The organism is Shewanella sp. NKUCC06_TVS (genome assembly GCF_019345515.1).
GTDB classification, from domain to species: domain Bacteria; phylum Pseudomonadota; class Gammaproteobacteria; order Enterobacterales; family Shewanellaceae; genus Shewanella; species Shewanella oncorhynchi.
In genome coordinates, this window is record NZ_JAHKQX010000017.1 from 57,672 (window position 1) to 115,342 (window position 57,671).

The 57,671-nt window shown below is 44.8% G+C and carries 52 protein-coding genes (2 of these 52 cut by a window edge); 28 read left to right on the plus strand and 24 right to left on the minus strand.

From position 1 onward, the window contains the following. Positions 1 to 165 carry the 5' end (the start) of a hypothetical protein gene (locus KO531_RS17780; protein WP_105250588.1) on the minus strand. 543 nt of this gene lie to the left of the window's left edge, so 165 of the gene's 708 nt are visible here — the first part of the coding sequence; its start codon is at positions 163 to 165; its stop codon lies beyond the left edge, outside the window. Between the two features lie 190 nt (positions 166 to 355). On the opposite strand from KO531_RS17780, the gene KO531_RS17785 reads away from it, so the two are divergent. Together KO531_RS17785 and KO531_RS17790 are read left to right on the plus strand one after the other, a co-directional pair. Beyond that, entirely contained in the window at positions 356 to 886 is a 531-nt protein-coding gene (locus tag KO531_RS17785; RefSeq protein WP_168827259.1) for a DUF2780 domain-containing protein, read from the plus strand. A 100-nt stretch (positions 887 to 986) separates the two neighbouring features. Next, a complete protein-coding gene (locus KO531_RS17790; RefSeq protein WP_105250590.1) occupies positions 987 to 1,448 on the plus strand; it encodes a TerB family tellurite resistance protein in 462 nt (153 codons plus the stop codon). 177 nt (positions 1,449 to 1,625) lie between these two features. Here the strand turns inward: KO531_RS17790 and KO531_RS17795 are convergent, their stop codons facing one another. Together KO531_RS17795 and yjeH are read right to left on the minus strand one after the other, a co-directional pair. Next, positions 1,626 to 2,450: an HDOD domain-containing protein gene (locus KO531_RS17795; protein WP_173248173.1), complete on the minus strand. Its 825-nt coding sequence runs from the start codon at positions 2,448 to 2,450 to the stop codon at positions 1,626 to 1,628. A gap of 287 nt (positions 2,451 to 2,737) precedes the next feature. Continuing rightward, positions 2,738 to 4,000 (minus strand): L-methionine/branched-chain amino acid transporter, encoded by a 1,263-nt coding sequence (gene yjeH / locus KO531_RS17800; protein WP_113940284.1) that lies wholly within the window; start codon positions 3,998 to 4,000, stop codon positions 2,738 to 2,740. A 251-nt stretch (positions 4,001 to 4,251) separates the two neighbouring features. Here yjeH and KO531_RS17805 point away from each other — a divergent pair, with 251 nt between their 5' ends. Continuing rightward, positions 4,252 to 4,683 (plus strand): Lrp/AsnC family transcriptional regulator, encoded by a 432-nt coding sequence (locus KO531_RS17805; RefSeq protein ID WP_006079646.1) that lies wholly within the window; start codon positions 4,252 to 4,254, stop codon positions 4,681 to 4,683. 275 nt (positions 4,684 to 4,958) lie between these two features. Here KO531_RS17805 and nrfD read toward each other — a convergent pair whose 3' ends face one another. The 4 genes from nrfD to KO531_RS17825 form a co-directional block, all read right to left on the minus strand. After that, positions 4,959 to 5,900 (minus strand): cytochrome c nitrite reductase subunit NrfD, encoded by a 942-nt coding sequence (nrfD, locus tag KO531_RS17810; RefSeq protein WP_105250593.1) that lies wholly within the window; start codon positions 5,898 to 5,900, stop codon positions 4,959 to 4,961. Then, entirely contained in the window at positions 5,897 to 6,583 is a 687-nt protein-coding gene (locus tag KO531_RS17815; protein ID WP_219251858.1) for a 4Fe-4S dicluster domain-containing protein, read from the minus strand. The genes nrfD and KO531_RS17815 overlap by 4 nt, the downstream gene beginning before the upstream one ends. Before the next feature lie 4 nt (positions 6,584 to 6,587). Continuing rightward, positions 6,588 to 7,052, minus strand: a complete 465-nt coding sequence (locus tag KO531_RS17820) for a cytochrome c3 family protein (protein WP_105250595.1) — start codon at positions 7,050 to 7,052, stop codon at positions 6,588 to 6,590. A 76-nt stretch (positions 7,053 to 7,128) separates the two neighbouring features. After that, positions 7,129 to 7,605, minus strand: coding sequence for a DUF2726 domain-containing protein (locus tag KO531_RS17825; RefSeq protein ID WP_105250596.1), 477 nt, complete (start codon positions 7,603 to 7,605; stop codon positions 7,129 to 7,131). Between the two features lie 409 nt (positions 7,606 to 8,014). Between KO531_RS17825 and KO531_RS17830 the strand changes: the two genes are divergently transcribed. The 5 genes from KO531_RS17830 to menE all read left to right on the plus strand — a co-directional run bounded on the left by KO531_RS17830 (position 8,015) and on the right by menE (position 14,213). After that, complete coding sequence (locus KO531_RS17830) at positions 8,015 to 8,983, plus strand: LysR family transcriptional regulator (RefSeq protein ID WP_105250597.1); 969 nt, start codon at positions 8,015 to 8,017, stop codon at positions 8,981 to 8,983. A 185-nt stretch (positions 8,984 to 9,168) separates the two neighbouring features. Next, a complete protein-coding gene (menD, locus tag KO531_RS17835) occupies positions 9,169 to 10,890 on the plus strand; it encodes a 2-succinyl-5-enolpyruvyl-6-hydroxy-3-cyclohexene-1-carboxylic-acid synthase (RefSeq protein ID WP_219251859.1) in 1,722 nt (573 codons plus the stop codon). Further along, the gene (gene menH / locus KO531_RS17840; RefSeq protein WP_219251860.1) at positions 10,890 to 11,678 is read left to right on the plus strand and encodes a 2-succinyl-6-hydroxy-2,4-cyclohexadiene-1-carboxylate synthase; all 789 of its coding nucleotides are present in this window, start codon (positions 10,890 to 10,892) and stop codon (positions 11,676 to 11,678) included. Before menD ends, menH begins: the two co-directional genes overlap by 1 nt. A 26-nt stretch (positions 11,679 to 11,704) precedes the next feature. Beyond that, on the plus strand, positions 11,705 to 12,805 hold the full coding sequence (menC, locus tag KO531_RS17845; RefSeq protein ID WP_219251861.1) for an o-succinylbenzoate synthase: 1,101 nt from the start codon (positions 11,705 to 11,707) through the stop codon (positions 12,803 to 12,805). Continuing rightward, entirely contained in the window at positions 12,798 to 14,213 is a 1,416-nt protein-coding gene (gene menE, locus KO531_RS17850; protein WP_219251862.1) for an o-succinylbenzoate--CoA ligase, read from the plus strand. The genes menC and menE overlap by 8 nt, the downstream gene beginning before the upstream one ends. Before the next feature lie 4 nt (positions 14,214 to 14,217). On the opposite strand, the gene KO531_RS17855 is transcribed toward menE, so the two are convergent. Beyond that, positions 14,218 to 15,456, minus strand: a complete 1,239-nt coding sequence (locus KO531_RS17855; RefSeq protein WP_113940278.1) for an EAL domain-containing response regulator — start codon at positions 15,454 to 15,456, stop codon at positions 14,218 to 14,220. Between the two features lie 329 nt (positions 15,457 to 15,785). Here KO531_RS17855 and KO531_RS17860 point away from each other — a divergent pair, with 329 nt between their 5' ends. After that, positions 15,786 to 16,412: a response regulator transcription factor gene (locus KO531_RS17860; protein ID WP_113940277.1), complete on the plus strand. Its 627-nt coding sequence runs from the start codon at positions 15,786 to 15,788 to the stop codon at positions 16,410 to 16,412. Beyond that, a complete protein-coding gene (locus KO531_RS17865; RefSeq protein ID WP_219251863.1) occupies positions 16,409 to 19,975 on the plus strand; it encodes a transporter substrate-binding domain-containing protein in 3,567 nt (1,188 codons plus the stop codon). The genes KO531_RS17860 and KO531_RS17865 overlap by 4 nt, the downstream gene beginning before the upstream one ends. Before the next feature lie 76 nt (positions 19,976 to 20,051). On the opposite strand, the gene KO531_RS17870 is transcribed toward KO531_RS17865, so the two are convergent. From KO531_RS17870 to ftsY, 10 genes are all read right to left on the minus strand, one after another. Continuing rightward, the gene (locus tag KO531_RS17870; protein WP_173497979.1) at positions 20,052 to 20,732 is read right to left on the minus strand and encodes a molecular chaperone; all 681 of its coding nucleotides are present in this window, start codon (positions 20,730 to 20,732) and stop codon (positions 20,052 to 20,054) included. A gap of 19 nt (positions 20,733 to 20,751) precedes the next feature. After that, on the minus strand, positions 20,752 to 22,083 hold the full coding sequence (locus KO531_RS17875; RefSeq protein ID WP_219251864.1) for a fimbrial protein: 1,332 nt from the start codon (positions 22,081 to 22,083) through the stop codon (positions 20,752 to 20,754). A gap of 10 nt (positions 22,084 to 22,093) precedes the next feature. Continuing rightward, positions 22,094 to 24,682: a fimbria/pilus outer membrane usher protein gene (locus tag KO531_RS17880; RefSeq protein ID WP_251069004.1), complete on the minus strand. Its 2,589-nt coding sequence runs from the start codon at positions 24,680 to 24,682 to the stop codon at positions 22,094 to 22,096. Between the two features lie 11 nt (positions 24,683 to 24,693). After that, on the minus strand, positions 24,694 to 25,440 hold the full coding sequence (locus tag KO531_RS17885; RefSeq protein ID WP_219251865.1) for a molecular chaperone: 747 nt from the start codon (positions 25,438 to 25,440) through the stop codon (positions 24,694 to 24,696). A 68-nt stretch (positions 25,441 to 25,508) separates the two neighbouring features. Beyond that, entirely contained in the window at positions 25,509 to 26,039 is a 531-nt protein-coding gene (locus KO531_RS17890) for a fimbrial protein (protein ID WP_025007982.1), read from the minus strand. A 717-nt stretch (positions 26,040 to 26,756) separates the two neighbouring features. Beyond that, a complete protein-coding gene (locus tag KO531_RS17895; RefSeq protein ID WP_219251866.1) occupies positions 26,757 to 27,119 on the minus strand; it encodes a hypothetical protein in 363 nt (120 codons plus the stop codon). Between the two features lie 458 nt (positions 27,120 to 27,577). Further along, entirely contained in the window at positions 27,578 to 28,435 is an 858-nt protein-coding gene (gene rpoH / locus KO531_RS17900; protein WP_006079635.1) for an RNA polymerase sigma factor RpoH, read from the minus strand. A gap of 225 nt (positions 28,436 to 28,660) precedes the next feature. Further along, positions 28,661 to 29,626, minus strand: a complete 966-nt coding sequence (gene ftsX, locus KO531_RS17905; protein ID WP_113940269.1) for a permease-like cell division protein FtsX — start codon at positions 29,624 to 29,626, stop codon at positions 28,661 to 28,663. Next, on the minus strand, positions 29,623 to 30,339 hold the full coding sequence (ftsE, locus tag KO531_RS17910) for a cell division ATP-binding protein FtsE (RefSeq protein WP_105250626.1): 717 nt from the start codon (positions 30,337 to 30,339) through the stop codon (positions 29,623 to 29,625). The genes ftsX and ftsE overlap by 4 nt, the downstream gene beginning before the upstream one ends. Positions 30,340 to 30,342: 3 nt before the next feature. Then, entirely contained in the window at positions 30,343 to 31,953 is a 1,611-nt protein-coding gene (gene ftsY / locus KO531_RS17915) for a signal recognition particle-docking protein FtsY (protein ID WP_219251867.1), read from the minus strand. A 213-nt stretch (positions 31,954 to 32,166) separates the two neighbouring features. Between ftsY and rsmD the strand changes: the two genes are divergently transcribed. Continuing rightward, positions 32,167 to 32,835 (plus strand): 16S rRNA (guanine(966)-N(2))-methyltransferase RsmD, encoded by a 669-nt coding sequence (rsmD, locus tag KO531_RS17920; RefSeq protein ID WP_219251868.1) that lies wholly within the window; start codon positions 32,167 to 32,169, stop codon positions 32,833 to 32,835. Continuing rightward, positions 32,810 to 33,094, plus strand: a complete 285-nt coding sequence (locus tag KO531_RS17925) for a DUF1145 domain-containing protein (RefSeq protein ID WP_219251869.1) — start codon at positions 32,810 to 32,812, stop codon at positions 33,092 to 33,094. Before rsmD ends, KO531_RS17925 begins: the two co-directional genes overlap by 26 nt. An 84-nt stretch (positions 33,095 to 33,178) precedes the next feature. Here KO531_RS17925 and KO531_RS17930 read toward each other — a convergent pair whose 3' ends face one another. Next, entirely contained in the window at positions 33,179 to 33,742 is a 564-nt protein-coding gene (locus tag KO531_RS17930; RefSeq protein WP_219251870.1) for a NapC/NirT family cytochrome c, read from the minus strand. A gap of 591 nt (positions 33,743 to 34,333) precedes the next feature. Between KO531_RS17930 and KO531_RS17935 the strand changes: the two genes are divergently transcribed. From KO531_RS17935 to KO531_RS17950, 4 genes are all read left to right on the plus strand, one after another. Then, positions 34,334 to 34,771 (plus strand): hypothetical protein, encoded by a 438-nt coding sequence (locus KO531_RS17935; RefSeq protein ID WP_168827238.1) that lies wholly within the window; start codon positions 34,334 to 34,336, stop codon positions 34,769 to 34,771. 277 nt (positions 34,772 to 35,048) lie between these two features. Beyond that, complete coding sequence (locus KO531_RS17940; RefSeq protein WP_113940264.1) at positions 35,049 to 35,309, plus strand: heavy metal-binding domain-containing protein; 261 nt, start codon at positions 35,049 to 35,051, stop codon at positions 35,307 to 35,309. A gap of 21 nt (positions 35,310 to 35,330) precedes the next feature. Then, the gene (locus KO531_RS17945; protein ID WP_219251871.1) at positions 35,331 to 36,875 is read left to right on the plus strand and encodes an efflux RND transporter periplasmic adaptor subunit; all 1,545 of its coding nucleotides are present in this window, start codon (positions 35,331 to 35,333) and stop codon (positions 36,873 to 36,875) included. Positions 36,876 to 36,884: 9 nt separating this feature from the next. Next, positions 36,885 to 40,028, plus strand: coding sequence for a CusA/CzcA family heavy metal efflux RND transporter (locus KO531_RS17950; protein ID WP_219251872.1), 3,144 nt, complete (start codon positions 36,885 to 36,887; stop codon positions 40,026 to 40,028). A 74-nt stretch (positions 40,029 to 40,102) separates the two neighbouring features. On the opposite strand, the gene KO531_RS17955 is transcribed toward KO531_RS17950, so the two are convergent. Then, entirely contained in the window at positions 40,103 to 41,677 is a 1,575-nt protein-coding gene (locus KO531_RS17955) for a hypothetical protein (RefSeq protein WP_219251873.1), read from the minus strand. A 181-nt stretch (positions 41,678 to 41,858) separates the two neighbouring features. On the opposite strand from KO531_RS17955, the gene KO531_RS17960 reads away from it, so the two are divergent. Beyond that, complete coding sequence (locus tag KO531_RS17960; RefSeq protein ID WP_219251874.1) at positions 41,859 to 43,025, plus strand: ribonuclease T2; 1,167 nt, start codon at positions 41,859 to 41,861, stop codon at positions 43,023 to 43,025. Between the two features lie 76 nt (positions 43,026 to 43,101). Here KO531_RS17960 and KO531_RS17965 read toward each other — a convergent pair whose 3' ends face one another. The 3 genes from KO531_RS17965 to plsB all read right to left on the minus strand — a co-directional run bounded on the left by KO531_RS17965 (position 43,102) and on the right by plsB (position 47,703). Continuing rightward, positions 43,102 to 43,875, minus strand: a complete 774-nt coding sequence (locus KO531_RS17965) for a VOC family protein (protein ID WP_219251875.1) — start codon at positions 43,873 to 43,875, stop codon at positions 43,102 to 43,104. A 148-nt stretch (positions 43,876 to 44,023) separates the two neighbouring features. Beyond that, positions 44,024 to 45,280: a tryptophan permease gene (gene mtr, locus KO531_RS17970; protein ID WP_173497974.1), complete on the minus strand. Its 1,257-nt coding sequence runs from the start codon at positions 45,278 to 45,280 to the stop codon at positions 44,024 to 44,026. Beyond that, positions 45,280 to 47,703, minus strand: a complete 2,424-nt coding sequence (gene plsB / locus KO531_RS17975; protein ID WP_105250638.1) for a glycerol-3-phosphate 1-O-acyltransferase PlsB — start codon at positions 47,701 to 47,703, stop codon at positions 45,280 to 45,282. The genes mtr and plsB overlap by 1 nt, the downstream gene beginning before the upstream one ends. Positions 47,704 to 47,863: 160 nt before the next feature. Between plsB and lexA the strand changes: the two genes are divergently transcribed. The 6 genes from lexA to KO531_RS18005 all read left to right on the plus strand — a co-directional run bounded on the left by lexA (position 47,864) and on the right by KO531_RS18005 (position 53,986). Next, positions 47,864 to 48,484 carry a transcriptional repressor LexA gene (gene lexA, locus KO531_RS17980; RefSeq protein ID WP_105250639.1) on the plus strand — a complete coding sequence of 207 codons (621 nt, stop codon included), beginning with the start codon at positions 47,864 to 47,866 and terminating at the stop codon, positions 48,482 to 48,484. Further along, a complete protein-coding gene (locus tag KO531_RS17985; protein WP_131524817.1) occupies positions 48,481 to 48,993 on the plus strand; it encodes a SulA-like leucine-rich domain-containing protein in 513 nt (170 codons plus the stop codon). Before lexA ends, KO531_RS17985 begins: the two co-directional genes overlap by 4 nt. Positions 48,994 to 49,396: 403 nt before the next feature. Next, positions 49,397 to 50,929, plus strand: a complete 1,533-nt coding sequence (gene coxB, locus KO531_RS17990; protein ID WP_219251876.1) for a cytochrome c oxidase subunit II — start codon at positions 49,397 to 49,399, stop codon at positions 50,927 to 50,929. Between the two features lie 9 nt (positions 50,930 to 50,938). Further along, positions 50,939 to 52,531 (plus strand): cytochrome c oxidase subunit I, encoded by a 1,593-nt coding sequence (ctaD, locus tag KO531_RS17995; RefSeq protein ID WP_105250642.1) that lies wholly within the window; start codon positions 50,939 to 50,941, stop codon positions 52,529 to 52,531. Between the two features lies 1 nt (position 52,532). Then, entirely contained in the window at positions 52,533 to 53,114 is a 582-nt protein-coding gene (locus tag KO531_RS18000; protein ID WP_105250643.1) for a cytochrome c oxidase assembly protein, read from the plus strand. Then, the gene (locus tag KO531_RS18005) at positions 53,111 to 53,986 is read left to right on the plus strand and encodes a cytochrome c oxidase subunit 3 (RefSeq protein ID WP_198572400.1); all 876 of its coding nucleotides are present in this window, start codon (positions 53,111 to 53,113) and stop codon (positions 53,984 to 53,986) included. The genes KO531_RS18000 and KO531_RS18005 overlap by 4 nt, the downstream gene beginning before the upstream one ends. Before the next feature lie 4 nt (positions 53,987 to 53,990). Here KO531_RS18005 and KO531_RS18010 read toward each other — a convergent pair whose 3' ends face one another. Next, positions 53,991 to 54,209 carry a DUF2909 family protein gene (locus KO531_RS18010; RefSeq protein WP_105250645.1) on the minus strand — a complete coding sequence of 73 codons (219 nt, stop codon included), beginning with the start codon at positions 54,207 to 54,209 and terminating at the stop codon, positions 53,991 to 53,993. Between KO531_RS18010 and KO531_RS18015 the strand changes: the two genes are divergently transcribed. The 5 genes from KO531_RS18015 to KO531_RS18035 all read left to right on the plus strand — a co-directional run. Beyond that, positions 54,208 to 54,972: an SURF1 family protein gene (locus KO531_RS18015; protein WP_219251900.1), complete on the plus strand. Its 765-nt coding sequence runs from the start codon at positions 54,208 to 54,210 to the stop codon at positions 54,970 to 54,972. The genes KO531_RS18010 and KO531_RS18015 overlap by 2 nt on opposite strands. Before the next feature lie 91 nt (positions 54,973 to 55,063). Beyond that, positions 55,064 to 55,609 (plus strand): hypothetical protein, encoded by a 546-nt coding sequence (locus KO531_RS18020; RefSeq protein WP_219251877.1) that lies wholly within the window; start codon positions 55,064 to 55,066, stop codon positions 55,607 to 55,609. Then, positions 55,609 to 56,586 (plus strand): COX15/CtaA family protein, encoded by a 978-nt coding sequence (locus KO531_RS18025; RefSeq protein WP_219251878.1) that lies wholly within the window; start codon positions 55,609 to 55,611, stop codon positions 56,584 to 56,586. The genes KO531_RS18020 and KO531_RS18025 overlap by 1 nt, the downstream gene beginning before the upstream one ends. Positions 56,587 to 56,600: 14 nt before the next feature. Beyond that, positions 56,601 to 57,506: a heme o synthase gene (gene cyoE / locus KO531_RS18030; RefSeq protein WP_219251879.1), complete on the plus strand. Its 906-nt coding sequence runs from the start codon at positions 56,601 to 56,603 to the stop codon at positions 57,504 to 57,506. 47 nt (positions 57,507 to 57,553) lie between these two features. Further along, positions 57,554 to 57,671 carry the start of an SCO family protein gene (locus tag KO531_RS18035; RefSeq protein ID WP_173497969.1) on the plus strand. 515 nt of this gene lie beyond the right edge of the window, so 118 of the gene's 633 nt are visible here — the first part of the coding sequence; the start codon lies at positions 57,554 to 57,556; its stop codon lies beyond the right edge, outside the window.

Below are 57,671 nucleotides of genomic sequence, written 5' to 3' on the forward strand. Positions count from 1 at the left end.
CGCGCCAAACTGTGGGTTTTCTAGATCAACTTTACTCATCTCTATACCAAGCCATAACTGGATCCCAACTTGGATCAAGAGTAATGGGATCGTCAGCATAGCGAGTTGCGCCAGATGATTACGGAAGAAGTTATAGGCTTCTGACAAAATTGCGGATAGTGACATGCGACTTTCCAAATAATTGAAATGAATTAACACTTAGAATTGCCGCTAAGGATACCGAAAATCCCTTGGCAATGCACAGTAGAAATCACCAGTGTGAACCGTAAATCACAGAAAACTACTGCAACAAAAGTGACAAACCCGCTAAACTGTCCAGCGAACTCGTGCGCAAACCATCAAAGGACGCTTCCATATGAAACACACTCTGACCTTCTCTATCCTCCTCAGCACTTGTATTTTAGCGGCGCCCGCCAGTGCAGGCTGGTTAGATAACTTGGCAGGAACTCAAGCCAAAACTGAAAAAGCGACCACTACAGCAGCGGCAACTCAGTCGAATGATTTAGTTGGCAGCGTCATGTCACAATTGGGTTTAAACCAAACTCAAGCCGAAGGTGGCTTAGGCAGTTTATTAGGCTTAGCGCAATCAAGCCTAGGAACAACCGACTACTCAAAACTGGCTGCCAGCATTCCTAATGCCGATAGTTTGCTCGCCGCCGCGCCTAAATTGGACTCAAAATCGGGTGTTTCTGGCTTATTATCCAAAGCGGGTGATTTAGGTTCATCACTGCAAGGCAGTGCTATGGTTTTAGACGCCTTTGAAAAATTGGGCATTTCTAAAGATCTAGCAATGCCAATGATCAACATAGCTAAGTCTTACTTAGATACCAATGGCACTGAAGGCACCTCAGACTTACTGGTGAAAGGTCTGAACTCGCTACTGTAATTCAGTCTTACCTCACCCTAAGCAATACAAGGTTTAGGGTGAACTTTCACTTCCCAATCGACTCTACTTTATATTCCCTCCAGCATGAGAACCGCCAAATATGATTGCGAAATTAAGACGATTTTTTGAAGCTCATACTCAAGCAGTCTCCCCTGAAGACAAGGCACATCAACTTAAACTGGCCGCAGCGAGTATGTTACTTGAAGTCGTGTTTGCCGATGAGACCTTAACGGCAGAGGAAGAAGCCTTATTACCTAAGCTGCTAACCGATACCTTATCAATGTCAGAAGTAGACGCTAAGATACTGATTGATGAGGCTAAAAGCGTACAAGGCAGCGCGACCTCACTCTTTGAATTCACCTCAGCCATTAACGCTGAATTTAGCCTAGCGCAAAAGCAGCAATTGTTGCTCGCAATGTGGCAACTGGCCTACGCCGATGGCCAGCTATCCCAATATGAAGACCAGATCATTCGACGCACCGCCGATTTGTTGCACCTCAAACACAGTGAGTTGATCCAAATGCGTAATCTTGCCATAGCTGCAACCCAACAAACTGGCTAACCACATACACTATTCAGTCAAAGTGCAAATCAACAAAAGCCCATAAAAAAGCGTGAATGCGAAACACCCGTTCCCCATTCACGCGATGGTCTTCTTAAGACTAAATTGATATCGCTCTTTGGCTAAAAATATTTTTACTGCCGCACTACTCACCAAAAAACTAAACTAAACAAGCTCCTAAGCTAACGCTTTACCGATTTCATATCCCGAACCGTGTAATTCAGTCAACTTAGTCCTTAGCCCGCCCATCTCCATCTTCAATCCTTTCTTAGTCGCTAATTGAGATAACCAACTGGTTTTTTCATCATCCTCAATCGTATCCCACTCATCTAGAACTTTGTAAGATAAGCATAATAACGCAGCAAGTTTTGAAAATGGGTTTGAATCCTTAGGGTGGTCTTGATACAAAATGCCTTGCACTAACGCTGGTGTAAACTTCCAATTTTTCGCTAGTAATGCGCCAATATCCGGGGAATCATATCCGAGTAACTCGCGCTCAAACTGATGCTTATCTTTACCCTGCGCCACAGCTTCGGCAATTTTCGCCGCATCTTCAGGCGATACTGCCGCAATCAATAAATCGCCAATACGATGTAAGATACCGCAAGTAAAAGCTTCTTCTGGGACAGCACCACAACGCTTTGCCATTTCTTGACTATAAAGCGCAATCTCAAAGGTTTGCCCCCAAAACTGGGCTAAATCTATTCCTTCACACTTAGGGACAGCACCAATCACCGCCGATGCGAGCACTAAGGTTCGTAGGGTTTGCATCCCAAGACGCACAACAGCTTCATCGATAGTGCCAACCTCTCGACTGCGTCCATAGTGGGCACAGTTAGCAAGGCGTAACACCCTAGCGCTGATTAAGGGATCGTGTGAAACTTTAGTGGCAATGCTTTTTACTGTCGCATTGTCATCATTGACCGCATCTAACAATTCACTGATCGCCTTAGGTAACCTAGGTAACTCATCGACACGATTGAGCAACGCAGCTGAATCCATATTTATTCTCCTTCCGTATGAATGATCAAAATATAGAACACAAGTTATCGCCTCGCTCACCGAGATACATTAAATATCAGTAATGTGCAGTCCTTCGGCAACAAAGCTTGGCAGCCATCAGACTTAAGGTTTACCTCTTTATTTCATTCAATTTAATCGCACTCAATCTTATCCAGTTTCGAAATCCACTAAGCCACACAAAAAAGCCCCAAACTCTTATGACAATAAAGAGTTCGGGGCTTTCTTAATTAATCCATCATGTTGATTTAGCCCAGAGGGGGCGAATATTACTCAGGTAACGCCAAACTTTGTTTGCGACTAATATGGGTCTTTTGCCACCACAAAAATGGCGCTACCACTAAGATCAACACAAGCACATAGGACATACTTGCACCTAGGGCAAAACCTAATACTAAGCAAAACGCACAACCCAGCGCCACCAGCGGCCAATTGTGCCGTGGTAATAACTTAGCGGCAGCGAGCATAGCCATCAAATAGATCACCACAAATACGCCGTTGCTCCATGCAATAAGGTGCTCTAACTCTTGCCCGGTAAGGTAAGTCAGTACGATCACGCTTGCCATCACAGATAACAGCGCAGCAAGTGCGCGAATAGGTACACCATGGGCATTCTTAACGGCAAAGAAGCGCGGTAAAATGCCTTCACAACTAAAACTCCAGACCAAACGTGCCGCACTAGCCGCATACACGTTAACGGTTGCCAATCCACTTGCGATACCTAACACACCAATCACTTGCGCACCGTAACCACCGAGCAGTTGGTCAAACACGCCGATCATGGCGACACTTTTATCTGTCGGCACTAATAGCAATAAAAGTGTACAAGCCACATAAATCACGCCCACCAGCACTGTGCCCATCATCATAGCGGGGATCATATCCTGCTGCGGACGACGAAAATCATCGGCAAGATGGGTCATAGCTTCTATACCCAAGAAACTCCAAAAAGCGATGCCAGCGGCAATCATCACGGTCGGCATTTCAGGCATACCATGGCTAGCAAGTGTCGTGAGATGACCTTGCTGAAAACTACTCGCACCAAACAAGACCACAACAACGGCGACTATGCAAAGTGTCAGGCCAAATTGCAGCTTAGCCGACACTTGAATGCCTCTTAAATTAATCAGAAACAAGCCAAAAATCACGAGTATTTCAACACCAACCTTGGACCAACCCGATATCGGTATTAAGGCATTCACAAACTGAAAGGTCATCAAAATCGCGGCTGGCGCCCCCATGGGCACAACCAGTAAAAAGATCAGTCCAATTGTTCGACCAGCAGTGCGACCAAAGGCTTTTTCGACAAAGTAAGCGGGGCCTGCGGCATGGGGAAATACACTCGCTAAACGACCAAAGACCAATGCCACAGGAATAATAGCCAAGGTCAACAAGATCCATGCGACTAAGGCGCCAGAATGCGCTTTTTCAATAGTCATCTGAGGCAAAATAAATACCCCTGTACCGAGCAAAGTGGTCGCCATTAAACCCGCACCTTGCCAACGACCTATAGTTCCGCTATTTGAATTCATCTGTTAATATTCTGTGGTTTTTGAGCTGTCAGTATAATGAGATTTCGCCCTACAATCTGCCGTTAATTTCAGTGTTCTCCACGTCCAATACCGGCAAAATCGCGGCAAATAACGTTATTTCCATCAAAATAACGGCCAGCTTAAATTTTGGTAAAATTTTAAGCAAAAATACTCAGCAAATTCTGTGGTTATTCAAACCAATGGCAAAATAACACACAGATTCAATATAGCCATTTTCACTGGAGTCACCCTTGGATAAATTCGATACGGCCATCATTCATAGTTTGCGTCAGGATGCACGCCAGAGCGTGTCGAATATCGCTGAACAGGTCAATCTATCCCGTAGTGCGGTTGCCGAGCGCATAAAAAAGCTCGAACAAACTGGAGTGATCCGTGGCTATCAAGTGCTCTTGAGTGAGTCGCAAAAAGAAGGAGTATCGGCTTATTTCGAAATCCAGCATCAATGTCCACGTTGCGCCGACGTGGTACACGTATTCCAAGCGATCCCCGAAGTGATTACCTGCCGTGGTATTTCTGGTGATATGGATTTACTCGTGTACGTGCATGCGCCCTCGATGCGCCGCCTGCATGAGATCCGTGAGTATATCGACACTCACACTGACATCATCAAGATCAAAACCCATGTGGTAATGAGTGAATGGATTAATAACCTCGGCGAGTAAATCGTGCCTCCCTAAAACAAGAAACGCCACCCTTAGGAATAAGGTGGCGAGGCCCGTTTGGAGGCAGGGCAAAATATTGAAGTGTAAAATATGGCATCCTTGCCCAGCGACCTCCCTGTTACACAACCAACCGCGGCTAGACTTAACCCTTGAGAGCTCAGCCAGCGCCGCAAGGGCCTCATCTACAATGTTTTCCTTTGACATTGTTTCCGCGATCCGTCGATTCCATTGATTATTATGATTTTTTCGTCATTAATTAACGGTACGCCTACGCCTTAAGCGATCGTCATTTGTCCTGTATAGAGTATGAAGTTACGTAGCAGTAATACCCCGATCAAGCTCAAGCAAGCCGTCCCCGCCACATAGGCCCATTTCCGTTTAGATGTCGCCGTCATAAACAGATTCATCGCCAATGGTCCAGACAAACCGAGTCCAATAATACCAAGCCAGAAAATCCATCCCCAGAAGCCATACCCTAAGGCATTAAAGGCGGCTATTTTACTCTGTCCACCTGTTAGCACTAAGCCCATAAAGAAGGTAAAAATCAGCACGATTTCAACTAAAATCAGTGGGATTTCAACCTTGTGGATAAAGTGCACCTCTTTGTCATTAGGTTTGCCATTCATCAACACGCCACCGAGTAAAGATGATGCCGCACCGGAAGACAAACCAGATGCCAAAAACAGCAGAGGTAACACAGGGTTTTTAAGCATGGGATAGCCTGGCAAGGCCGAGAGCAGGAAGCCTGTATACGCGCCCAATGCCAAGGATAGAATCACGAGCAATCCTGTAATTGTCGCTTCAAATCGAGCCAATAACGCGGTCAACTTAAGCACAATAGGAAAGCGTGTTTCACACCAAGCATCAACAGGTTTACGGAAGGTCAAACCAATCCACATAAACATAAATACTTGGTAAATCAGCAGAATAAGCACGCCCATCGACATGACAGATTTAGGGTTGTAGAACACCAAAATCTTCCAAAAATCGAGAGGTTTAGTTAAGTCTGCGACCAATATCCCTAACCCGGCCATCACAGCTACAGGCGCGACGATACAAGCGGCTCGTACAAAACCAGACTGATAGGCGTTTTGCTTCAAAACAAAATGTTTCAACAGTACGGCGAAGAACATGGCTCCCGCAGATACACCTGCTAAAAACAGGTAAATTGCAATCGGCCAATGCCACACTAAGGTATCAAAATGTAGGGCACTCATAGTATCACCTCCCCTGATTTTGCAACGATACGGAACAATTTAGGTCTCGTTCCAAGATCAACCTTAGTGCGCTGGGTTGGATTAGACCGCAGAACTTGAACAACCTCAGAAGTCGGATCTTTTAAATTACCGAACACGAGTGCCTTTGTTGGGCAAACAGCAACACAGGCAGGTTGTTTACCTTGAGCTAGGTTAGTTTCTCGGCAGAAATCACACTTATCCGCCGCATGGGTGACAGGATTAATAAAACGGACTTGATAAGGACAAGCTGCAATACAGTATTGGCAACCTACGCATTTCCATGCATCGACAGAAACGATACCCGTTTCTTTATCAATAAATGCAGCTCCAGTTGGACATACATTTACACAGGGCGCGTCTTCACAATGCTGACAAGACTTGCGACTAAAGTGATAAAACTGATTAGGGTATTCGCCAAAGGGACCCGCTTGCTTAATTTGAAGCCTAGAAACACCTTCGGGTACATTATTCACCTCACGACAAGCCACCTCACACGCTTGGCAACCTATACACTTAGTTTCATCATGAATAAGTGCATATTTGACATCAGGTTCTGCTTTAACACTATCCGATGCATTCACTGTGGCGAGTAATGATGCACCTGTAGCGCCGGCAAATAAGGCACAGGTGCCTTTTAGAAATCTTCTTTTTGAATTTTCCATAACCTTACTCCTGCTTGCCAGTGTGGCAACTGCTACATAGCTCACTGCGAACCTTCGGCGTCATATCCGCCATTGGATCCGTTGGGCTATGTAATTTATGGCAGGCGGCACAAGGCACTTTTTGAGCATGTACGTTATGCGTCCAATCTGCACCACTGAGTTTTTTCTTGGTATGACATTTCTGACACACTCTCAGCTGAACCGTCAGATCCGACGATTCCTCCATACCAAAGACCACCATATCATTCGGTTTTTTAGGGTGATCGCCCTTTTCTCCATGACAGGAAGAACAGCTCATTTTCATCGCATCTTGACCATGATGCCCTAACATTTGACCATTACGCTTGTGACACTTCATACAAGCATCACTGTTAATTTGATTGGCTGGCTCAGCACTCATTGCAGAAAAGCTTAAAAGCAACGCAGCAGCACCTAAGCGTAACGACCACAGCCATTGTCTTTTGGACATAGGAAGTCCTCACATTTATCCGTAGGAAAGTAAAGAAGGGGTCGAGTTCGGATAATTCCGAACCCGACGGTCAAGATCACACAGCCAAGGCTTGCTTAAGACTCTGAGTATCCCACTGTTTATGCTGGTTCATTTCAATGAAACTGATATTGAACTTGCTAAACAGTTTTTTCAGTGGTGAGTTAGTTTCTTTGCCAAAATCACTGATAACCATTTTCACTTCAGATGAATCATGGTCGATCAATACATAATCGAGTCGGCATTCATGATTTAATTCCGTATCATGTTTGTCCATCTCAAATACAGTGTCTAATGGCACGTTACAACAAACATCGTATTTACCTTCAACAACTGTTTTTAATGATTTAAAAAAATTGAAGCTTTGTTTATCAAACAATACTGGTTTAAGTTTCATCTCATGATGTGCGGCTTCATCAGGACCTGCTTTAAAAAACTTAATGCAAGTCATGACAAACATCACAAACACGAATGGTACTGCTACGAATAGTACGAAGTACATAAACGCATAGCTGAGAATGACTGAAGTATTCATACACGCCTCCAAAAACTAATTTATTTTTTGTTATCTCCTTTAAAGCAACTTTAGTATTATTTGAAAACACTTATCTTTTCTTGACGCATGTCACACTTGCAAATAACAACTTAAATATAAACAATGATTTACACGACTCATCACATTGCAAAATTATGTAAATCTTAAATACAAATATTGATACTTGATAATTCAGTATTTGCATTTTAAATATGTAAATATTAGTTTTTGAAATTTTAAATTTTATGAAAAACCATTTTAAATATTAAAAATAAAACAAAAAAACCCTTGATACACATAGATAAAATCTAGATCCAAAACTTGGGATTAGTTTCACATTAAAATTATTAATTAGCACCATAATTAGGCATTGATTTAAGTATTTGCTCAATATTAAGGAATATAAAAAATGCACATTAGTAACATGGATGGCCTCGATATTCTGAGTTTAAAAATACTTGTTTCATTATATGAGAACAAGTCAGCAACCTATGTATCGAAAGCGCTAGACATTCCAGCTCCTAAAATCAGCCGTAGCCTTAAAAATCTACGGGAAATTTTTGGTGATGAGTTATTTATTCGTCGTAAATATGGCTTATTCCCAAATGAGTTTGCTACTCATTTATATCCAATTGCAAAAGAAGCAATTGAGTGTACTGATAAGTTTCAAAAAGCCAGAATAGCAAACACTCGCCAAGTTAAGACACATGTCGAAATTGCAGCACCAGGGTTAATTGCCTACACCTTTCCTAAAGCCTTGATGCAGGCTATTAAAGAAGAGCAAAAACCCATGCACATTAATATAAACCCTTGGTCTATGCATACGACTCAAGACATTATTAATGGTGATACAACCCTAGGTATTTGTTGCAATAAAAGTGCTGCCGATGTTGCCGCCTTCGGCGATAAACTGCTAACGACTGAATTGCAACGTATGGACAAACTCTACCTGATTGCTAGCAGACATCATCCTATTTTTAAACGGGAAATCACCCTAGAAACGATTGCGGAATACCCCTATGTCAATACGGATCTTGGTAATCCCAGCACCAAATTGAGTCCATACCAAGAGTTTTGCATAACGAATGGCATTAAACTCAATACTGAAATTACCATTACCAGTATTTCAAGTTTGTTTGAATATCTAGGCGAAAGTAATGCAGTCTCCCTATTGCCTTATCGGATAGTTTACGAAATGGTGAGTGATATTCCTGAACTGCATACGTGTCAACTATCGCAGTATGAAGCAGAACGTTTATATGCAGATACAGAAACGCCAACGATTTTCTTAGTGCAAAAAAATCAGCCTAATGCAATCAATGAGGACTTGAAATGGTTAAGCGGAGAGATTAAAAAAATCGTCGATCGTATTATCTAGCCAAGCAATAGCTCAACATATCCAAACAACAAACCACCGATACACGAGGTGATAGGCATCCTCTGCCTTAGCTTAGGCTCCACCTCAGCCCCCATGCGATCCACTCGAGAATTGTTAAACCAAGCATACATCTTGGAGCATAAACACGTTACACTAAGCCCATCTTTATCCTAATAGATTCAGCTATGCGGACCGAAAATACAGCCACTCTTAATCTTATTTGGGGCGCCCTTATTCTTGAGGAGTTAGCACGTCTTGGCGTGCAACATGTGTGTATGGCGCCGGGCTCGCGCTCAACACCGTTAACCCTCGCCGCCGCCCAGCAAACTAAACTCCAGCGTCACTTACATTTCGACGAGCGTGGGCTCGGCTTTATGGCCTTAGGTCTAGCAAAAGCTAGCCGCGCACCGGTCGCCATCATTACAACCTCAGGCACAGCAGTCGCCAACTTGTACCCTGCCATTGTGGAGGCGTGGCTGACCCATGTACCTTTAATCGTCTTAAGTGGCGATCGTCCGCCCGAATTACTCGGCTGCGGTGCCAATCAAGCCATAGTCCAACCGGGAATTTTTGCGAATTACGCCACTCAAGTGAATTTGCCAACACCGGATATACATATCGCACCGCAAGCGTTGCTTACCACAGTGGATGAAGCGGTGGCGAATCAAACTCGCCCAGTGCATATCAACTGCATGTACCGTGAGCCCTTGTATCCGAGTGAACTCGGTGGCGCGATTCTCGATGCCGAATCACCTTACCTCAAACCATTGCAAACTTGGCTGCAGCTCGCACGACCGTATACCCAATACGGTAAGAGCAAACAGGTGAGCAGCCCAAGTGACGATGCCATTATGCGGTTCGTCCACGGTAAAGGGGTGATCGTTGTTGGTACTCTCACGCCTGAACAAGATCCACAGCAACTAATTGCCCTATCGCAAAAAATCGGCTGGCCATTACTTACCGATGCCCAGTCGCAACTGCGTCAGCATCCCGCAGCGATAGGTAATATTGATCAACTGTTGCAACATCCAAAGGCGCGCAATCTATTGCAGGAAGCGGATCGTGTACTCGTATTCGGCGGCCGTTTATTATCAAAACGCTTGATAGGCTATCTCGCCGAGCAAAATTGGCACAGCTATTGGCAGGTTTTACCAGAACAAGACAGGCTTGACCCTAGCCACAATGCTAAACACATTTGGCACGCGAATGCACAGCAGTTTGCGGCCTTAAATTGGTATCGCTCATCCTCAGCAAACTGGGCGAATACCCTAATCACCTATAACGATGAATTACATAACTTATTTGTGCGCAATATCGACCAAGGGGAATTTGGTGAAGCACAAGTTGTGCGGGCCATCGCCAATACTCGTCCGCTAGAACAACAGCTTTTTATCGGCAACAGCCTGCCTGTACGCTTGTACGACATGTATGCCCCTGTCAGTTGTTGTACGGCAACCACTTATACTAATCGTGGCGCATCGGGTATTGACGGACTACTCGCCACCGCCTGCGGTATTGCGGCCCATGAAGGCAAACCCACGAGTTTAATCATCGGTGATTTATCACAACTGCACGATCTTAACTCGCTGGCCATCGCTAAAGGCTTAACCAGCCCGCTGGTGATCGTGATCCTCAATAACGATGGCGGTAACATCTTTAACTTATTGCCCGTTCCCAATGAACAAGTCCGTAGCGATTATTATCGACTCAGCCACGGTTTAGAATTTGGCTACGCCGCAGCTATGTTTAATTTACCCTATAATCAAGTGGATAATTTAGCCGATTTTCAAGATAGCTATAATGAAGCGCTGGATTTTCAGGGGGCTTCGATCATTGAAGTCAATGTAAGTCAAACACAAGCCAGCGACCAAATCGCCGAGCTCAACTTGTGGGTGAAACAAAGCTAATGCCAACCATGGCCCGTTACGGCAATTCTTCACTACCGACCTTAGTGTTACTGCATGGCTTTTTAGGCACTAAGACCGACTGGTTGCCGTTAATGCCAGCGCTAAGCCATCACTTTCACTGTATTTGCTTAGATCTACCGGGCCACGGGGATAACCAAAGGGAGTTGAAGCCAACCGAATTAGATGGATTTAACCAATGTGTTGAAGATGTGTTGGCACACCTGAATGGCCTTCATATTGGTCAATTCCATCTCTATGGTTATTCTCTAGGTGGCCGTATTGCTCTGCACCTTGCCAAAGCCTATCCAGAAAGACTACTGAGCCTAAACCTCGAATCCTGCCATCCTGGACTTACAGACCCGCAAGAAAAACTTGCCAGAATCAAAAATGATACTCAGTGGGCCGAGCGTTTACTGCATCTGAATAGCAAAGACTTTTTAAGCTTGTGGTATCAGCAGCCCGTATTTGCCGATATGACGGCTACCAAACGAAAAACCTTAATCGAGCATCGTTCTGCAGCATTAGATCTGCATCCGAAACAGCGGCTGAAAGAGGTATTCATAGCCACCTCACTCGCACACCAAGCATCGATGTGGGATGTACCTTTGCAGCTTACCTGTGAGTGCCATTTCTTTGCGGGCAACCAAGATGCTAAGTTCCACGCCCTCGCCCAAGAGTGGCAATTACACGCGCCCATCCTCGTCCATAGTATTCACGGCGCCGGCCACAACATACACCAAGCTGCTCCCGAGGCATTAACCTCAAAAATAGTGAAGTTGCTAGGGTAATGACAGAATTAAAATGTAGGAAATATATGATATTAACTTTGCTTAACCTGTATCAATATCGACTACCGCTCGACGTATTATTGCCCGTCGGCAAGCAACGTATCGATCACAGAGCGGGATTAGTACTACAAGCCAGTGCTAATGTTGGTGGCGAGCATAGACAAGTCGAAGTTGAAATTGCCCCACTCTCTGGCATAGATGTCGATGAACAAGCCTTGATGGGGTTCAGCCGTGAAACACTCACTCAAGTGCAAACGGCTTTGACTGGATTATTACCCCAACTCTGCGGTCAGCATATTGATACATTGCTGGAATGCGCCGAGCAAAGCCCTTACCCTTCTTTGGCCTTTGGTTTAAGTCTGTTACATGCCAAGTTAATGGGCAAACTCGATGCCATCCGTCCACAAACGGCCACAGTCCCTTTGATTTATCATCCAACGGATGCCAGCAAAGACTTGCTCGATAGCAAAATTGCCGCCCTTGGCTGGAATGTTCGCTCGGTTAAAGTCAAAGTCGCGCAAACTTCAATCGAAGATGAACTAAGCCTGATTTATGGCATTTTGCGTACCCGCCCCGATCTCAAATTGCGTTTGGACGCGAACCGAGGGTTTACACTTGAGCAAGCAATCGAATTTGCCGCTTGCTTGCCCCTAGAGACCATAGAGTACATTGAAGAACCTTGCCTGAATCATCATGATAATCATGAATTTTATCAAGCAATTGGTATACCCTACGCTCTCGATGAATCGCTCAACGATCCAGAATACCAGTTTGTAATGCAAAATGGCCTGACTGCGCTTGTCATCAAACCTATGCTGCTCGGCAGTATCGAAAAACTAGCTAATTTAATCGATACGGCGCAAAGCTATGGCGTACGTTGCATTATCAGTTCGAGTCTAGAGAACAGTTTAGGCATTAATGATCTGGCTCATTTAGCCGCGATTCTCACTCCGGATGAAATCCCTGGGCTCGATACCCTCAGCGCCTTTAGCCAAGATTTAGTCGTGTCATCGGGCAAAAAATACTGCCTCACACTCGCGCAACTTGAGCCAATTGCACTGCACGCCATTGATTCAATGCAACAAAATAATGATACAGCTAAAAGTGAGGGAAACGAGTTTGTCTAATGCCAGCCTATCAAAACCGCTTGCACTGTCACCTGTGCACCAAGCTGCGCTTGCGTTTCCACAGCAGACAGCCATCAAGTTGGCGGGGCAAGACATTAATTACTCAGAGCTTAGCCAGCGCGTTATCGCACTGGCTCAGCAGCTAAGCGCTTCGGGGATCTCAAAGGGGGAACCGCTCGCCTGTATTGCTAGCAATAATCTCGAGATGATTTGTCTCTATTGGGCCTGCATCGATATAGGAGTAATCTTTTTTCCTATCTCGCCCCGTTTCCCCCTCGCGCAGATCCAAGACTTAATTAATGAACATCAGATCCGCTATGTTTGGAGTGCTGAGGTTTGTGAACTACAGAATTGTCATCACTTGCGCTTAAATTTTAATCGCATTAGCAGTGACTTAGCCCAGCCTGTCGACTTTACTCGTCCAGCTAATGTGATTTTAACTTCAGGCTCTAGTGGCTTTCCCAAAGCGGCGGTGCATTGCTTAGCGAATCATATTGCCAATGCCGAAGGTGCCCGCAGCTTAATCCCATTCGAACAAGGTGATGCCTGGCTACTCTCCTTGCCCTTATTCCATATTGGCGGTCTTGCGATATTAAACCGCTGTGCCTTAGTCGGTGCCAGTGTTGTCATACCAGATCAAGCGCTAAGTCTTAGTCAGCAAATTGACCAAGATAAGCTGACCCACCTCTCTTTGGTGCCTGCACAACTGAGTAAGTTATTAGCCGATACAAGTAGTAAACTTAAAAGTATCAAAGCCCTATTGCTGGGCGGCGGCGCAGTCTCGCTAGACTTACTCGCCGAGCTTAAGCAACGCAATATCGCCAGCTATACGAGTTACGGCATGACAGAAATGGGCTCGCAGATCACCACAGGTCCCGCATTAAGCGACGGCAGCAGTGGCAAATTACTCCCCAAGCGTGAGCTTAAAATCGAAAACGGTGTGATTTTGGTGCGAGGCGAATGCCTGTTTATGGGCTATCTCACCGCGGATGGAATACAAAAGTGCGTTGAACAAGACGGCTGGTTTTACACCAAAGACAAGGGCGAATGGGACGAAAATGGTAATCTGCGCATTCATGGCCGCGTCGATAATATGTTTATCTGCGGCGGCGAAAACATCCAGCCAGAAGAAATCGAAGCCGCGCTTAAACAACACCCACAAATAGACGATGCAATCGTTTTCGCCATACCGGATGTACAATTTGGCAATCTCCCAGCCGCCATCATTCGCGGCAGTTTAACCCACCACCCAGAGTCGATTGCAAATACGCTCGAACTGTTCCTTGCCAACAAAATCGCCCGCTTCAAACGTCCAAGACAATATTATTCATGGCCAGAAAATAATGAACAAATAGGACTGAAAGTGAACCGAAAATCCTTGATCCGTGAGCTAACAAAAACAAGTTAGTCCACTAAAACTCAAGGCTAAGCTCCTGTAGTTCTTTAAGCTGTAAACTCGCAGGGAAAAAACGTTGGATAAATGTTTGCTCATCAATAGGACGAGAAAAACAAAAACCCTGTCCAATCGTACAGCCAAGCTGTTGCAACAATACTAATTGGGAATTTGTTTCAATACCTTCTATCACTAACTCCATATTAAGTGCTTGTGATAACGCTATCACGCTGGATATTGCGGCTTGGCACCTAGGCTCAACACTAAGTTCACGCACAAAACAACCATCTAATTTAATTTGTGAGAAAGGCAATTCGCATAAACGTGCCAATGAAGAATGTGCAGCACCAAAATCATCAATCGCCAATTCAAATCCTAGCATTCGCAAGCGGATTAAATTCTCCATATTCACTGCTGGCGCAGCCAACAAACCCGTCTCAGTAATTTCGAGGGTAATGCATTGAGGAAGAATGTTAAATTTCTTTACCATATCGACAATCTGATACACTAATTTAGTCGAATTAAGTTGAGAGATATCGAGATTATAGGCGAGAGAAATTAGGCTTTCATGTTGTTGTAAACGCTGTTGTAAAGCGCAGCCTTGCTCGAATAACTGTAAGAATAAATCGTCAAGTAAGCCATGTGAAATTAACCGGTCAATAAAAGTACTGGGATTTAACAATCCAAAATCAGGATGATGCCAGCGTGCTAGCATTTCTGCCCCTTTCAAGCTAAAGCCTGCAACATCAAACTTAGGCTGATAAAACCCCACGAACTGTCTTTGCTTCAATGCCTGTTCAAAATCCTCAAATACAAAATTTTCGGGGCACCTAGCTGCGATAAAACCCGAAGCTATTTGACTCCTTTGAATGCGACTGTTGGTAAATCTATCTAACATACGCTGCAAATTATCCACTGATGGGCACTTACTTAAATCACCAAGATATTCAAAATTAAGCATTTTTATCATCTGCGATACAGACCGCCTGAGTTCCTTATCAATACAACTAAATAATGCAACAGAAGCTATATCGTATTTCGCTTTTGCTTTGCGCAAAAACGATAGACCATCAATACCTGCCATCATGAGATCGCATATCACTATGTCCGCACTATGATGCTCATCGAGCCAAACAAGCGCATCTTGTGCTGCCCCAAAAGCAAACACCTCAACGTTGGTAAGAGATGCAAGATTATGCTCAAGTACTGCACGTTGAAAGGGGTGGTCTTCTAAGACAATCACTCTAACCTTACCCATTGAATACCCTTTAAAATTAAAATACTAATAGACAAATGCCTGTTACGCCCTTGCCGCAAAAAAGCTGCAACACCGAGATATAGATAGTCAGCTATAATTTAAATCACTAGAGGATCAAAACTCGAGATACAAATATATACAGATGTTTATGAATTAAAAACAATGAGAATGCCTATGATTAAATTAATCTGCCTTCAAATATTTTACGACTATTATTTAAAAGAAATTGCTGAAAAATATGTAGGAAAAATCTTAATCACATAGTTTTATTTCACTGTAGCGACTTACAAAGGATAAAATCTGTACTCAATAGTTACGGAGTTACATGAATGAAAAGAAAAATATTAATAGTAGATGATCATCCAGTTGTTGTTTTAGCACTAAAAATCATTTTAGAACAAAGTGGCTTTGAAGTGATAGCAGAAACCAATAATGGTGTTGATGCATTAAAACTTATTAAAGAGCTCTCACCCGATGCTGTTATTCTCGATATTGGCATCCCCCAATTAGATGGATTAGAAGTGATAGAAAGGTCAAGAAAACTCGTAAAGAGCCCGCCAATTTTAGTCTTGACGGCACAACCATCTGATCACTTTGTTTCCCGTTGTATTCAAGCCGGAGCTTCAGGTTTTGTCTCTAAACAAAAGGACATGAATGAAGTCACTGGCGCGCTTAGAGCAATTCTCACAGGCCACTCCTATTTTCCGATTATAAGCAATAACAACATGATTGCTAAATCGAGTCAGGACGAGGCTGAACTCGTAAAAAAGCTTTCAACTCGCGAAATGGTGGTGTTGCAGCAGCTAGCAGTCGGCTTATCTAATAAAGAAATAGCCGAGCGTATGCTGCTAAGTAACAAAACCATTAGCACATATAAAACTAGACTACTTGATAAACTAAATGCAAAAAATTTGGTAGATATAATTGAAATAGCAAAGAGGCAAAACTTAATATGAGAAATGTTATTTTCATTCTTATATTGAGTCTAAATTCAATTTATTCACTAGCACATGAAAGTAAATTTACCCATTATCATTTGATCGGCTATCAAGAGAAGGCTGCATTGCCTATCCAGCTATCATTAGAAGAGATTGATACACTTAAAAAATATAAATTGCTGAATATTGGCATATCGTCGCCTGACTATCCACCATTTGACATGACAGTAAATGGTGAACAAGAATTTTATAAAGGAATTAGTGCTGACTATATACATATTATTGCTAATATGCTCAACATTGAAGTCAATGTAAAACGTTATGCATCTCGGGAAAAAACAATTACCGCAGCGCTCAATGGAGAAGTAGATCTAATTACTACAGCAAATAAATTTGAACAAATGCACGGTCTTCTACTAAGCACACCTTATACCGTTGATAAGCCTTCTATATTCAGAAATGCTAACTTAGGTGATAATGAACAAATCAAGTCAATGTCTATGGCCTATGAGTACTTACCAGATGAAGCGATAACAGATATTTATCCAAATAGAAAATTACTCAAATTTTCCTCTAGACAGGCGGCCGTTGCTGCAGCTGCATTTCGGCAAGTTGATGCTGTGATAGTCGACCAAGTTTCCGCCAACTATTTAATAAACAACAACTTTTCAGGAAAACTTAAATTAGACACTCACTTGTCTCTAAACTCCTATGGCAGCGCCTTTGCTACAACAGAACAAAATAAGGCCTTAATAGATATAATTAACAAATCTATTAATAATATTTCACTCGAACAGAGAAAGTTGATTAGAAAACGCTGGAGTGGCGGTGGAAGCACCATTCCTTTTGCCTCAGAACTCCCCAGTTTTACAGCAGATGAGACGGCTTGGCTACAAAACAACCCTAAAATAACAGTGGCAATTAATAAGTATGCGGCACCGCTAACATACCTTGACGATACACATAACGCTGAAGGGTTTGGCATTGAGGTTTTGGAACTAATACAAATGTATTCAGGGCTAAAGTTTGACTATATTGTTAACAATAGGTTTTCAGAACAGATTAGTTCCGTACTCAATCATAAAGCTATGATGACAATATTCTCACCGAGTGAAGATCTTAATAAAAATATTATTTTTACTAAAGAATTCTCAAATTCACCTTATGTTTTTGTAACACAGAAAAATGCACAAGACCTAGATATTAACGCTATAGTTGTTCCCGATGGTACTTTTAATGATAACATGCTCAGAAAAATAAACCCTAATGCAGACATTATAATCGCTGACAATTATCTTGAGGCATTGAATGATATAGCGACTGGTGCAACAAATACCACTATTGTGCCACTGGCTTTAGCCGACTTCTATGTAAATAGTTATTTCAGTGATACTTTAGAAGTAAGTAAGATCATAGATGAAATTCCAAGAGCGTCTGTGGCATTCGGAATGGCGAGTTCAAATAAACTACTTAAGAGCATACTTAATAAAACATTAACAGTTATTCCTCCTGATGAATTACAAATGGCAGAAAATCGCTGGCGCCGTAATGCCCTGCCTGCACGCCAAAGCTGGAAGGATTATAAGTACACTATTTACACTATTGTGATTGCCTCAACGATCATGATTTTAGTCTCAATTATTTGGGCTCTTTACACTCGAACTCATTATCGCAAGCGGCTATTAGCCAAAAAAGAACTTAATCAACAACTGCAATTTATGCAGTCCATTGTTGATGCCATACCTCATCCTATTTATGTAAGAAATAAGCGGCGTGAACTGACTATGTGTAACGAGAGTTACCTTAATGCTTTCAACGCCTCACGCGAAGATTTGCTATATAAGACCACAATGGAAGGAGCCAGTCGCTCTAAAGAGGCTCCTATTGTAGATAAAGAATATGTACAAGCCTTAGAGGATGGTATTGCCGTATTTAAGGATAGAGAACTTCATATAAATGGACATAAATATAATATTTATCATTGGTTTAAATCCTATGGCGATGAAGCCGGCAATATTGAAGGGATTATTGGTGGTTGGATAGATGTCAGCGATAGAGTCAAGCTTATTGAAGAATTAGAATATGCTAAGGAAGCTGCGGACAGTGCAAGCCAAGCAAAGAGTACTTTCTTAGCAACTATGAGTCATGAAATCCGTACGCCAATGAATGCCATCATAGGAATGTTAGAACTGGTACTAAAACGTACAAATTCACAACAGTTTGATTTAAATTCAATTAAAGTTGCCTATGATTCCGCTAATGATTTACTTGAACTTATTGGTGATATTTTAGATATTGCTCGTATTGAAGCGGGTCAGCTGTCACTTTCGCCCATGAGAACCAATCTTAAGACAATTGCAACCTCTGTCGTGAGAGTGTTTGATGGACTAGCAAGGCAAAAAGGAATCACTTTACAGTTGGATTTCGATCCTGTTATTGCGAATGATGTACTCGTTGACCCTATGAGGATTAAGCAAATACTGTCAAATTTAATTGGTAACGCCATTAAATTTACTGATAGCGGTGGAGTAAAAGTGAAAATTCAATCAGAAAGTTTCACCAATACAACCCACACGATTCTATTTACTGTCACGGATACAGGAATTGGCATTTCGGGGGACGACCAACAGAAACTATTTACCCCTTTCAGCCAAGCGCAAGGAACCCACACAACCCATGGTGGTACAGGGCTTGGGCTCATGATTAGCCGCTCTCTGTGCGAAATGATGGGTGGGAGTTTAACCCTTGAAAGTAAATTGCATCAAGGAACTCAGATCAGCATGCAATTAACCCTCACCCAGCTTGAAGCCGAAGCAATCCATAACCCTTCACAACCCATTCCAGAATCGCATGTGAGTAATCCCCTCGATATCTTAATTGTTGACGATCATCCTGCGAATCGCTTGCTATTAGCCCAGCAGCTTAAATATTTAGGCCATAGTGTTGATGAAGCAGAAAATGGCTTAATTGCCTTAAACATGTTCGAAAGTAAACAGTATCCTGTGGTGATCACCGATTGTAATATGCCAGAAATGAACGGTTATGAACTCTGTCAGAAAATTCGCCAACTCGAACACAAACGTCACACGCATGCTATCGTCATCGGCTATACCGCTAATGCCCAAAAAGAAGCCAAGGATGCCTGTTTAACTGCAGGGATGGATGACTGTTTATTCAAACCCATCAGCCTAATGGAGCTAGAAAGTATGATTAAACGGTTTACCCCAGAGAAAATCACCATAACCGCCACACATTTTGCCGCTGACGCAGTAGAAAAACTCACAGGAAATAATGCAGAGTTAGTCGATAAATTGCTTAAAGAACTCCTTAAAAGCAATCAAAGCGACTTGCAGTCCCTATATACAGCCCTCGAAAATAATGATTTGAGTACCATCAAAGATCTCGCCCATAAGATCAAAGGTGCTGCGAGAATTATCGATGCACAGAAGCTTATGTCTGCCTGTGAAATGCTGGAAAACGCGAGCCATCAGCAGTTGAATGCTTATGTTGAAGCCGTATCTCAGGCTATTGCTTCACTCGAGGCAGAAGTGATCTCTTATACCCAAACAGCCTCAAAATAATGCCCAAGCCCATAGCTTCAAGTCACGCTGTATAAATGCATATACATAAGGCCCTGTTGTAAACAGAGCCTTATGTTCAATTCACTGTCAAAGCAAGCGGCTGAGCATTCCCCTCATCGTCTATGTACTCGGCCTTTAGGATAAGCCCAAGCTGATCGATTAACTCGCTCTCAGTGATAGTCACAGTTTCTGCAGAGTAAGGGGCTAGCATTCCTTGAAAAATAGCATAATCCTTCCCTTTAAAACTCAAACTGAGGTTCTGATAGGTCACATAGTAAGGTGACTTATTCTCTATTGATAACATATTGTCTTTCAATATAAATGACTGCCACTTTGCTAAGTCTAAAACATCAATAGCGAGCTTATTGGGCCGCACAAAAACCTTCATTTGAGTACGTAAAGCGACAATCAACAGTTGCCCCTCAGTTTCATCAATATTTTTGGCGGGGGTGGGTGGAACTTCGTATACATTCAGCCAGTATAACTGTTCTTGTTTTTCAGGTTCCTGCTCCGCAATATTAAGCAGATTTATGTGCTTGCGCTCCTTTGGGGCAATTTGCAACAAGCCAGGATAGGGCAAAATTGGCGCATTTGCCGTTTCAGGGCCAGAGTCTGGATCGCCGTCATCCACCCACAGTTGCACCATCACAGGGTAGTCATTAATATTCACCAGTGACAACCCTTGCTCCCGATCGGAAGCCGCAAAAATAATTCGACTACGATCGGCGACTACGCCAGCCAGAGCGGTTTGCAACATTAGGAGCCATAAAACTAAACTACTGAACCCGAATAAGCACTTCCGCTTTTGCATAAAATTTTCCTGCCGTTGGACTCATTCCGGGCAACTTGCCAAAAACAACTCTGTAATTATCCATATATTGATAACTCGTACCGACAATACCTGTCTGATTCCCCTGTAATGGCCGCCAACCGTCTTTCCATGCATTATATTGTGAGTCTAAGCTGGTTCTATTATCAAAATTTAAAAAGGGTTGAATCACACCATCATTGCGTTGTAGCTTTACCCCCACACCATTAGCAACCATATTAGCACCATAGGCATTACTGACTAGATATGTCACAGCATCCTGAGTAGTAAACCCCAACCGTCTCGCCATCTGGTAATTATTACTCTCAATCTTAAAGGCGATAGCGTTCGCATTAACTGCGGGGCCATTGATATTGGCTTTCTGTTGGCAACGATAATTAATCTGGATGTCAGCTTCTCGGGTAATGCCGCTGTTTAATTCCGCGATAGTCACAGTGGGGAACAACACATAAGGCGTGACATTCATTACCGCACAACCTCCAGCCCTTCGCGTATACAACTGTTGATATAAGCTGATATTCCCAGGCCAATTCGCATACCAGCCTGGATAATGACTAATATGGTCAACCCCTTCCGTAGGATAGGCAAGGCCAGGCCCACCAAAAGCAATATAAGCTGCAGGTTGATTATAACTGTATGCTATAGACTCAGTCACACCTCTGATATTGCCAATCTGGAACAGCTCTATCGTGACATCAGTAAAGTTTTTCGCCTTCACTAATATTCTTCCCTGAGCATCACGGTCTAACCCCCGCAGCGGCCGATATTGCCATAAGCGCGAAAAATACTGACCGGTGGCATTATTCTTAACCCTGAGCACAACATTTCGATGGTAAGTGGCATAACCTTTGTTAATACCATAAGCCACGCCATCTTCGTACATGCCGCCATAAGCATTATCAGCGTTTACTGAGTAGATCTCATTTAGTTGGTGCTCATCCGCCGCATCGCAACGAAAAAGTACCTGATCAGGATCATACCCGCCAGTCTGTCCATAGGTACTGAAGGGCACAACACTCGATCCCAATAACGTGCCATTGGGCTGAAAACTTTCATCGGTAACATTGATAATAGGCAGATTAAGTATGCCCCTATTGGGATCGTGACCACCATACCATATAGCTGTTTTACCATACGCAGGTGCGACATAATAAAAATTTGCCGGATCTGTTGTAGTCGTCGATATACGGTAGCAAGTCGCCATAGCTTGACCACTAACTAAAGTGGCAAACACCAAAGATACCACTGCCAACAGCCGACCTAGGTTGAACTCAATCATAGTTTTTATCTCAATTAACCCGCTCACATAGCGCAGGCATTCTTAATAAAGTGTTATCACGACTGCTTTCGAGGGTATAGTCAAAGTGACATTGCTGATCGGGTTTATTTCCCCAATTAACGGTCAACTGACCACTCGGTTTAGAAGCTCTGACATAAGCCATACCAGCCTGTCCAACCATACCCAATACTAGGCCATCTTCGTCCACGACTTCGGCGCCAATAGGGATAACGCCGCCGTTGGCTTGCTGAGTCATGAAGACGACGGCTATCCCGTGTCTAGTCTCGAATTTCATCTTAACGATAGAGCCGGCATAGGGCGCAACTTGCTGTTGTGTCTCGATAAGTTCTGTACCACTTAACATAGATCCCGTATCAAGCGTGACACTATTTGTGCGATAAGGCGTCAAAGATGGGATAATTGCATATCCCAAGTCATCAATCTCAGTACCCCAATTATTAGTCACTTTTGCGCCAGAAGCTCCCTCAGCTTGAACAATCGCAAAAGTATCACTGAGGTTTTGGCTTAATGTTACGCCGCCAGAATGCACCACTGCTGCACCACTCAACCCAGCGCCAACCTGCTGATAAGTATCAGAAATCGAATAGTTACCCGATAAAGTCGCTTGGCTAAAACGCTTTTGCGTATTAACGCTGACACTTTCACTCGAACTATCCTGCCGCTGCAGTGAAGCATTCAGGCCATATGTCCAAGTATTATCATCGTCCACAGTGCCTGCGAGTCCTAGATTATACTGTTCACTACCCCTAGATGAGTGACTAAACCCACTGCTAAGCATGTTTGACTGGCGACTGCCAAATGGAATAGACACGGTGAGACTCACGAGATCTTCCTTCACCCTATCAGAGGAATAACCGCTCATTTCAGTTAATCGCTGACCACCAAACCCATTCTGTAGCGGAACTTGACTGGTATATTGACGTGAAAAAGTGAGTCCTATATTCACACGACCAATACCCACCGTATAACCGAACTGTAGTTGATCGTCATCATCGCGCCCATCACGGTATTGACGTTTAGAACCACTCAAATAAACAAAGCCAAAGTCATCTAAACTCTGATTCACACTTAAACTCATTTCAGACCGCTGACTGTAGGTCTCAGATTCAAAAATATTCCCACTCTCCAATGCCCTCCTCAAACCTAAAACATCATTCAACTCCCGAAATGACTCAGTAGAGTAGTGATATCCAGCAAGTGCCACTGATGTCCCCGAATCGAACGAATGGCTATAATTAAGTCCAACACGCCAGCCATTTTTCCACTCATTTAATACTGAAGACTGAGAAATACGAGACATAGAATGTACTGCGGTTAACCCTAGAGCCCCCCATTCTGTACCTAATACAGTCCCTAGACTCAAAGCAAAATAATCATCTCCGACACGCCCACCGCTATTTAGCGTCAGCATATTACTCAAACCATATTCAGAAATTAAATCTACAAAGTACCCACCAGACTCTGCTTGATCTACTTCACCAAATGATAACCCGTACTGGAAACTTCCTTCACGCAACGAGCCAGGCACAGCACTGAATGGCACAGTAAAACTAGAGACCTTTCCATCGGCTTCACTAATTTCAACTAACAAATCCCCCTCATAGCTTGTGGGAAATAAGTCATTAATAACAAAAGGCCCCGCCGCTACTGTGGTTTGATAAATACTCACACCATTTTGCTTAATCACTACGCTGGCGGTTGAGTTAGCGAGTCCTCTGACGACAGGTGCATAACCACGCTGGGATTCTGGTAACATACGATTATCAGTCAGCAACTGTACGCCGGTAAAAGCTAAACTACCGAAAATATTTCCTCGAGTGTAGGCATCACCAAGCAAGAGTTCGCTCTGCATATCCGGCAAGGCTCTGGTGATATAAGTTCTAATAGAATTAAAACTTTCTTGAGTATTTTGGCCAACATCCTTGTACTGATAACTCGATTGATTTCTCAGGCGCCATAATCCTAAATTGACACCTGAATTAAGGCCCGTATAAATGGCACGCATATCGCTACCAGCACTGCGGCTATTAGTTTGATAGTAGTTACTGTTGTAACTGATAAATCCAGCATTCTCTCCCTCGCTCCAAGATGAAGGATCAACATAGCCACGCGGAATCTGCCGTAAATAAGCTTGTGGGATCGCAATCTCTAATCTTAATTTCTCGGCATCAAATTGCGTCGATACCCCCTTGACCACAGTATCAGGGGCCGCACATTCAGCCTGCAATAATGCATCTTCGTTTATGTATATTGCAGTTACATTCGACTTGTTCCAGAAATTAAGGTCGAGACAAGGCACAACTCCATGGGAGCCAACCTTAACAAAATTAATAATTTCCCTATTTAAGTAAGTACCATTTATATAGATATCAACTTGGTATTGACCTGGAATAGTTTCTGCAGTCGAGTTAAAGCGAGAAAGATAACTATCGCCATAACCACCACCAAGTAATAGGCTGTCATCAAATGTGAAATCCTGTAAGTCATCAGCCCTCAACGATGAAGACATGCAAAAGATCACACCAATCAATAGCAGCAAAGAGTAAATTTGGCTCATCAAACCCATGGATTTTTTCATAACCAATCTTATCAATGATGTTCAGATGCAATGACATATTCACTTTTTACAAATCCGCCGTAATCATTTACTAAAGTGAATTCAATCGTCATTGGATATGTGATGACAAACTGCTGATTCTGAATGTCTATCAACTGATTAGACTTAGGTTCAAGCATAGTAATAGGGATGATTAGCTCTTGTTTTCCCGACTTAATTTTTGCCTCAACAAAAGAGGCAAAAAAAGCCGCATTATTTTTCACATCAAGGTGAATTCCAGCATCAGCATACTGAACATCAAAGGCAATCTCTTTTGCTACATCATCTGGATTAGATTCAATCTCTACAGGCCGATAAAATATTTTCACTCTATTTTTGAGCATCACTAGCATCTGATTTTCACCAGCATTTTCTTTCGATAATGGAGGTATCTGTAGAAAATTAAGATAAAACACACTCTCACGGTCTTTTGGTAGCTCACCGCCGCTATAAATTAAGCGAATTAACTGCCCTCGCTTGGGCTCTATTCTAAAAATAGCGGGTAAGGCCAAAAATGGGCCATCAGCATACTCAGGTGTCGACTCTGGGTTATTAATATCAGTCCAGACCTGAACAACATTTGGAAAAGCATCGTTATTTGTTAACTGAACACTGCGCTCTTTAGCATCACTAGGATAAATGACTCGCGTATTGGTCATGACCACACTCGCATTAACTGAAAAACCGATCATGAGTAGAGTCAAAAATATTAAACGAAGAAGTAAGCTAGAAAAAATCATAGAAGCCCCAAAAAGCAGCAGCGCTCACCCATGGGCTGGGTGAGCGAATAATCATAATTTATCGTATATTAAAGATAAGAAACTGCATATTGGACAGAGCTAATCACACGACCTGCTGTTGCACTGCCAGTTTCAGAAATATACTGCACAGCAAAATCATGGGAGGCAGAGTCTGCACCTGCAGCAACATTTAATCCATCAACAGCACTTCCTGCTGTTAAATTGATTTCCGTTCCACCAACTGAATCAAGAAGCTGTAATGCTACATTCGTTGCCGTACCAGTATTACCTAAGTTACCTGCTGTTGTGACATTGTTACCCAAAAATACAGTTTTAATAGGTAAAGCTTGCGTTGCATTGACAGTACAACCACTGACTGAAATGGTAAAAGGTGTTTCACCAGCAACTGAGCCTGCAGTGGCAAGTTGAGCCGTAGAAACAGTTGGTAGCAAGACACTGGGATTAGCCGCATTTCCGTTAATCGCCACTTCACAAGTTTGGTCCGATACTTCACCCAAAAAAGTAATAGTATTATTCGCTTGAACACTAGTACCAAACAATGCACCTAAAACTAAAATAGATAGCGTTAATTTTTTCATCAGACATCCTACTGTTATTACTATATGGAAATATTAAGGTTATGGCTCATCGAAGCTGAGCACACAATAGCAACAACACTAACAATGACATATAGGACTAGACTTGCGATCTTGTAGGAAATTTCTGACAATAAATATACTAAAGATAAAAATGAAAAAGCGATTTAAAAAAATGAAATCGCCATTATTAATAACAAAATTGTGCATCAATTATAATGAAGAGCAAGAATAACTTCATTCTCATTTTTTCGGCTAAAAACTAGATTATTAATTTGTTTGAACTGAGTTGATATAACAAGTATTTTGTCGCTATCTATAGAATTTGCATACACTTGGGGAGTTATAGTCTGAGAGATAAATTGATTGAGATTCTGGTCATAACAAGAAATGGTAGATAGATCGGAGTAGTAACTTGGTTCTGCTATCTCACCTTGAAAAGAAAGAGTTTTAAACTCAGTTTTTGCTATCACGTTACAGCTTATCACCGCGCTCAACATGACTGTAGTTACGCCGAATAACGATACCTTTAACATCTCATCACCCATTTCGATTTGTAGGACACCTCCTAACTATCGACCAAGAATGGATGTTCTGAAGTATATTTACTGGCAATAAATGTACTTATTAATAGATTAAAAATTTATAACTAACTAATCACACTTATCTAGCTTAAAACACTACTCATTCATATAAAAATGTCATGGCAAGAATAAGCATTTAAAAAAAACAGTAGTCAGCACAGGTTTGGTTAAGATCAACCGCTATACTATTCTTCCACTGCGCATAGAAGATTGTTGATACATTACGGGGCAGCAACCATCGCACTTGGCTATCGTCTTGAAAATAATGAATGTTATTTTTTTTAAGCAACTCAATTAAAACTCTCGTCTCAAATTGGCATAGAATGACCTCAGCTCCCAATACATAACTGAGCTTTAAGTCCTCGCGTTCAAAAGCGATACCCTTGCAAACTAACCAAAACAAGCTCTGCTGACATACTTCGACGCCCCCATTGACACGAAATGCAGTACCCCAACCAGATTCTGATGATAGGGCTAACTTAGTGATCATTGAGAACATAACTTCCCACCTTTGTAAGCATTAAAAAAAACGCATAATGAGTATCTATCGTAAATTGGCAGGTATCCCTTCTAACTTAAATGCTTTCCTTGGTACATAATCCATCGCTACCCGACCAAATCTTCCGTGCTCAATATCCATATCAACTTTGCTTAAGGCGATACTCAAAATGCGGAGGAACAAACCGTTCGATAATAAGCATCGAAAATAACTTTCGAATTGAGGCTCAAAAGTTAGCGATATATTAACTATTTATAACGGCTCTAAATGTAGGATAAATCCGATGTCTCGTGGTGAAATCAGCCATAGTCGCGTACGTTTCAATACGATTGAGCTTTATAGCTATAGCGAAATTCACTTTAAATAGCGCGATTAAATCCATTCTTTCTCCCATAAAAAAACCTGCCGCAGCAGGTTTTTTTATGGCTAAGTTAAAATCACTTTACACGTGACGCAACTTAGGCTTCCATGCAAGCTTTTAGCTTGTTCATGGCATTTTTCTCAAGTTGGCGAATACGTTCGGCCGACACTTGATAAGTCTCTGCAAGTTCTTGCAGTGTGGTTTTATCGTCATCTAACCAACGGGCGCGCAGAATATGCTGGCTACGTTCATCTAAGGTTTTGATGGCCGATAATAAACGACCTTGAGCATTCGATTCCCAGTTGTCGTTTTCAATATTTTCTGCTAAATCCGATGAATGATCTTCCAAATAATGGACGGGGGCAAAATCATGCTCCTCGTCTTGATCATTGGTTAAATCAAATGCCGGATCTTGCGCTGCCATACGTGATTCCATTTCGGTCACATCGGCCTTAGACACACCTAAATTTTCAGCCACCATAGTGACTTCTGCATCGCTGAACCAACCTAAGCGTTTTTTCGCTTTACGGATGTTAAAGAACAACTTACGTTGTGCTTTAGTGGTCGCGACTTTAACAATGCGCCAGTTTTTCAGCACATATTCATGAATTTCAGCTTTGATCCAGTGCACAGCAAAAGACACAAGACGCACGCCAACATCGGGATCGAAGCGTTTAACCGCTTTCATCAAGCCTATGTTACCTTCTTGGATCAGGTCTGCCTGTGGCAAACCATAGCCTGAATAGCCTTTAGCAACGTGCACTACAAAACGTAAGTGCGACATAATCAGTTGCTTCGCAGCTTGTAGATCACCAGTTTCCTGTAAACGCTTGGCTAACTCATACTCAGCCTCAGCGTCCAGCATGCTGATGCTAGTCACTGAATGGATATAAGCTTCTAGACTACTGGCGCCCTGTGGGACTGTCAGTGCCATTGATTGCGTTTGAAAGGTCATTCGCTCTCCTACATTTATCAGACTACTTAACGAGTGCATTCTTAGGTTCAACAACAAAATACCCTAAGAATAAGCTCACGAACTATCGGCTAATTGACAGAGTATGTCAACCTCAGCTCGTTTGCAGATACCCTTTTTACCTCGCTGAAGTAGACATTGCAAGTGAACAAAAGTTCATTACTCAGCATTTTTTTCGTCACTTTTTTTAGTTTAATCGACTGATTATTATGAAGGTTCAATCGACCGTAAATGCTGGCGTACAGACAAATACGAACCTAACCAACCTAAAAATGAGGCAAGTCCAACCAATTGCAGCAGTTCAATAAAAGTGAGTGATTTCATCTCGAGCTGACTGCCATACAAACCTAAAAGTTCGGCAAGGGCAGAATCGAGATACCACACTAATAAGTTGATGATAAGCCAAGCCAATATGCCGCCAATGACTCCGTACCAAATCCCAGTGTAGAGAAATGGGCGCTGGATAAAGGCTTCAGTTGCTCCGACTAGCTTCATCACTTCAATTTCGCTGCGCCGATTCATAATCGCTAAGCGAATCGTATTACCTATCACTAAGACCACGGCCAGCACGAGTAACGCGGCAATCGCCATCACAGTACGTTCGAGTAGACGCACTACCGCCTGTAACCGTTCTAACCATTCGATATCTAAACGGCCAAAGCTAATCTCAGGCTCGCGCTCTAGTTTAGTTAAGAGTTCACGGGCGCCCACTGGTGTTGAGTAACGCGGCGTAGGCGTAACGGTAATGACCGCTGGCAAAGGATTTTTATCTAAATAGGCCAAGGCCTCACCAAACCCAGATAAGCGTTGAAATTCTTCTAGCGCTTGATTTTTATCTATGTATTGCACTTTATCCACTTCGGGATATGTCCGAATGCGCGTCAGCAGGCTCTGAATCGTTTGTTCACTACGATTATCGTCGATAAACAAGGAGATCTCTGCCGCGCTGTTCCAGGAACTGGTAATGGTCTCGGCATTTTTAACTAACACTTGCAATGCTGCAGGCAAACTTAGGCTCACCCCTAAGACAGCCATGGTCATCACAGAGGATATTGGGTTGCGCCAGAGCTCTCCCATGCTCGCCATTGCTTGCTGCGCATGGCGAATAAAAAACATCACAATCCGACCAGACAGAGGCAGCTTGCTGCGAGTTAATTTTGCGCTATCGCTCATTGCCCTTCACCTCTATTCGTCGGTGCACTGCGAGTGTGCACATTAGGATGCAACTCTTGTGCACCTAACATACGGCCCTGTTTGAGGGTAAAAGTGCGATATTTCATTCGTGCGATAAGACCTAAATCATGGGTGGCGATTAATACGCTGGTTCCCGCATCATTAAAGGTTTCAAACAGACGCAAAATATCCATAGATAATTTAGGATCTAAGTTACCCGTAGGCTCATCGGCGAGCAGTAAAGGCGGTTTATTCACAATCGCACGGGCAATGCCAACACGTTGCTGTTCGCCGCCGGACAACATAATTGGGTTATGCCGCTCCTTGCCATATAAACCCACCATATCGAGCGCACCCGCAACACGCTTACGGATTTCGCCATGGGAGAATCCCTCAATCACCAGTGGTAAAGCCACATTGTCGAACACACTTCGGTCCATCAATAGGTGATGGTTCTGGAAAATCATCCCGATATTGCGGCGCAAATAAGGCACATGTTTAGGGCTGACTTTAGCGATATCATGACCGTTAATCGCGACGCGCCCCGTTGTTGCCCGCTCGATTACCGTGATTAATTTCAACAGCGTACTTTTACCCGCCCCCGAGTGGCCGGTTAAAAATGCCATTTCACCTTGCTGTAGATGAAAATTCACATCCTCCAGCGCCATTTGGCCGCCAGGATAAATCTTACTGACCTGCTGAAAATCAATCATAAATTAGCTATCCGCTTTTTCTTGAGTGAACAAGGCATCGATAAATTCTTTCGAATTAAAGGTTCGCAAATCATCAATTTGCTCACCCACACCTATGTAACGGATCGGAATATTAAACTTATCAGCAATCGCAAATACCACGCCGCCCTTAGCCGTTCCATCTAACTTACTGATGGTAATACCCGTTACACCTACGGCTTCCTGGAATAATTGTGCTTGGCTTATCGCGTTTTGCCCCGTGCTCGCATCTAATGTCAGCATGACCTCATGTGGCGTATCTGGGTCGAGTTTCTTCATCACTCGCACGACTTTCTTCAATTCTTCCATCAAGTGCGCTTTATTCTGTAAACGACCAGCCGTGTCGGCAATCAATACATCCACTTTACGCGCCTTGGCCGCTTGCAAAGCATCGAACAACACAGAGGCACTATCGGCACCAGTATGCTGGGCAATCACGGTAATATCATTACGTTGACCCCAAACCTGTAGCTGCTCAACCGCTGCAGCGCGGAAAGTATCGCCCGCGGCTAACATCACTGACTTACCTTGGCTCTGATATTGTTTAGCTAATTTGCCAATAGTGGTGGTTTTACCCACGCCATTAACGCCAACCATTAAGATAACAAATGGGCCATTAGCATTGTCTGGTACTAACGGGATAGCGACAGGATCGAGTGTTTTTTGCAGCTCATCCCGCAGCAATTCATATAAAGCTTCGGCATCTTTAAGCTGCTTACGTGAGGCATGCTCTGTCAAATTCTTGATTAATCGCGTAGTGGTTTCGACACCAACGTCGGCGATTAATAATTGTTCTTCGAGTTCTTCAAACAGATCGTCATCGATTTTCTTGCCGCGAAATAGGCCGATAAAACCACTGCCAATATTCTCGCTGGTACGCATTAAGCCACGTTTCAGGCGAGCAAAGAGCCCTTCCTTAACGGGTCTAGCCTGCGGCTCAGGTTGCAATTCAGCAACGGCTATAACAGTTTGCTCAGTTTCAGCTTGTTGCTGGACTAAAGCCTCTGCTTGCTCACGTGCCAGTGCTTCGCCAGCAAGTTGTTCTGCCGCTAAGGCTTCAGCGGCATGCTGTTCAGCGGCCAAGCGGGCAAGTTCAGCTTGTTCCGCTGCGAGTAATTCTGCTTCTAGCTGAGCGGCAACTACACGCACCGCCTCTGCTTGAGCTAATTGCTCTGCGGCGGCTTGCTCAACCGCTAACTGCTGTTCTGCCAATTGTTCTGCAATGCGTTGCTCTGCTTCTAACTGTGCTTCGGCTAACTTCTCTGCAGCATGCTTTTCTGCACTAAGTTGTTCAGCAACCAAACGTGTCGCTTCAGCTTGCTGATTAGCAAAATGCAACGATTCAATTCGAGCATGCTCAAAGGCGAATTGCTCGGCCTCGGCTTTTGCCTGTGTTTGTTCGGCCGCTAACTGTTCTGCAGCCTGTTTTTCAGCATGAGCTTCGGCCTCAATGGCCCCTTGTGCCTCTACTTGTTCCTGCGCGACACGCTGTGCTGCATCAGTATCTTGTGTTGGAGTAACAACTGGCGTTTCAGCGACGACCTCATCTTGTGACTTATCTTTACGAAACCAAGAGAAAAAACCTTTCTTTGCCATGTGTGATTCCAGCGCTCTACTTCAGTATTGAATTTTGAATAAGACCCTGATGTTATACCAGATTGCCTCGGCAATTACGCCCAAAAAGTCGGCAATTAGCTAAGCTCAGTTAGCCTTCTCACCTTTTAGTGAGACTTTGATATAAAATAGCGGCCTTTATTAAGGTGACACAGTCTACCACTTTCTTTCTTCAGGCAAAATCACGGGGGCACTTTGGTTAATCATCGAACGGTCAAAAATAATGTGACCAAGGGTCAAACAGCCAAAAATAAACCCGGCAGTGGACAAGTGCGGATCATCGCAGGCCAATGGCGCTCGCGTCGTCTACCTATCCAAGATCTCGAAGGTTTACGCCCAACGACAGACAGGGTTCGCGAAACACTCTTTAACTGGCTGGCTAATGATTTAGTCAATGCACGTGTACTCGACTGTTTTGGCGGTAGCGGCGCTTTAGCTCTCGAAGCCTTGTCCCGCTATGCCAGTTTCGCCAAAATTATCGAGTTGCAACGCGGCGCAGCCCTGCAATTAAAAGAAAATCTGCAAACCCTTAAATGCGATAAGGCCGAAGTGCTCAATGCTGATACGTTAGTGGTACTGCAAAGGGGCTGCGAGCAAGGTTTCGATGTGGTGTTTATCGATCCCCCCTTTCGTAAGGGATTGGCAGAAAAGACGATTCAACTGCTAGATACTCAAGGTTGGCTCAATGATGGTGCGCTGATTTATGTCGAAATCGAGTCTGAATTGACGCAACTTGCTATCCCTTCTCGCTGGCACGCCTTAAAAGAAAAGAATGCAGGGCAAGTGAGCTACCGTTTATATCAATATCACTCAGAAACCACTGTTGAGCCCATCGAAGATGAAAACCATGCCCTTATTGATTAACTTAGGTAAAGTCATCACTCTGATTGCTTGGTTGATGATGGCCTACAACTTAGTCATCCCCTTTGAAAGCAATGTGGCGATTACTTTAAATATCCTGTTTGCCATTACCTGCATGATGCATTGTTTCCAAGTCGCGATCTTTCACATGCTGTTTAAAACCTTGCTGCCATTAACTAAGCAGGATTATCTGCAGGTGTTTATCTTCGGCATTTTTAGCCTGTTAGCTTATCGACAACGGGTGATGGCTCAAGCGAATTAACCGAACACTCAGACACAGACAGCAAAAAGCCCTCAATAGAGGGCTTTTTAATGGCTATCAATTAAGAAACTGAATAGCTAAACCTTATCCTTTTGGATATGGGTGTGCTACGCCTTTATGGCAGTCAACACAGGTCTTTCTCGCGTCTGGTTCTTTCTTGAAGTTATTTGAGTGCATTCTTACAGCCATTTTACTCATAGTTTCTGGCTGATTCTCGTAAATACGAGTGTGGCAATGCTGACAGTTAGCAGAATCGTTCGCACGGAAATAATTCAGCGCTTTATCCGCTTGTTCTTTACGATTTTCATCTAACCAAGCTTGAGTGTTAAAGCCATCAATTGTCATGAAACCATATAAATCTTTAGATACGATGATTTTTTTGATCAAATAATCGACTGGACCATGGGGTAAGTGACAGTCTTGACACTGAACCGTAATCCCTGCTTTGCCGCCGCCATGGGCAGAAGCCAACACTTCATCCTTCAGCGAATGATTGCTATGGCAAGACATACAGAACTCATCTGTACTGGTCGCGTGTAATGTTTGTTGAGTGGCAAAGTACCCCACAACACCCACTACAATACCGACGACCAGTAGCGCCAGGATTGAATATTTCGCGCTAGGTTTAAATAGTGCACGCCAGTTCATCACTCTATCTCCAAAATTGTCAAAATTAGTTTTTATAAGACTAGTTTATGCTCTTTCATTTATTAGAAATTTGATTTTAAGCCGAAATTTGCTGATTAAATTAACCTTAAAAGCGCAAAATGAGACTTAGCTCTAACTATTTGGACGTCATTTGGTAAAAACCGCTAGCTGAACTGTGATGCACTTTAACTAAAGCTAATGCAATCACCCGATAATCGCAAGTTACCGATTTTTTATAGTTAGGTTTTCCCTTGAAAATTCAGAACTAGAAAATCATTTTCTAGAAAACAGAAATGTGATCACGCCAATGCTTATTGCACCTTGAGAGTGAAGCAGAAATAAATGGTAAAACGCAGGTAAGCCGAATAATACTGTTCGAAATGAAACTTTCTACGATCAATTTGAGTCTCTTAAAATACGCAGTCATATTCATGATAAGCCCGTTGAAGGCAAAACTTCGAGTCAGAAATTTTATTTGCTAATTTAGATTAATTAGATATTCAAATTGAGGCGTTAACTGAAGTGTGAGTTAAATCATTACAGCTAAACATCGCTATGCTAGAATCGAGCAGTTCATCATTTGGAAGACTTATGCATCACACACTCGGTCGTTATTTTTTAGTCATATTCACTCTACTCGCACTCGTCGGGCAAAGTGTCGTGTCTAATGGTCACGCCATGGTGCCACACACTATGGATATGAGTGCGATGAATCATGAGGTTTCCTCCCAAATGCACCACGCTACAATGATGCAGATGGACACGGAGAACAGTTCTGACTCACATTCAATGGCCAACGCGGATTGCTGCAACGATAAAATGCTTCCCGGCGCGAAACAGCATTGCTGTGATGGCACCACATCATGTTCAAATGATTGTGGTCATTGTTTGACGATTTCAGTCGCTGGCACTCTATTTAGCCCACACCTCTGGCCAAGTGTGAGCATGAGCGATACTGCAATGGCCACTCCTATGCCTCATTTCCACTCTATCTCTTTGTCTTCGGCCTTTAAACCACCGATAGCCTAGCTCTACTTTGTGCTTATTGGGCAAATAAACCCTTAAAAAAGCCAAACGACCAAGCTAAAACGACAATGCTGTTAGCCCTAAGCTAACGCCCTATTTAGCCGTTTATTGTGGTGCCTTATCATTAAATCGTGCACCCGAGTCTAGCAGAACGTTGATTACTGAGCCGAATGCCAAATTGTGGCATCAATCCGTCTATCGAAGCGAACCGCTTTGATCCACTGTGCTCACTGACGTTTATGCGCTCGTATTCGGCCGTTAATCCGATGGAGTGAATAATATGAAAACACTAACTAATCTCGCCTTAATCGCATTCTTGCTGACCAGCACAAGCGTGTTTGCGACGGCAGCGCCGCACGCACATCAACACGACAATGCCAATCCACAGGAACAAGCCCATACCCATGTTTGCCCTATGCACCCTGAAGTGACTGGCAGCAAAGAAGATACTTGCCCTCAATGTGGTATGAACTTAGAGCCAAAGGCAGTAGAAGCAAAACCAGCTGAAGGTGCGGCAAAAAACGCCCACAAACACCACTAAGCTAGGCTGGAGATGAGGCATATGAATTCATTTAAAACCGTAAAAAAGCAGACCCCTAAAGCCGTACTGATCTTGAGTAGCTTACTCTTAGGTACACCTTGGTTGAGCCATGCCCAACTGGCGAGCACACAACAGCCTGTGGCAACCGAAGCTGCAGTAAATTCTGCAACAGCGCCTAAGAGTAATCCGTTAAATCAAGTAAAAACCTACACTTGCCCCATGCATCCTGAAGTGCTCAGCCATGAGCCTGGTCGCTGCCCTAAGTGCAATATGTTTTTAGTTGAAAAGGAAGGTACCGATACCAATTCAGCAGATCCACATGCTGAACATCAACATACAGATCACTTAGCGACAGAACATGCGCACACCTCGACCACGAAAGCGGCAAGCCAAGTGTTCGACACACCAACCCCTAAGGCTAACAATCTTGTTAAAAAAACCAGCGAAGAAACAACAACTAAATACATTTGCCCTATGCATGCCCACATCATCAGCGATGTACCCGGTACATGCCCTATCTGTGGTATGAATTTAGAAAAAGTCGAAACGGGTGGTAACACTCACGAAATCAATATCAATGTTTCCGGCAGCATGCAGCAAGCGCTAGCCATAAAAGTCGCTAAAGTTGAGCACGATACGCTATGGAAATTTGTCGAAACCGTTGGACAAGTGGATTACGATGAAAGCCAAATAACGCATATCCATGCTCGAGTAACGGGTTGGGTTGAAAAACTGATGGTTAAGTCCATGGGAGACACCGTCAAAAAAGGGCAGCTACTCTATGAAATCTATTCACCCGATTTAGTCAATGCTCAGGATGATTATTTACTCGCCTTAGATACCGCCAAAACAGCAAGCAATCAGAGATATCAGGATCTTGTTCGTAGAGCAGGCTTAAGACTGTCATTTTTAGGATTTACCGAGCAACAAATCAAGCAATTAGCCGACTCGCGCCAAACCCAATATCGGGTACCCTTTTATGCACAACAGGATGGTGTAGTCGAAACACTGTCTATCCGCGATGGTATGTATATTGAGCCATCCACCGAAGTGATGTCGTTAGTCGATCTCTCTAAGGTATGGGTCATAGCCGATGTGTTTGAAAATGAACAAAGCTGGATAGTCAAAGGCCAACAGGCTGAAGTGGCTGTGCCCGCCATGAACTTAAGCGGGATAAAAGGCACTATAGATTATATCTATCCGGAACTTGATCCTGTCACGCGTAGCTTGCGAGTGCGTGTTGTGCTCAATAACACCCATGTTTCCCTTAGACCTAAAACCCTCGCCAAGGTCTCGCTTTTTGGCGGCCCCAATAAAGACACGCTAGTAATCCCACAGGAAGCCTTAATCCAAACGGGTAAAGAGAATCGCGTGATAGTCAAACAAGACGACAATAGTTTTGCCGCTAAAGTCGTGACCGTCGGCATGATGAGTCAAGGTAAGGCAGAAATTGTCTCGGGCTTAACCAAAGGCGAGCGCGTGGTGATCTCAGGGCAATTTTTACTCGACTCTGAAGCCAGTCTCAAGGGCAGCTTAATGCGTTTAAGCAGCGGTCATCAGCACTAGGAGCGCGTTATGTTGAAATATATTATTGAGGCGTCCATCAGGCAGCGATTGATGGTGTTGATCATTGCCATCATGATCACTGTCTGGGGCGTACAGGAGCTGCGCAAAACGCCGCTTGATGCACTGCCCGATCTGTCGGATGTGCAAGTGATTATTAAAACTTCCTACCCAGGGCAAGCGCCTAAATTGGTAGAAGAACAAGTCACTTATCCTTTATCTACCGCCATGTTAGCTGTACCCGGTGCCAAAACGGTACGTGGCTATTCTATGTTCGGCGACTCCTATGTCTATGTGATTTTCGAAGATGGCACAGATATCTACTGGGCGCGCTCACGGGTATTAGAATACTTAAGTCAGATCAGTAGCCGTTTACCCCAAGGTGTACAACCGTCCCTTGGCCCCGATGCCTCAGGTGTGGGTTGGGTGTTTGAATATGCGTTGGTTGATCGCTCCGGCAGTTTAGATTTATCACAGCTCAAAAGCCTGCAAGACTGGTATCTTAAATTAGAGCTACAAAGCGTGGCTGGCGTGTCTGAAGTCGCAACCGTCGGTGGCATGGAGCAGACCTATCAGATCGTACTCGAACCCGACAAAATGGCGATCTATAAACTGGATATCGCCAGCATTAAAGATGCGATAGAAAAATCTAATAGCGAAGCGGGTGGCTCGGTCATCGAAATGGCTGAAGCCGAGTATATGGTGCGCGCCAAAGGCTATCGTCAAACCCTTGAGGATTTCCGCGAAATTCCCCTTGGTATCACCAGCCCTTCTGGTACAGGTTTATTACTGAAAGATGTTGCTACCGTGCGCAAAGGCCCTGCCTCACGCCGCGGTATAGCCGAACTTGACGGCGAAGGTGAAGTCGTAGGCGGCATTATTGTGATGCGTTACGGCGAAAATGCTTTATCCACGATTAATGCCGTAAAAGCTAAGCTTGAAGAACTGAAAGCAGGTTTACCCGATGGTGTAGAAATCATCCCCACCTATGACAGATCCCAATTAATCCTTAATTCCGTTGATAATTTATTCAGCAAGGTCGTCGAAGAAATGCTAGTGGTAGGGTTGGTCTGCCTGCTGTTTTTACTGCACGCACGCTCAACCTTAGTCGCCATCATTACCCTGCCGCTTTCAATCCTGATTGCCTTTATCGTAATGAATAAGATGGGGGTGAATGCCAACATTATGAGTCTTGGGGGTATCGCGATTGCCATAGGCGCAGTGGTGGACGGCGCAATTGTGATGATTGAAAACCTGCACAAACATTTGGAACAGTTTCACACAGAACACAACCGAGAACCCGATACTAAGGAGCATTGGCGCATCGTCACCGAAGCGTCGATTGAAGTCGGCCCTGCGTTATTTTTCTCATTGATTATTATCACCTTAAGCTTTGTGCCTGTGTTCGCACTCGAAGCGCAGGAAGGCCGTTTATTTGCACCGCTGGCCTATACCAAATCCTTTGCTATGGCCGCTTCCGCATTATTAGCAATCACATTAGTGCCAGTCTTAATGGGCTATTTTATTCGGGGAAAAATTCCGAGTGAGCATAAAAATCCCATCAGTCGCGTGCTGATCGCTTTATATAAGCCCTCGCTTAATCTGGTACTTAGGTTTCCTAAAATCACCCTAGGATTAGCATTGATTGCCTTAGTCAGCGCTTGGTATCCGATGACGCGCATGGGCAGTGAGTTTATGCCCGAGTTAGAAGAAGGCGATTTACTCTACATGCCAACCGCGTTACCAGGACTCAGTGCGGGCAAAGCCGCCGAAGTGTTACAGCAGACGGATCGTTTGATTAAAACCGTCCCCGAAGTCGCTCGCGTATTTGGTAAGGTGGGCCGCGCCGAGACTGCAACCGATCCTGCGCCTTTAACTATGCTCGAAACCACCATCATGCTTAAACCCCATGAAGAATGGCGCGAGGGTATGACCTTAGATGGCATCATCGCCCAATTACAACAAACGGTGAAAGTACCTGGGATGACCAATGCTTGGGTACAACCCATCAAAACCCGTATCGATATGCTCTCTACTGGGATAAAAACCCCCGTTGGCATTAAGATCACCGGCGCCGATGTCAACGAGCTGCAAAATCTAGGGGCAGGAATAGAGGCCATCCTCAGTAGAGTGCCACACACAAAATCAGCTTATGCCGAACGCAGTGGCGGCGGACGTTACATCGATATCACCCCAAAACTCGATGTCGCCGCACGTTACGGTATGTCACTACAAGATATTCAAGATGTGGTGCGTTACGCCATTGGCGGTATGGATATTGGCGAGTCGGTACAAGGTGCTGAGCGTTATCCGATTAACCTGCGTTATCCCCGTGAGCTACGCGATAATATCGAAAAGCTGCGCGAGCTCCCTGTGATCACTAAATCGGGAAATTATCTACCACTGCGAAATTTAGCGGATATAGAAATCACCGATGGCGCACCTATGCTCACCAGTGAAAACGGTCGCTTAATCTCTTGGGTGTTTATCGATATTGAAGGCACGTCTATCGGCGAATACATTACTACTGCCAAGCAAGCATTAACTACCGAACTTAAAGTGCCCCCGCGCTACAGCTATACCTTCGCAGGCCAGTATGAATATATGCAACGGGTAGATGCAAAACTGAAGCAAGTGATCCCTATGGCCTTAGGTGTGATATTCATCCTATTGATGATGACATTTGGCTCTACTTTGCAGGCGAGTATTATCATGCTCAGCCTCCCATTCGCGCTGGTCGGCAGCACTTGGCTATTGTATCTACTGGATTACAACATCTCAGTCGCGGTCGCCGTGGGTATGATCGCCTTGGCTGGTGTCGCCGCTGAATTTGGGGTGATCATGTTGATCTATCTCAACAACGCCATTAAGCACAGGCAAGAGAAAGATAATTACCACAGCGTCAGCGACTTAAAAGAAGCGTTAATGGAAGGTGCCGTTATGCGGATCCGCCCCAAAGCCATGACAGTAGCGACCATCTTCTTCGGCCTACTCCCCATTATGTGGGGTGCAGGATCGGGTAACGATGTGATGCAGAAAATTGCCGCACCTATGGTCGGCGGCATGGTTACGGCCCCATTACTGTCACTGTTTGTACTACCCGCGCTTTATCTACTGATTTATTCGCGTAAATTAAAGAAAGACGCAGTTCAGTAATAACACATACATAAAAAAATCCCCCAAACCGAAATAGTCTGGGGGATTTTTTATTCAACGGTCTTTAAAGAGAGTTATTTATTCGTGCTAACAAACAAAGGGTTAGAATAGAACCACAGGTCGTTATAGTTACGATCATTAATCTTGTTATACCAAGCCTGAACCGATTCATCTTCGGCTTGATTAATCACAGCTGATTTTAAAGGATTACCTTTTTCCGTCAGGTTAGCTTGGTTGTAATCTAAATTAGTCCCACGCAAACGGAAGTATTGATGCTGATCCGCAATAAAACTGTAACTCATGCTGTAGTAGCCATCGGCATCTTTATGCCAGTCAGCACTGGTAAAAGTTTTAACAACTAAGGTTGAATCGTTTGTTTCCTTTTCAAATGCCGTTGTACCCGCTTCAGCACGCGGACCCACATTACCTGCGATCAAGTCGATGTGGTGTACACCAAGGTTAATGCCGGCATAAACTTCATTACCGATATCCGACTCTTTATTATTCAAGGCCGGACTTTTAAAGCGAATAGTGAGCGTTAACTTGTCGCCCGCTTTCGCTACCAAGGTTTGCCCCATAGTGACACTATTCTTATTGCTACTTTCGAGCTTAAAATCCAAGGCATCAATCAAATCGCCAAACACAGAAAAGCTATTACCTGAGCGTAACCCCTTCAAAAGCGCCGTGGTATCTTGACCATCGATCCAAGTGTAGCTTTTCGCATATTCACCGGGATAATAACTACTTGCATAAGGTGGGCGCGTTTTGAAATGGATATCTGAGTTACCCATATTCCAGATCTGGCGACCTTCGCCTAACAGCGCATCCCACCAACCGCCGACCTGCGCTACCACAGGGTCGACTCCACCATATACACCGCTACTGCGCTCAGCATAATCGCCGCGATTACCGCTAAATTGTCCGCCAACCAGACCTTCAACTAAAAAGAAGACATTGGGTGCAGCATCATTCAGTTCCCTTACATCTTTAATGGTATAGCTGGTTAAATAGCGACGAGGATGATTTAACATCCCATAGCTGCTATCGGGATAATGAGTCTCTAGCCATTTCAACGCCGCAACGGCATCTTCATGAGTCTGGTTTTGACGGGTATAACCCGCAGCAGTCCAAGCGGCTATATCTTGAGGATCAAAGTCTGCAATATCATTTTTACTACTAAATCTGTACTCGAAGGTTTTAATCGCCGACAAGACTTTAGCTTCATCACCTAAAATACCGATATTAAAGTGCTCATGGGTTGGCATATCCCACTCGAAACTCGAATAGGCAATTTTGCCCTCATAGTTAGGCATGGCCTTTTTTAGACCAGGCATTTCATACTGAGTTAATGCGTCGTAATAAAGCAAACCACCTACGTCGTTATCATCATTATCTTGACTGTTATTACGCATATGATTCGATAAGGAAACATAGTCTAAACCGAAGTCATCAAAGGCCCACTTCAGAATATCAGACTGGGTTTCGCGAGCATCCTGCGAAACTGCGGTGTGTACATGTAAGTCACCTTTTAACCAACGCCCAGTTGGTTCAATCGGTATGGGATTAGTATCGTCAGAGTCAGAATTACAACCCGATAGCACCACAAGAGACGATAACAAAACAGCATTTAGATTGATTACCTTACGCACGAATAACCTCTTTATATTCACAAGTAGAAACCTGAATATAAGTCGAATGCATGACACCATAATTACATGGGTATTCGCTATCCATAAAATAAGCCTCTAAGTTTATAGCGCTTATGTGTACCATTGACTCAGTGCCACACAGAATTGACTCAATTCACTGCCGCAGGAAGGATCCCATCACATGACCAAGTCATTTTGTTTAACCATCAGCCAGATATGGCCGCAAGCACTTTCCCTTAAAACCCCATCACGCGCATTACTTGCCGCATTCGGTTTATGCTCTGCGCTCATCATTACAGCACCCACCTTTGCCGCACCCGCAACCGGTGAATTCGTTGCCGACAAACGCTGCGAGCTATTTCAATCGAAAAATAAGCAGACGAATCCAGATCAATGGCAGAGCAATATTGGTGAGCGCTACCCTGTACTTGAAATCCTCGGCAATAGCGCTAAACCTGATTGGCTAAGAGTGCGCACCAATGCGGTGAAGTCTCCCATGCGTTGGATCAGCGGCGATTGTGGTCAATATCTATCTAATGTTGCTGGCAGTAATTTATCAACACCTGCAACGGCGGCGGAACCGGCGCAAACCACCACGGCATCGGACATCAAAGCAAAAAGCCGAGATAGCCTTAAAGAGCATGGTACCCCAGAGAAACGCCAAGGGAATCAATGTCAAATAGGTGGCGAATTCGATGCTAACGTGCTCGCATTAAGCTGGCAAAGCACCTTTTGTGAACTCTATGGCCGCCGTAAAGCCGAATGCCGCGCCCTCAGCCAAACGCCAGAATCGAGCCAATGGCAACACTTCAGCCTGCACGGACTGTGGCCGAATAAACAACAATGCGGCACGCGATATGGCTATTGCAGCACAGTCAAACTGCAACCGAATGATTTCTGTACTTATCCAGAGTTTGAACTGAATCCATCGGTGCGCAAAAATTTAGAAGAAGTCATGCCTAGCGCCCAATATGGCACCTGTTTAGAACGCCACGAATGGTGGAAACACGGCACTTGCCGTAGCCAAGACCCTAACGAGTACTTTTTATTGGCAACCCAGCTGACCCAAGCGGTCAATGCCTCGGCATGGGTACAAAAATTTATTCATGACAACATAGGTAAGAGTGTCAGTAAAAGTGAGTTAAACCAAAGTTTTGATAGCAGCTTCGGTCAAGGCGCTCACACTAAAATGAGTCTTGAATGTGGCAAGGGATTACTGAGTGAAATCCGCATTAACTTACCCGAAGTCATTAAAACTTCTGACTCCTTACCTAGCCTACTCGCCAAAGCTAATAAGGCCTCAAAAGGCTCCTGCCCTGAAACAATCATGATTGATAACGCTAATTAAACAAATAGTTAGACAAATAAAAACGGCGATTTAGCGTCGCCGTTTTTAACCTTAATGACAGTCCTTAATATGGCTGTCACATCTGATTAAGCTTGATCACCGCAAAGGTAGCGCCTTGGGCGTCAGCAATGACAGAAAATCGTCCCACATCAGGGATATCACTAGGCGGAATGCACACTTGCGCGCCTAAGCTTTGGGCTTTCTCAGCAAACGCATCGCAATCCGCCACCACAAAATAGAGCTGCCAGTGGGGAGAAATATCGCCCCATTCAGGCATTATCGTCATCATACCGCCGATGGATTGACCATCAAGCTGCCATTCTGAGTATTCAATGTCAGGCATGCCACTTGGCATGTTGGTCCAAGGGAAGATTTTGCAGTAAAAGGCTTCTTCAGCACGCGGCTCTTTGCAAGCCAGCTCAACCCAGCAAAGGGTATTGAGTTCACCCTGACGGCGAGCACCTATGTGGTTCTTCGCTTGCCATAAAGCAAAGCGTGCGCCTTCAGGATCGCTGACCTGCGCCATCACGCCCGCATCACCCACAATATGCGGCCCCATGTGCACTTGGCCGCCCGCCGCTTGAATCGCTACAATGCTGGCATCCATATCATCGACGGCAAAGTAGATACGCCAGTGGCTGGGGATATGTGCTTCTGACTCAGGGATTTGATACATGGCGCCTAAGTCATCTCCCGCTAAATTAAATAGCGAAAAGTGACCTTCAGGGATCGGCATTTCGACCGAGTTCCAACCAAATAACGCTTGGTAAAATGCTGTAGCTCCCTGCCAATCATGGCTTGCAAGTTCAACCCAACATGCATGTCCTTGTGCGTACTGAGTCATTTTCATTATCGGCTCCTTTGTTTTAACAATTATTCGAGTTAAGCCTGAGTTTGTATTTCTGTCCAGTATTCAGGTTAAAAAGATCTGTAAGACAAAACTCAACCGCTAAAGACAAAAAAGCCCTCACATGGAGGGCTTAAATCATCACAACAAATTAGGAATATTGCGGCAGTAAATTTGCCATCGCGAGCAGATGACATGCACCCGTGACTATGCCAAATAACACCACAAGAATAATCAGCGGTGTACCGCCTATCACTCTAAAACCTGTGCTATCGGGGAACAACTGTCGCGATTTATAGGCCATCAGCGCCGGGACGATTACCGCCCACACTGTCGCCGCTAATGCCGCAAAGCCAATCGCTACTAAGAAGCCATCGGGAAACAGTAATCCTAAAATCGTCGGCGGCACAAAGGTCACTAACGCGGTTTTCATCCGGCCAGAGCGTGAATCATCAAAACCAAACAAATCGGCAAGATAATCGAACAGGCCTAAGGTCACCCCTAAGAAAGATGAAGCCACGGCTAAGTTAGCAAACAGGGTCAACATACTGTTTAACCAGCTACTCGCCATCACCTCAGACAAAGCGCCCACCAACACACCCATATTGCCGCCTTGGGCAATAATGTCGATAAACTGGCTGCGGGGAATATTGCCCATAGTCGCCACTAACCAACAGGCATAAATCACCAGTGCGATAAAGGTGCCGACGAAAATCGCCTTGATAATGGTGGAGGAATCTTTGCCGTAATACTTCACTAAGCTGGGAACGTTACCATGGTAACCAAAACTGGCGAGACCAAAGGGCAGCGCCGCCCACAGATAAGGTGAAAAGCTGTTATTACCATCGGGTTCGAGCAACTTAGTCACATCAATTTCGATCAATAAATTGCCGATAGCGAGGAAGAAGGTAATGATCATACCGCCGAGCATAATCGTGGTAATCCGATCCACGGCTTTAGTACTGATCAACACTATGCTCGCCAATACTATGGCAAATACTAGCCCTGCCACACTTTGCGGTAACTCAATTCCCATGCCCTGCAAGCTGTGATTCACAATCGAACCACCGCCGCTGATATAGGCATAGGTCAAAATATACAACACGAAAGCGATAGAAACGCCGTTCACTATCCGCCAAAACTGCCCAAGAGTTTGCTTGCTTAAGGTATCGAAGCTAGCACCGGGTTCGAAATGTAAATTGGTTTCGAGCAACAATAAACCCGACATCAACATGCAAAACCAAATGCCCAATAACATCAAAATCGAATAACCAAACCACATACCTGCACCGACCACGGGCAGAGAAAACATCCCAGCACCTACGGTCGTGCCAGCAATAATCATGGCACCACCGAGCAAGGACTTACCTGCGGGCTTATGCTTAGCCGCATTCATATGATTTGCCATTAAACTGTGTGCTCCGCGGTGACACTCGCCACTATCGTTTGTCTCACTGACGGACGTAATAAGCTATTGGCCTGATCTCGTATGCGATTGATATTGGACTTATCTTCACTATCCGCCAGATATCCCAATTCTTTGAGCTTCACGCTCAAAGTACCGTAGAGTTTTTTATCGTAGAACTCAGGCGCGGTAATGCCATGTAAAGCCCCTAAACGCTGGGCGAGTAAATGGCTCTCAGACTCAAGTTCTGAGCGCTCCATCTTAGGTCTGTTCGCTAACAGATTGAAAATAATAGCGTAGCGTTGCAGAGTCTCGCTCACTGAACTGGCTAACAACAATAATTGGCTTGAGTGCTCAGGCACGACAGCTAAAGTATCTGTCTCAACCACTAAACCTTGCCCAATCAGGAAATCCAACACTTGCTCAACATAGGCTGGTAAGTCTTTAATTCCCATGAAGAGTTCGGCTTTCAGCAGTGGATAAAAATCGGCAACGATTGAAACCACTTGCTGGCGCAGGATCTGTTCATTGTGGGTTAAACAACTCGCAATTAATGAAGGAACAATAAATAAGTGAATGATATTGTTACGATAGTAAGTCATAGACACAGCCTGACTCGCTTCGATAGACACTATTTCCCCTAAAGGGTCGGCACTAACAACAAACTTGTTCAGCTCTAAACCTTGCTGCACTAAATGCTTACCATCACCTTCGGCAACAGATGTATAAGAAGTGTAAGGCACTTTTTTGAGTAGGGTCAGATACAAATCAAGCTGACGCTCCAGCAGACTACGTTCTAAGGCGTTTTGATCTGTCGCCAGTAAAACTAAGCTAGTCAAAGTCACCGAACTCGCGGCTGCGGCATCATTGATACGCGTCATCACCCGATTAGCCAGCACGTTTACCGCTGGCGTTAACCAACTTGGTTTCTGCTCGGGATCATCGGCCAACTCAGCACGCCAGTTTGGCGCACGCTCATTTAAGAAATTTTGCAGGGTAATAGGCTCGCCAAAATTCACATAACCTTGGCCAAAATTACCTAATTTGCGAATGGCACCGAACACCTGCCACACAGATTCTTTTTTCTTTTTCTTACCGCTTAACTCTTTATGGTAAGTCGCCACTTCCATCACATGGTCATAGCCTAAATACACAGGCACAAGTGTGACAGGACGTTCAATACCGCGCAGTACGCTGTTCATCGTCATGGCGATCATGCCAGTTTTCGGCGCCAACAGACGGCCAGTACGTGAACGGCCACCTTCGGAGAAGTATTCCACTGAATAACCTTTAGCAAACAGCTGATCTAAATACTCACGAAATACTGCGGTGTACAGCTTATTGCCATTAAAACTACGGCGGATAAAGAAGGCACCACCGCGACGGAACATAGGTCCAGCGGGCCAGAAGTTGAGGTTAATGCCAGCAGCAATGTGCGGCGGAACCATGCCTTGATAATACAAAATATACGATAACAGCAGGTAATCCATGTGGCTACGATGGCAAGGCACATAAACAATCTCGTGGCCATCGTGGTGCAACTGGCGAACTTGCTCGGCGCCTTTAATGTTGATCCCGCTGTAAAGCTTGTTCCACAACCAAGTTAAGAAACGCTCGGCAATACGCACTAAACTGTCTGAGTAATCGGCAGCGATTTCATCAAGGTACTCAATGGCCGTCTCGCGCGCTTGGGTCTCAGAAATCTTTTTACTGGCGGCTTCTTCTTGAATCGCTTTGCGCAGCGACTCAGATTTGAGTAACGAATGAAACAGTGCTTGGCGGTTTGGCAGCACAGGCCCTGTCATTACCTTACGTTGACGACGGAAATGCACGCGCGCAACCCGTGCTAACTTATGGGCAATCCCCATGTCGGTGCCATGTTCGTCAGCCATGTAACGCAGGGATACGGCATTCGAAAACTGCACGAAGTTATGTCGACCTAAGAACAGAATCATCAAGCACTTGCGCAGCCAAGTCGGGTTTTCCCGCTCAAATACGGCCGCCTTCATAGTGTCGTCTTCTTTCCCTGGCGTTCGGCCCCAATACAGGCTCACGGGTACCAGTTGAATATCTAATTCAGGACGTTCCTTATGCACGGCTAACAAACGCATAAAGCATTCGAGGAAAGGCTCATTACCAGCACGTTCGCCAAACAGTGGCTTACGTCCTTGAAGACAGACAACCCGAGGCGCAGTCACACCATTAGCCACTAGAGGCTCATAAGGGCTTGGTAAGCCTAACTTAGCCGTTATTTCGCTCAAAGCAGCGATGTCACTGAGGGATTCTGTTTTCATCACATAAACAAGGGGTCTGGAAGCATCCAGATTCAGATCGGCAAAGGGATCCTGAGGTACCACAATAGTGTGCACTAAGTGTTTTTGGATCCAACGTAATGATTTCAACCAAAGAGAGTCGTGTTTAGGCATTATTCTTATGCAATTAAGTGCGTTTACTAGCCCGATAGAATACCAGACTATGGGCAATATTCGCTAATTCTCTCCAACATAGCTAAAAAGTGGTTAATACTTGCGCTGCAAATAATACTGTATATACTAACAGTAACTGTATAGAAAAACAGGAAACACCATGAGACCTTTGACGCCACGCCAAGCTGAAATTTTAGAGCTAATTAAACGAAATATTGCCGATACTGGCATGCCACCCACTCGGGCAGAAATCGCAACCCGTTTAGGTTTTAAGAGCGCCAATGCGGCTGAAGAACACCTTAAAGCGTTGGCAAAAAAGGGCTGCATTGAGATCATGCCAGGCACATCTCGGGGCATTCGTCTGCCTGCGGAAATCGAAGATTTGACTGAAACAGGTTTACCGCTCATCGGCCAAGTGGCCGCAGGTGAACCTATCCTCGCCCAAGAACATGTTGAACAGTACTACCAAGTCGACCCAAGCATGTTCCATCCCGCCGCCGATTTTTTACTGCGAGTAAAAGGCGACAGCATGAAAAATATCGGCATTCTCGAAGGTGATTTGCTGGCAGTTCATAAAGTAGAACAAGCTAGAAATGGTCAAGTGGTTGTCGCTAGAGTCGATGACGATGTCACTGTTAAACGTTTCGAAAAAAAAGGTAATGTAGTCTATCTACATGCCGAAAATGAAGATTACTCCCCGATTAAAGTGGATTTAGGCTTCCAAAGTTTAACAATTGAAGGACTCGCCGTCGGTGTGATCCGTAATGGAGATTGGCTATGAATAAACTACTTGGCAATGCCCCCCGCCATCCGGGCCTGTGGCTCGATGAAGTCCGTGATGCTGACTATGACTGGCACCATGCGCCCATCGCCTGCATGCCAACTAAGACTCAAGGTCGCCAAGAATTAATTCATCTGAGTGCACAACTCGCTCAGTTAAGCCAACAGGGCCGTTGGTTAGTGCTCATCAACCCTCCAAGTATTGGCTACAAGCAAATGCTCGCCAGCGCAGGTGTGCGTATGGATAGAGTTTTGCTGGTACATGCTAAAGATGAAGTCGAAACCCTGTGGGCAATGGAAAAAGCCCTGACAAGTGGTACGTCCAGTGCAGTCATTACTTGGACTCAATCATTGGATGCGCGGGATAATCGACGCCTACAAATCGTGGCTAAAAGTGCCCGAGCTATGGGCATAGTGCTTGAAGACGTAAACAGTCACTTACATGCCGACGTACGCATTGAGCAAGGCAATCTCTTCGGTCAGCAATCTTTTTTTAGCGCTGTACACTAAATATTCATTTAATTTTTTACCTTGAAAGCCGCCTCACCTATGAATGTGAGGCTTTTTTTTGGCAATTTTTCAGATAATTAGATAAATAAGTGATCTTGATCAATATTTAAACAGCAAGTATGGTTGGTTAAGTCGGTGATGATATATCACCTTCCGTGGTCAATGAATCGAGTATTTATCGAACTCGAAGCGCCACTAAAAATAGAGAACAGATTTATTTCAGCAGTATGTGCCAGCGTGGCTAATTACCAGCAGTAACAATACTTGATTAAAAGTAACAGCCGCCAACGCACGTTGAAGTCAAAAAAGCTTTTTTGGGAACTGAAGAGTTTGCATAGAGTTGAGACTTACTGTGTTGCTCTTCTTTGTAGTTGCTATTCGCAATTGGCAGAGGAGAAGTCTTGTGAAGCAATTGTTGTATTGTTTACTCGTGGTGCTTTTCGCACCACCGTTGACCGCCGCGGACATGCGGTTCAACATGACCCCTGGCGTGACCGAGATCAGTGGCAAGGTTTATCACTTGCACATGACCATTTTGTATATCTGCTGCGCAATAGGCCTAGTGGTCTTTGGCGTCATGATTTACGCCATGATCAACCACAGAAAATCCAAAGGCGCTGTCGCGTCCCACTTTCACGAAAGCACTAAAGTTGAAATCGCTTGGACGATTCTGCCATTTATCATTTTGATCTTAATGGCGATTCCAGCGACAAAAACTTTAATCGCAATGGAAGATCCCAGCAACGCCGATCTCACCGTAAAAGTTACGGGGTCCCAATGGAAATGGCATTACAGCTATTTCGATCAAGATATTGATTTTTATAGCATACTGACAACACCCAGAGCACAAATCGAAGGCACCGAAACCAAGGGTGAAAACTATCTATTGGAAGTCGATAAACCGCTCGTTCTACCAATAAACCGCAAAATCCGCTTTCTGATGACTTCAGAGGATGTCATCCATTCTTGGTGGGTACCCGCCTTTGCCATTAAGAAAGATGCCAATCCAGGATTTATCAATGAGGCCTGGACTCGCATCGACAAACCCGGCATTTACCGTGGTCAATGCGCCGAGCTCTGCGGTAAAGACCATGGTTTTATGCCTATCGTAGTACAAGCGTTACCCGAAGCCGAGTTTGAGGCTTGGGTCACAGAGCAGAAACAAGCCGCAGGTGCTGCGGCTGAAGCCGCTCAAGCCGCTTTATCACAAACCCTAAGTAAAGAAGAGTTGATGACTCAAGGTGAACAAGTTTACCTCGGGCACTGCGCAGCCTGCCACCAGCCCAATGGCGAAGGGTTGCAAGGCGTATTTCCGCACCTTAAAGGTAGCCCGATTGCAACGGGACCGCTCAGCGGCCACCTTGAAATTGTGCTCAACGGTAAAACGGGTACAGCCATGCAAGCGTTTAGTAAGCAATTGACTGCACAAGAAATCGCGGCAGTGACTACCTACGAGCGTAATGCTTGGGGCAATAATACTGGCGATGCAGTGCAAGCCAAAGACGTCAACGAGTACATGAACGGCAATTCTGCACAAACATCCGCCGCGGTACCAAGCAGTACAACTCCGACACCCGCACCTGCAGACGTCTCAGCTGCAATCGATCCCGCAAGCCTCCCCACACTCAGCCATGACGCCCTCATGGCCGAAGGTCAAACTGTCTACGCGACCTTCTGTGCTGCCTGCCATCAAGTGACAGGTGCAGGAATACCACCCGCCTTCCCCGTGCTAGTGGGTAGTGCTATCGCCATTGGACCAGTCGCCAATCACATCGATATTGTGATGCACGGCAAAACGGGCACGGCTATGCAGGCATTTGGCAAACAGCTTAGCCCACAGCAACTTGCAGCAGTCATTACCTATGAACGCAATGCTTGGGGTAACAATACCGGCGATACAGTGCAACCTGCTGATATCGCAAGTCATGGACAGTAGGGGATAATGATGAGCACTACGACTCAAGATCAAACCGCAGCCCATGATGACCATCATCATGGTGCGCCAAAGGGCATCATGCGCTGGCTGCTAACCACCAACCATAAAGACATAGGTACTTTGTATTTATGGTTCAGCTTTATTATGTTCTTAACCGGTGGCGCTATGGCCATGGTGATCCGCGCTGAACTCTTTCAACCTGGATTACAATTGGTCGAGCCCAACTTTTTCAACCAAATGACAACTGTTCATGGGCTGATCATGGTATTCGGTGCGGTAATGCCAGCCTTTACAGGGCTCGCTAACTGGCTGATCCCTATGATGATAGGAGCGCCCGATATGGCGCTGCCACGGATGAATAACTGGAGTTTTTGGATACTCCCCTTCGCCTTCACTATCCTTCTCAGTTCGCTATTTATGGAAGGTGGCGGACCTAACTTTGGTTGGACCTTCTACGCACCACTATCAACAACTTATAGCCCAGATAGCACGGCGCTCTTTGTATTTTCTATTCACATCATGGGGATAAGTTCGATCATGGGCGCAATCAACGTGATTGTGACCATAGTGAATTTACGCGCGCCAGGCATGACATGGATGAAGTTACCATTGTTTGTGTGGACTTGGCTTATCACGGCATTCCTACTGATCGCGGTTATGCCCGTACTCGCTGGCGCAGTGACTATGGTGCTGACCGATAAGTTTTTCGGCACGAGTTTCTTCGATGCGGCTGGCGGCGGCGATCCTGTGATGTTCCAGCATATTTTCTGGTTCTTCGGCCACCCTGAAGTCTACATCATGATCTTGCCGTCCTTTGGCATCATCTCTGCCATAGTTCCAGCCTTCAGTCGTAAACCCTTATTTGGCTATGCATCCATGGTTTATGCTACCGCTAGTATTGCAATTCTGTCGTTCCTCGTATGGGCGCACCATATGTTCACCACAGGTATGCCAGTGTTTGCCGAGCTGTTCTTCATGTATTGCACTATGTTGATTGCTGTGCCAACTGGGGTGAAAGTGTTTAACTGGGTTGCCACTATGTGGCGCGGCTCACTCAGTTTCGAAACGCCCATGCTGTTTGCTGTAGCCTTTATCATACTCTTCACTATTGGCGGTTTTTCGGGATTAATGCTCGCCATTACACCCGCCGACTTCCAGTACCACGATACTTATTTTGTTGTGGCACATTTCCATTATGTACTCGTAACTGGTGCGATTTTCTCCATCATGGCAGCGGCCTATTACTGGCTACCTAAGTGGACTGGGCACATGTACAACGAGCGACTGGGACAATGGCATTTCTGGTGTTCAGTGATTTCGGTCAACGTGCTGTTTTTCCCGATGCATTTCCTTGGGCTGGCAGGAATGCCAAGGCGTATCCCTGACTACTCGATTCAATTTGCCGATGTTAATCAAATAGTCTCGATTGGTGGGTTTGCCTTCGGCTTATCGCAATTGATTTTCTTAGTTTTAGTAATTAAGTGCATCCGTGGCGGCGAAAAAGCTCCCGCTAAACCTTGGGAAGGTTCCGAGGGTTTAGAGTGGACATTGCCAAGCCCTGCGCCTTACCACTCCTTCACGACACCACCTGAGGTGAAATGAAATGGCAACCCAACACCAGCAAGATAAACCTAAGTCAAATCGTAAACTTATCAGCATGTTAGTTATCGGCTGTATTGGCATGTTTGGCTTTGGATTCGCGCTGGTGCCGCTCTACGATGTGTTGTGCGAGCAACTCGGTATCAATGGAAAACCCTCCAATACCGCGAGTAGTTATCAAGCAATCACAGTAGATACAAGCCGAATAGTGACTGTGGAATTTATTTCTCAGGTACAAACAGGCATGCCATGGACATTTGCGCCACAAACCAAACGGCTCGAAGTTCACCCTGGCGAGCTAATCCATACGGCATTTCTGGCGCGCAATATGTCAGCTAAAGCAACGATTGGCCAAGCGATACCTTCAGTTTCGCCCGGACAAGGTGCCGCTTATTTTAATAAAACAGAATGCTTTTGCTTTAATCAACAACCCTTAGCGGCGGACACTAGCGCTGAGCTGCCGCTCATTTTCTATGTGGATCCTCAGTTACCTGAGTCTATCCATACTCTGACCCTCTCTTACACTCTCTACGACATTACCGACAAGCAGTTAGCGTCTGCCATAGAGCAAGGAGCTGCAAAATGACAACGAAACATCAGACTTACTACGTTCCATCCCAAAGTGTCTGGCCTATTGTAGGTGCCATTGGCTTGTTCTTAATCGCCTCTGGTGCAGGCCTTTTCGTGCAACAATTGAAATCAGGTGCATCCGGTGGCGGTTATGTGCTGCTGGTTGGGATAGCTGTGATCCTATTCATGCTGGTGGGTTGGTTTAGAACCGTGATCCAAGAGTCGATGGCAGGGCTCTATTCTAGCCAAATGGATCGATCGTTTCGCCAAGGTATGAGCTGGTTTATTTTTTCGGAAGTTATGTTTTTCGGGGCTTTTTTCGGGGCACTATTTTATGCCCGCATGTTCGCAGTGCCTTGGCTCGGTGGCGCATCGAATAATGCCATGACCCACGAAGTACTCTGGCCTCAGTTTGAAGCTATTTGGCCGCTCATTACTACGCCAGATGGCACTAAAACCCAAGCTATGCCATGGACTGGACTGCCATTAATCAACACTATCGTACTGCTAACCTCCTCAGTTACCTTACATTTCGCCCATGTCAGCCTAGAAAAAGGTAAACGTTCTGCCATTACTCTCTGGCTTGGTATCACCATACTCTTGGGTATGGGTTTCCTTGCCTTACAGGCAGAAGAATATATGCATGCCTACCGGGAAATGGGACTCACCCTGACCTCTGGGATTTATGGCAACACCTTCTTCCTGTTAACTGGCTTTCACGGCATGCATGTCACACTGGGGACGCTCTTTTTATTCGTGTTGTTTTTCAGAGTGTTGAAGGGGCACTTTAGCGCAGATAAACATTTTGCGTTCCAAGCGGGGAGTTGGTATTGGCACTTTGTGGATGTGGTCTGGCTGTGTTTGTTTATTTTCGTTTACGTTCTCTAGTGCTTTAGTAAGGCGTGGGATTGGGGCTAATTAACCCAGTCCCTAAGGCCACCAGCAATAACAAGATAACGAGCACGGAGAAAATCACTCGCCGACCAAGATAACGGCTCATAGGCACTTTTTCATCACCTTTCACCATAATAAACAAGGCGCGACCTAGATTAAAAATGATGAATAGCAACAGCAGAACTAAGACCAACTTAAAAATGAACAGGCTATTCATACAATATCCTCATGTTCTGCTGAATAAATTAACGGTTTTTCTACTGATATTGACTGTGGCTGTATTAACTATATTGGTCAAGTTGGGTCTATGGCAATTAGCCCGCGGCGAAGAAAAAACCATGCTGTTAGCCCAAATGGAGGCAAGACAATCCTTGCTGCCATTAAGTTTTGAGCAGCTCCAACTCAAAATCGATAAGGAAGGCGTGACAGGTTATCGACTGCAAGTGCACGCCATACCCGCGAGCTCGCAAATATGGCTGCTGGATAATCAAATCTATCAGGGCCAAGTGGGCTATTTAGCCTTTCAGCCCCTGCAAGTGACTGCGGGTCAACCTTGGTTACTGGTCGAATTAGGTTTTGTCGCGGCCAGTTCCCACCGTGATGAGTTGCCCCACATCAGCCCACTTAGCGGTGAATTGAATATCGAAGGTCGGCTTTACCAAAAGCAAATCAATCCTTTGAGCCAGGCTTTAATGGCAGAAACGGGGACAAGTGTTCGCTTTCAGAATTTGAATATACCGGAAATGGCGCAGCTGTTAGGCCACCCTTTACTAGATGCAGTGCTGCAACCGGATGAGCTACCCGCCCTCGCCTTGCCGCATCCTTGGCAACCCTTCCCACTGTCGGCGCAAAAACATTGGGGTTATGCGCTGCAGTGGTTTTCGATGGCAGCCGTGTTTGCTGGGCTCATGCTGTGGCAAGGGATTAAGTATGTAAAACGCCATAGTGCCGAAACAATCGCACACTCAAGGAGCGAATAGGGAAATTCGTACCATACTTAGCAAGACACAAATAAAAACTAAATAAATATAAAACAATAAATTAGGGATAATTTGAATGAGAGGAGCAAGCATGAACTCCCAGAATAAATCGAAACACAAAGCATTGGGCTTGTTGTTGCTGGCGTTTATCGCGCCCGTGGTGATAGCCAAGCTAGTGCTGAGCCTGAATTTATACCACGGCGGCGCCACTAATCATGGCGAGCTGATCAATCCTGAGACCAGTTATGCCAGCCTTGGGGTTGAAAATCCCAATCCTAAAGAATGGCAACTGCTATATTTACTGCCCGCCCAATGCGACGATGCTTGCCGCGAACGCCTGTATATTTTACGCCAAAGCCACACTGCTTTAGGGCCAGATCAGGCACGAGTCGAACCGTTGATCCTCACCCATCCCGACAGCGATCTTAATGCTTTAAGCGCCTTTAACTTTAACACACGTCCCGCCAATGCTGGCTTAAGCCACTGGCTAGATGAACAGCAGTTGATCATAGTCGATCCCTTAGGCAGCTTAGTGCTGCGCTATCCCCAAGTGCAGGGTAGAGAAGCGCATTTAGCTCAAGGCAAAGCCTTGGTAGCGGATCTGCGTAAGTTGTTAAAACTGTCGAGGGTAGATTGATGCAGCTAACTTGGGTCCTACGCTTAACCTTAGTCTTTACCTTGTTGGTGATCTTAATGGGCGCTTACACTCGCCTATCGGATGCGGGGCTTGGCTGTCCCGACTGGCCGGGTTGCTACGGCCATATCAAGGTGCCCACCCAAGACCATGAAATCGCCCATGCACAAACCATCTTCCCCGATCATGATATCCACCCGGAGAAAGCTTGGCTGGAGATGATCCACAGATATATCGCCGGCGGACTTGGCTTACTAGTATTGTTCATCTTAGTGCTGTGTTTGAAAACGCCGGAAGCACCGAAAAAATTGCCACTCATCATAGTGCTGCTGATCCTCTTTCAAGCCGCACTCGGCATGTGGACAGTGACGATGAAACTCATGCCTATAGTGGTGATGTCGCATCTTATTGGTGGCTTCAGCCTGATTTCACTGCTGTTACTCCTCTATTTACGAACCCGACCGCGGCGGATCTTTAATAGCGAAACCCATGCCAGCAATCTGGCACCGCTGGCACTGGTGAGCCTATTCGTCCTTGTGGGTCAGATTATGTTGGGCGCTTGGACATCATCGAATTATGCGGCGCTCGCCTGCACCTCTTTACCCATCTGTGAGGGAAATTGGGTAGATAACTTAGCAATAACCGAGGCATTTTCACCGTTCCAAGGCCAACACCCTAGCTTCGAATTTGGGGTGCTCGATTACCCTGCACGAATGACTATCCATGTAGCCCACAGAATTGGTGCTATCGTCACTGCCAGCTTGTTACTCGTGCTCGCCTACCGATTATTTGTTGGCGCTACAGGACTTAAGGCTTTAAGCCTTTTATTAGTGGGGCTAGTCATACTACAAGTGAGCTTAGGTATTTCTAACGTAGTGATGCATTTACCACTCGGTATTGCCGTGTCTCACAACGGTGGTGCGGCACTACTGCTACTGACCTTAGTCACAATCAACTATTTTTTATGGCGCAAAGCATAAGCGAGGGATCCAAGATGGCAAAACCACTCTCAATCACCAGTAGCCTGCCCACTTTCAGCGTAACATGGCGCGCCTATTTTGAAATGACCAAACCTAAAGTCGTCGCACTGATGCTGCTCACTGTCTTAGTAGGCATGTGTCTTGCTGTGCCCCATGCGGTCCCCGTTCAACCTTTAATCGCCGGTATGCTGGGTATTGCTATGATGGCAGGTTCAGCGGCGGCGTTGAATCATCTGATCGATCGCCGTATCGATGGCTTAATGGCACGCACCTACAATCGCCCGCTACCCAAAGGGCGTATTTCGGCCACACGCGCGTTAATTTTCGCTGCCAGCTTAGGCAGCCTTGGCTTTATCGTCTTATATTCCTTAGGCAATCCACTCACAGCTTGGCTGACCTTTGCCAGCCTGATTGGCTATGCCTTGGTTTATACTGCCTATTTGAAACGCGCAACATCACAAAATATTGTGATCGGTGGCCTTGCGGGAGCTATGCCACCCCTGCTGGGATGGACGGCAGTAACGAACGAATTTCACGGCCATGCGTTATTGCTAGTGATCATCATTTTTACGTGGACGCCGCCACATTTTTGGGCACTGGCCATTCACAGACGCGCCGAATATGCCAAAGTAGATATTCCCATGCTACCAGTCACCCACGGTGTCGAATTTACGAAAACCTGCATCTTGCTCTACACAGTATTGCTGGCGATTGCTTGCCTGTTACCTGTGCTGGTTGGTATGTGTGGGCCAGTGTATTTCGTCAGCTCGAGTTTACTCAGTACGGGATTTATCTATAAAGCATGGCAACTTAAATATCGGGATCATGATGGCTTAGCGATGCAAGTGTTCCGCTTCTCTATCTACCATTTAATGTTGTTATTTATGGCATTACTGCTAGACCACTATTTGTGGAACTAGTGTATGGAACGAGTTTGTCGCGCTAACCTGTATTTATGGAGCGAATAATGCAGAAAAGAATTTTAGTCATCGCCATTTTGTTGTTCGGTCTTGGCGGCCTATTTGCGGTGAAATTTAATCCCCCAAAACCTATCGAGTTAGAGAGCGGTTTTCTGTTTCCACAGG

Bases quoted from the DNA above. Each gene is read 5' to 3' on its own strand.
- KO531_RS18025 (WP_219251878.1), top strand. From the start codon at position 55,609: ATGCAGCTAACTTGGGTCCTACGCTTAACCTTAGTCTTTACCTTGTTG.
- KO531_RS17860 (WP_113940277.1), top strand. From the start codon at position 15,786: ATGAAAAGAAAAATATTAATAGTAGATGATCATCCAGTTGTTGTTTTA.
- yjeH (WP_113940284.1), bottom strand. From the start codon at position 4,000: ATGAATTCAAATAGCGGAACTATAGGTCGTTGGCAAGGTGCGGGTTTA.
- nrfD (WP_105250593.1), bottom strand. From the start codon at position 5,900: ATGAGTGCCCTACATTTTGATACCTTAGTGTGGCATTGGCCGATTGCA.
- KO531_RS18010 (WP_105250645.1), bottom strand. From the start codon at position 54,209: ATGAATAGCCTGTTCATTTTTAAGTTGGTCTTAGTTCTGCTGTTGCTA.
- cyoE (WP_219251879.1), top strand. From the start codon at position 56,601: ATGGCAAAACCACTCTCAATCACCAGTAGCCTGCCCACTTTCAGCGTA.
- KO531_RS17940 (WP_113940264.1), top strand. From the start codon at position 35,049: ATGAAAACACTAACTAATCTCGCCTTAATCGCATTCTTGCTGACCAGC.
- rpoH (WP_006079635.1), bottom strand. From the start codon at position 28,435: ATGACCTTTCAAACGCAATCAATGGCACTGACAGTCCCACAGGGCGCC.
- KO531_RS17795 (WP_173248173.1), bottom strand. From the start codon at position 2,450: ATGGATTCAGCTGCGTTGCTCAATCGTGTCGATGAGTTACCTAGGTTA.
- mtr (WP_173497974.1), bottom strand. From the start codon at position 45,280: ATGGCAAATCATATGAATGCGGCTAAGCATAAGCCCGCAGGTAAGTCC.
- KO531_RS18005 (WP_198572400.1), top strand. From the start codon at position 53,111: ATGACAACGAAACATCAGACTTACTACGTTCCATCCCAAAGTGTCTGG.
- KO531_RS17855 (WP_113940278.1), bottom strand. From the start codon at position 15,456: ATGGGTAAGGTTAGAGTGATTGTCTTAGAAGACCACCCCTTTCAACGT.
- KO531_RS17965 (WP_219251875.1), bottom strand. From the start codon at position 43,875: ATGAAAATGACTCAGTACGCACAAGGACATGCATGTTGGGTTGAACTT.
- KO531_RS17895 (WP_219251866.1), bottom strand. From the start codon at position 27,119: ATGTTCTCAATGATCACTAAGTTAGCCCTATCATCAGAATCTGGTTGG.
- KO531_RS17945 (WP_219251871.1), top strand. From the start codon at position 35,331: ATGAATTCATTTAAAACCGTAAAAAAGCAGACCCCTAAAGCCGTACTG.
- KO531_RS17985 (WP_131524817.1), top strand. From the start codon at position 48,481: ATGAATAAACTACTTGGCAATGCCCCCCGCCATCCGGGCCTGTGGCTC.
- ctaD (WP_105250642.1), top strand. From the start codon at position 50,939: ATGAGCACTACGACTCAAGATCAAACCGCAGCCCATGATGACCATCAT.
- KO531_RS17825 (WP_105250596.1), bottom strand. From the start codon at position 7,605: ATGAATACTTCAGTCATTCTCAGCTATGCGTTTATGTACTTCGTACTA.
- KO531_RS17815 (WP_219251858.1), bottom strand. From the start codon at position 6,583: ATGGAAAATTCAAAAAGAAGATTTCTAAAAGGCACCTGTGCCTTATTT.
- KO531_RS17820 (WP_105250595.1), bottom strand. From the start codon at position 7,052: ATGTCCAAAAGACAATGGCTGTGGTCGTTACGCTTAGGTGCTGCTGCG.
- KO531_RS17880 (WP_251069004.1), bottom strand. From the start codon at position 24,682: ATGAAAAAATCCATGGGTTTGATGAGCCAAATTTACTCTTTGCTGCTA.
- KO531_RS18000 (WP_105250643.1), top strand. From the start codon at position 52,533: ATGGCAACCCAACACCAGCAAGATAAACCTAAGTCAAATCGTAAACTT.
- KO531_RS17875 (WP_219251864.1), bottom strand. From the start codon at position 22,083: ATGATTGAGTTCAACCTAGGTCGGCTGTTGGCAGTGGTATCTTTGGTG.
- KO531_RS17925 (WP_219251869.1), top strand. From the start codon at position 32,810: ATGAAAACCATGCCCTTATTGATTAACTTAGGTAAAGTCATCACTCTG.
- menH (WP_219251860.1), top strand. From the start codon at position 10,890: ATGCCAACCATGGCCCGTTACGGCAATTCTTCACTACCGACCTTAGTG.
- KO531_RS17890 (WP_025007982.1), bottom strand. From the start codon at position 26,039: ATGAAAAAATTAACGCTATCTATTTTAGTTTTAGGTGCATTGTTTGGT.
- KO531_RS17785 (WP_168827259.1), top strand. From the start codon at position 356: ATGAAACACACTCTGACCTTCTCTATCCTCCTCAGCACTTGTATTTTA.
- KO531_RS17870 (WP_173497979.1), bottom strand. From the start codon at position 20,732: ATGTTGCAAACCGCTCTGGCTGGCGTAGTCGCCGATCGTAGTCGAATT.
- KO531_RS17930 (WP_219251870.1), bottom strand. From the start codon at position 33,742: ATGAACTGGCGTGCACTATTTAAACCTAGCGCGAAATATTCAATCCTG.
- ftsY (WP_219251867.1), bottom strand. From the start codon at position 31,953: ATGGCAAAGAAAGGTTTTTTCTCTTGGTTTCGTAAAGATAAGTCACAA.
- KO531_RS17935 (WP_168827238.1), top strand. From the start codon at position 34,334: ATGCATCACACACTCGGTCGTTATTTTTTAGTCATATTCACTCTACTC.
- KO531_RS17950 (WP_219251872.1), top strand. From the start codon at position 36,885: ATGTTGAAATATATTATTGAGGCGTCCATCAGGCAGCGATTGATGGTG.
- KO531_RS17790 (WP_105250590.1), top strand. From the start codon at position 987: ATGATTGCGAAATTAAGACGATTTTTTGAAGCTCATACTCAAGCAGTC.
- KO531_RS17865 (WP_219251863.1), top strand. From the start codon at position 16,409: ATGAGAAATGTTATTTTCATTCTTATATTGAGTCTAAATTCAATTTAT.
- lexA (WP_105250639.1), top strand. From the start codon at position 47,864: ATGAGACCTTTGACGCCACGCCAAGCTGAAATTTTAGAGCTAATTAAA.
- menC (WP_219251861.1), top strand. From the start codon at position 11,705: ATGATATTAACTTTGCTTAACCTGTATCAATATCGACTACCGCTCGAC.
- ftsE (WP_105250626.1), bottom strand. From the start codon at position 30,339: ATGATTGATTTTCAGCAGGTCAGTAAGATTTATCCTGGCGGCCAAATG.
- KO531_RS18020 (WP_219251877.1), top strand. From the start codon at position 55,064: ATGAACTCCCAGAATAAATCGAAACACAAAGCATTGGGCTTGTTGTTG.
- KO531_RS17960 (WP_219251874.1), top strand. From the start codon at position 41,859: ATGACCAAGTCATTTTGTTTAACCATCAGCCAGATATGGCCGCAAGCA.
- plsB (WP_105250638.1), bottom strand. From the start codon at position 47,703: ATGCCTAAACACGACTCTCTTTGGTTGAAATCATTACGTTGGATCCAA.
- menD (WP_219251859.1), top strand. From the start codon at position 9,169: ATGCGGACCGAAAATACAGCCACTCTTAATCTTATTTGGGGCGCCCTT.
- KO531_RS17885 (WP_219251865.1), bottom strand. From the start codon at position 25,440: ATGATTTTTTCTAGCTTACTTCTTCGTTTAATATTTTTGACTCTACTC.
- KO531_RS17830 (WP_105250597.1), top strand. From the start codon at position 8,015: ATGCACATTAGTAACATGGATGGCCTCGATATTCTGAGTTTAAAAATA.
- ftsX (WP_113940269.1), bottom strand. From the start codon at position 29,626: ATGAGCGATAGCGCAAAATTAACTCGCAGCAAGCTGCCTCTGTCTGGT.